The sequence below is a fragment of the Glycomyces artemisiae genome, from assembly GCF_003002955.1.
In the GTDB taxonomy this organism is placed as follows: domain Bacteria; phylum Actinomycetota; class Actinomycetes; order Mycobacteriales; family Micromonosporaceae; genus Glycomyces; species Glycomyces artemisiae.
Genome location: NZ_PVTJ01000001.1, coordinates 169,908 through 226,572, shown reverse-complemented (window position 1 = coordinate 226,572; position 56,665 = coordinate 169,908). Strand labels below are relative to the sequence as shown.

Annotated in this window: 51 protein-coding genes and 1 pseudogene (2 of these 52 only partly in view); 22 read left to right on the top strand and 30 right to left on the bottom strand. The window is 70.9% G+C overall.

The genetic code is table 11. The annotated features are described in order from the left end of the window. Positions 1–28, bottom strand: the beginning of a protein-coding gene (locus B0I28_RS01055) for an FAD-dependent oxidoreductase (protein ID WP_106361967.1). It extends 1,394 nt beyond the left edge of the window; only the first 28 of its 1,422 coding nucleotides appear in the window; the start codon lies at positions 26–28; its stop codon lies beyond the left edge, outside the window. Between the two features lie 297 nt (positions 29–325). Here B0I28_RS01055 and B0I28_RS01050 point away from each other — a divergent pair, with 297 nt between their 5' ends. The 5 genes from B0I28_RS01050 to ispH all read left to right on the top strand — a co-directional run bounded on the left by B0I28_RS01050 (position 326) and on the right by ispH (position 7,596). Continuing rightward, positions 326–2,971 carry a terpene synthase family protein gene (locus B0I28_RS01050; RefSeq protein WP_146147931.1) on the top strand — a complete coding sequence of 882 codons (2,646 nt, stop codon included), beginning with the start codon at positions 326–328 and terminating at the stop codon, positions 2,969–2,971. A 304-nt stretch (positions 2,972–3,275) separates the two neighbouring features. Next, positions 3,276–4,070, top strand: coding sequence for a bestrophin-like domain (locus B0I28_RS01045; protein ID WP_106361965.1), 795 nt, complete (start codon positions 3,276–3,278; stop codon positions 4,068–4,070). An 82-nt stretch (positions 4,071–4,152) separates the two neighbouring features. Next, positions 4,153–5,574, top strand: a complete 1,422-nt coding sequence (locus tag B0I28_RS01040; protein WP_106361964.1) for a family 2B encapsulin nanocompartment shell protein — start codon at positions 4,153–4,155, stop codon at positions 5,572–5,574. A gap of 73 nt (positions 5,575–5,647) precedes the next feature. Further along, entirely contained in the window at positions 5,648–6,661 is a 1,014-nt protein-coding gene (locus tag B0I28_RS27745; RefSeq protein WP_106361963.1) for a polyprenyl synthetase family protein, read from the top strand. Beyond that, positions 6,658–7,596 (top strand): 4-hydroxy-3-methylbut-2-enyl diphosphate reductase, encoded by a 939-nt coding sequence (gene ispH / locus B0I28_RS01030; RefSeq protein ID WP_181245629.1) that lies wholly within the window; start codon positions 6,658–6,660, stop codon positions 7,594–7,596. The genes B0I28_RS27745 and ispH overlap by 4 nt, the downstream gene beginning before the upstream one ends. Before the next feature lie 57 nt (positions 7,597–7,653). Here ispH and B0I28_RS01025 read toward each other — a convergent pair whose 3' ends face one another. The 3 genes from B0I28_RS01025 to B0I28_RS01015 form a co-directional block, all read right to left on the bottom strand. Then, the gene (locus B0I28_RS01025) at positions 7,654–8,760 is read right to left on the bottom strand and encodes an alpha/beta hydrolase family protein (protein WP_181245587.1); all 1,107 of its coding nucleotides are present in this window, start codon (positions 8,758–8,760) and stop codon (positions 7,654–7,656) included. Positions 8,761–8,908: 148 nt separating this feature from the next. After that, a complete protein-coding gene (locus B0I28_RS01020) occupies positions 8,909–10,948 on the bottom strand; it encodes a molybdopterin oxidoreductase family protein (protein ID WP_106361960.1) in 2,040 nt (679 codons plus the stop codon). Between the two features lie 111 nt (positions 10,949–11,059). After that, the gene (locus B0I28_RS01015) at positions 11,060–12,469 is read right to left on the bottom strand and encodes an MFS transporter (RefSeq protein ID WP_106361959.1); all 1,410 of its coding nucleotides are present in this window, start codon (positions 12,467–12,469) and stop codon (positions 11,060–11,062) included. A gap of 260 nt (positions 12,470–12,729) precedes the next feature. On the opposite strand from B0I28_RS01015, the gene B0I28_RS01010 reads away from it, so the two are divergent. Genes B0I28_RS01010 through B0I28_RS00995 form a run of 4 tightly spaced genes read left to right on the top strand, consistent with a single transcriptional unit; the run spans position 12,730 to position 15,457 of the window. Then, positions 12,730–13,647 (top strand): ABC transporter ATP-binding protein, encoded by a 918-nt coding sequence (locus B0I28_RS01010; protein ID WP_106361958.1) that lies wholly within the window; start codon positions 12,730–12,732, stop codon positions 13,645–13,647. Beyond that, positions 13,644–14,756 (top strand): ABC transporter permease, encoded by a 1,113-nt coding sequence (locus tag B0I28_RS01005; RefSeq protein WP_146147929.1) that lies wholly within the window; start codon positions 13,644–13,646, stop codon positions 14,754–14,756. Before B0I28_RS01010 ends, B0I28_RS01005 begins: the two co-directional genes overlap by 4 nt. Positions 14,757–14,801: 45 nt before the next feature. Then, positions 14,802–15,047 carry a hypothetical protein gene (locus B0I28_RS01000; RefSeq protein WP_146147928.1) on the top strand — a complete coding sequence of 82 codons (246 nt, stop codon included), beginning with the start codon at positions 14,802–14,804 and terminating at the stop codon, positions 15,045–15,047. Continuing rightward, on the top strand, positions 15,044–15,457 hold the full coding sequence (locus tag B0I28_RS00995) for a type II toxin-antitoxin system VapC family toxin (RefSeq protein WP_106361955.1): 414 nt from the start codon (positions 15,044–15,046) through the stop codon (positions 15,455–15,457). The genes B0I28_RS01000 and B0I28_RS00995 overlap by 4 nt, the downstream gene beginning before the upstream one ends. Positions 15,458–15,463: 6 nt before the next feature. Here B0I28_RS00995 and rsmI read toward each other — a convergent pair whose 3' ends face one another. Next, positions 15,464–16,315 (bottom strand): 16S rRNA (cytidine(1402)-2'-O)-methyltransferase, encoded by an 852-nt coding sequence (rsmI, locus tag B0I28_RS00990; protein WP_342761181.1) that lies wholly within the window; start codon positions 16,313–16,315, stop codon positions 15,464–15,466. 301 nt (positions 16,316–16,616) lie between these two features. Here rsmI and B0I28_RS00985 point away from each other — a divergent pair, with 301 nt between their 5' ends. Next, entirely contained in the window at positions 16,617–17,174 is a 558-nt protein-coding gene (locus B0I28_RS00985) for a restriction endonuclease (RefSeq protein WP_181245586.1), read from the top strand. Between the two features lie 59 nt (positions 17,175–17,233). Here B0I28_RS00985 and B0I28_RS00980 read toward each other — a convergent pair whose 3' ends face one another. The 3 genes from B0I28_RS00980 to B0I28_RS00970 form a co-directional block, all read right to left on the bottom strand. Next, on the bottom strand, positions 17,234–18,691 hold the full coding sequence (locus B0I28_RS00980; RefSeq protein ID WP_106361952.1) for a S1C family serine protease: 1,458 nt from the start codon (positions 18,689–18,691) through the stop codon (positions 17,234–17,236). 176 nt (positions 18,692–18,867) lie between these two features. Further along, complete coding sequence (locus B0I28_RS00975; protein ID WP_106361951.1) at positions 18,868–20,379, bottom strand: sensor histidine kinase; 1,512 nt, start codon at positions 20,377–20,379, stop codon at positions 18,868–18,870. Then, complete coding sequence (locus tag B0I28_RS00970) at positions 20,376–21,095, bottom strand: response regulator transcription factor (RefSeq protein WP_106361950.1); 720 nt, start codon at positions 21,093–21,095, stop codon at positions 20,376–20,378. Before B0I28_RS00970 ends, B0I28_RS00975 begins: the two co-directional genes overlap by 4 nt. 310 nt (positions 21,096–21,405) lie before the next feature. Here B0I28_RS00970 and B0I28_RS00965 point away from each other — a divergent pair, with 310 nt between their 5' ends. From B0I28_RS00965 to B0I28_RS00945, 5 genes and pseudogenes are all read left to right on the top strand, one after another. Next, positions 21,406–21,759 carry an STAS domain-containing protein gene (locus B0I28_RS00965; RefSeq protein ID WP_106361949.1) on the top strand — a complete coding sequence of 118 codons (354 nt, stop codon included), beginning with the start codon at positions 21,406–21,408 and terminating at the stop codon, positions 21,757–21,759. A gap of 227 nt (positions 21,760–21,986) precedes the next feature. After that, positions 21,987–25,721 carry a multifunctional oxoglutarate decarboxylase/oxoglutarate dehydrogenase thiamine pyrophosphate-binding subunit/dihydrolipoyllysine-residue succinyltransferase subunit gene (locus tag B0I28_RS00960; RefSeq protein WP_245888838.1) on the top strand — a complete coding sequence of 1,245 codons (3,735 nt, stop codon included), beginning with the start codon at positions 21,987–21,989 and terminating at the stop codon, positions 25,719–25,721. 213 nt (positions 25,722–25,934) lie between these two features. After that, positions 25,935–27,260 carry an ABC transporter substrate-binding protein gene (locus B0I28_RS00955; RefSeq protein ID WP_106361947.1) on the top strand — a complete coding sequence of 442 codons (1,326 nt, stop codon included), beginning with the start codon at positions 25,935–25,937 and terminating at the stop codon, positions 27,258–27,260. Positions 27,261–27,283: 23 nt separating this feature from the next. Next, entirely contained in the window at positions 27,284–28,228 is a 945-nt protein-coding gene (locus tag B0I28_RS00950; protein WP_106361946.1) for a carbohydrate ABC transporter permease, read from the top strand. Position 28,229: 1 nt separating this feature from the next. Then, positions 28,230–29,116: pseudogene (locus B0I28_RS00945) on the top strand (carbohydrate ABC transporter permease). Positions 29,117–29,237: 121 nt separating this feature from the next. Here B0I28_RS00945 and B0I28_RS00940 read toward each other — a convergent pair. Together B0I28_RS00940 and B0I28_RS00930 are read right to left on the bottom strand one after the other, a co-directional pair. Next, a complete protein-coding gene (locus B0I28_RS00940; RefSeq protein ID WP_146147927.1) occupies positions 29,238–29,726 on the bottom strand; it encodes a hypothetical protein in 489 nt (162 codons plus the stop codon). Between the two features lie 197 nt (positions 29,727–29,923). Beyond that, positions 29,924–30,901, bottom strand: a complete 978-nt coding sequence (locus B0I28_RS00930; protein WP_106361943.1) for a zinc-binding dehydrogenase — start codon at positions 30,899–30,901, stop codon at positions 29,924–29,926. A 158-nt stretch (positions 30,902–31,059) separates the two neighbouring features. Between B0I28_RS00930 and sodN the strand changes: the two genes are divergently transcribed. After that, positions 31,060–31,470, top strand: coding sequence for a superoxide dismutase, Ni (gene sodN / locus B0I28_RS00925; RefSeq protein ID WP_106361942.1), 411 nt, complete (start codon positions 31,060–31,062; stop codon positions 31,468–31,470). Positions 31,471–31,657: 187 nt separating this feature from the next. After that, positions 31,658–32,104 (top strand): ATP-binding protein, encoded by a 447-nt coding sequence (locus B0I28_RS00920; protein ID WP_219926481.1) that lies wholly within the window; start codon positions 31,658–31,660, stop codon positions 32,102–32,104. Positions 32,105–32,287: 183 nt separating this feature from the next. Here B0I28_RS00920 and B0I28_RS00915 read toward each other — a convergent pair whose 3' ends face one another. Together B0I28_RS00915 and B0I28_RS00910 are read right to left on the bottom strand one after the other, a co-directional pair. Beyond that, complete coding sequence (locus B0I28_RS00915; RefSeq protein WP_030154989.1) at positions 32,288–32,551, bottom strand: WhiB family transcriptional regulator; 264 nt, start codon at positions 32,549–32,551, stop codon at positions 32,288–32,290. Between the two features lie 840 nt (positions 32,552–33,391). Then, the gene (locus tag B0I28_RS00910) at positions 33,392–34,348 is read right to left on the bottom strand and encodes a diacylglycerol/lipid kinase family protein (protein WP_106361940.1); all 957 of its coding nucleotides are present in this window, start codon (positions 34,346–34,348) and stop codon (positions 33,392–33,394) included. A 32-nt stretch (positions 34,349–34,380) separates the two neighbouring features. On the opposite strand from B0I28_RS00910, the gene B0I28_RS00905 reads away from it, so the two are divergent. After that, positions 34,381–34,830 carry a hypothetical protein gene (locus tag B0I28_RS00905; RefSeq protein WP_106361939.1) on the top strand — a complete coding sequence of 150 codons (450 nt, stop codon included), beginning with the start codon at positions 34,381–34,383 and terminating at the stop codon, positions 34,828–34,830. Between the two features lie 41 nt (positions 34,831–34,871). On the opposite strand, the gene B0I28_RS00900 is transcribed toward B0I28_RS00905, so the two are convergent. The 15 genes from B0I28_RS00900 to proS form a co-directional block, all read right to left on the bottom strand. Beyond that, on the bottom strand, positions 34,872–35,609 hold the full coding sequence (locus tag B0I28_RS00900) for a sirohydrochlorin chelatase (RefSeq protein WP_106361938.1): 738 nt from the start codon (positions 35,607–35,609) through the stop codon (positions 34,872–34,874). Continuing rightward, positions 35,602–36,312 (bottom strand): phosphoadenylyl-sulfate reductase, encoded by a 711-nt coding sequence (locus B0I28_RS00895; RefSeq protein WP_106361937.1) that lies wholly within the window; start codon positions 36,310–36,312, stop codon positions 35,602–35,604. The genes B0I28_RS00900 and B0I28_RS00895 overlap by 8 nt, the downstream gene beginning before the upstream one ends. 25 nt (positions 36,313–36,337) lie before the next feature. Next, positions 36,338–36,541, bottom strand: coding sequence for a hypothetical protein (locus B0I28_RS00890; RefSeq protein WP_106361936.1), 204 nt, complete (start codon positions 36,539–36,541; stop codon positions 36,338–36,340). After that, positions 36,538–38,211, bottom strand: a complete 1,674-nt coding sequence (locus B0I28_RS00885; protein ID WP_106362584.1) for a nitrite/sulfite reductase — start codon at positions 38,209–38,211, stop codon at positions 36,538–36,540. Before B0I28_RS00885 ends, B0I28_RS00890 begins: the two co-directional genes overlap by 4 nt. A 278-nt stretch (positions 38,212–38,489) precedes the next feature. Further along, on the bottom strand, positions 38,490–39,968 hold the full coding sequence (locus B0I28_RS00880) for a sensor histidine kinase (RefSeq protein ID WP_106361935.1): 1,479 nt from the start codon (positions 39,966–39,968) through the stop codon (positions 38,490–38,492). A gap of 42 nt (positions 39,969–40,010) precedes the next feature. Beyond that, positions 40,011–40,313, bottom strand: coding sequence for a DUF2469 domain-containing protein (locus tag B0I28_RS00875; protein WP_106361934.1), 303 nt, complete (start codon positions 40,311–40,313; stop codon positions 40,011–40,013). 111 nt (positions 40,314–40,424) lie between these two features. Beyond that, entirely contained in the window at positions 40,425–41,051 is a 627-nt protein-coding gene (locus tag B0I28_RS00870; protein WP_181245585.1) for a ribonuclease HII, read from the bottom strand. A gap of 26 nt (positions 41,052–41,077) precedes the next feature. After that, positions 41,078–41,776 carry a signal peptidase I gene (lepB, locus tag B0I28_RS00865; RefSeq protein ID WP_245888837.1) on the bottom strand — a complete coding sequence of 233 codons (699 nt, stop codon included), beginning with the start codon at positions 41,774–41,776 and terminating at the stop codon, positions 41,078–41,080. Further along, positions 41,773–42,969, bottom strand: coding sequence for a signal peptidase I (gene lepB, locus B0I28_RS00860; protein WP_146147926.1), 1,197 nt, complete (start codon positions 42,967–42,969; stop codon positions 41,773–41,775). Before lepB (B0I28_RS00860) ends, lepB (B0I28_RS00865) begins: the two co-directional genes overlap by 4 nt. A gap of 78 nt (positions 42,970–43,047) precedes the next feature. Then, positions 43,048–43,398, bottom strand: a complete 351-nt coding sequence (gene rplS, locus B0I28_RS00855) for a 50S ribosomal protein L19 (protein WP_106361931.1) — start codon at positions 43,396–43,398, stop codon at positions 43,048–43,050. Between the two features lie 88 nt (positions 43,399–43,486). Beyond that, the gene (trmD, locus tag B0I28_RS00850; RefSeq protein WP_106361930.1) at positions 43,487–44,257 is read right to left on the bottom strand and encodes a tRNA (guanosine(37)-N1)-methyltransferase TrmD; all 771 of its coding nucleotides are present in this window, start codon (positions 44,255–44,257) and stop codon (positions 43,487–43,489) included. Further along, positions 44,257–44,754, bottom strand: a complete 498-nt coding sequence (rimM, locus tag B0I28_RS00845) for a ribosome maturation factor RimM (RefSeq protein WP_106361929.1) — start codon at positions 44,752–44,754, stop codon at positions 44,257–44,259. Before rimM ends, trmD begins: the two co-directional genes overlap by 1 nt. A 64-nt stretch (positions 44,755–44,818) precedes the next feature. Next, positions 44,819–45,049 (bottom strand): RNA-binding protein, encoded by a 231-nt coding sequence (locus B0I28_RS00840; RefSeq protein WP_026922808.1) that lies wholly within the window; start codon positions 45,047–45,049, stop codon positions 44,819–44,821. 3 nt (positions 45,050–45,052) lie between these two features. Then, complete coding sequence (gene rpsP / locus B0I28_RS00835) at positions 45,053–45,553, bottom strand: 30S ribosomal protein S16 (RefSeq protein WP_106361928.1); 501 nt, start codon at positions 45,551–45,553, stop codon at positions 45,053–45,055. Between the two features lie 161 nt (positions 45,554–45,714). Next, a complete protein-coding gene (gene proS / locus B0I28_RS00830; RefSeq protein ID WP_106361927.1) occupies positions 45,715–47,121 on the bottom strand; it encodes a proline--tRNA ligase in 1,407 nt (468 codons plus the stop codon). Between the two features lie 144 nt (positions 47,122–47,265). On the opposite strand from proS, the gene B0I28_RS00825 reads away from it, so the two are divergent. The 3 genes from B0I28_RS00825 to B0I28_RS00815 all read left to right on the top strand — a co-directional run bounded on the left by B0I28_RS00825 (position 47,266) and on the right by B0I28_RS00815 (position 51,609). Next, the gene (locus tag B0I28_RS00825) at positions 47,266–49,644 is read left to right on the top strand and encodes an HAD-IC family P-type ATPase (protein ID WP_219926480.1); all 2,379 of its coding nucleotides are present in this window, start codon (positions 47,266–47,268) and stop codon (positions 49,642–49,644) included. A gap of 114 nt (positions 49,645–49,758) precedes the next feature. Beyond that, complete coding sequence (locus B0I28_RS00820) at positions 49,759–50,715, top strand: ATP-binding cassette domain-containing protein (RefSeq protein WP_106361925.1); 957 nt, start codon at positions 49,759–49,761, stop codon at positions 50,713–50,715. 36 nt (positions 50,716–50,751) lie between these two features. Continuing rightward, positions 50,752–51,609: an ABC transporter permease gene (locus tag B0I28_RS00815; protein WP_106361924.1), complete on the top strand. Its 858-nt coding sequence runs from the start codon at positions 50,752–50,754 to the stop codon at positions 51,607–51,609. A gap of 61 nt (positions 51,610–51,670) precedes the next feature. Here B0I28_RS00815 and B0I28_RS00810 read toward each other — a convergent pair whose 3' ends face one another. Next, positions 51,671–54,652 carry an ATP-binding protein gene (locus B0I28_RS00810; protein ID WP_146147925.1) on the bottom strand — a complete coding sequence of 994 codons (2,982 nt, stop codon included), beginning with the start codon at positions 54,650–54,652 and terminating at the stop codon, positions 51,671–51,673. 297 nt (positions 54,653–54,949) lie between these two features. On the opposite strand from B0I28_RS00810, the gene B0I28_RS00805 reads away from it, so the two are divergent. After that, the gene (locus B0I28_RS00805) at positions 54,950–55,429 is read left to right on the top strand and encodes a hypothetical protein (protein ID WP_106361922.1); all 480 of its coding nucleotides are present in this window, start codon (positions 54,950–54,952) and stop codon (positions 55,427–55,429) included. A gap of 56 nt (positions 55,430–55,485) precedes the next feature. Here the strand turns inward: B0I28_RS00805 and dapC are convergent, their stop codons facing one another. Continuing rightward, a complete protein-coding gene (gene dapC / locus B0I28_RS00800) occupies positions 55,486–56,601 on the bottom strand; it encodes a succinyldiaminopimelate transaminase (protein WP_281260894.1) in 1,116 nt (371 codons plus the stop codon). Next, positions 56,601–56,665 carry the end of a ferredoxin gene (gene fdxA, locus B0I28_RS00795; RefSeq protein WP_106361921.1) on the bottom strand. 256 nt of this gene lie beyond the right edge of the window, so only the last 65 of its 321 coding nucleotides appear in the window; its start codon lies beyond the right edge, outside the window; its stop codon occupies positions 56,601–56,603. The genes dapC and fdxA overlap by 1 nt, the downstream gene beginning before the upstream one ends.

Sequence of the window (56,665 nt, the reverse complement as noted above, 5' to 3'; positions counted from 1 at the left end):
TGCCGTAGCCGACGATGGCGACCTTCACGCGCTGGACCTCCAGGTGCTGGGCTGACTGCGGACGCGGCCTCGGGGATGCGGGGCAACCCCTGCGGCCGCGCCGTCGGAGCGACGGCGCTGTCAGCCCCCGACTGGCGTCCAGGTTCGCCCGGGGCTGTTTCGCGATCGGGCGGTCAATGTTTCGCGCGTGCTAAGTAGTGCGCACGGTTCGACGTCTCGGCCTGGACGGTTCGTGCACGTCACCCGACCGGGTGTAGCGATGATCTTGCTCGGACACCTAGAGTGAAATCTGCCTTGCACGCAGGTTTCACCCAAAGGGACACGTATGTCAGACAATCACCCGTTCGTGTTGCCGACGTTCTACCTCCCGTACCCGGCCCGGCTGAATCCGCACGTCGAGGGCGCGCGCGCCCACGCGCGGACCTGGGCCAAGGAGATGGGCATGCTCGACGCCCCCGCCGAAGGGGGCGGGGTGATCTGGGACGAGGCCGAGCTCGACCGCCACGACTACGGCCTCCTCTGCGCGTACACGCACCCCGACTGCGACGCGTCCGCGCTCGACCTGGTCACCGACTGGTACGTGTGGGTGTTCTTCTTCGACGACCACTTCCTCGACGCGTTCAAGCGCACCCGCGACAAGGCCGGCGCGAAGGCGTACCTCGACCGCATCCCCCTGTTCATGCCCCTCGACCTCGGCCCGACGCCGGAGCCGGCGAACCCGGTCGAGCTGGGACTCAAGGACCTGTGGGACCGGACCGCGCCGTCGATGTCGGCCGGATGGCGCGAGCGGTTCCTCGTGTCCACGGTGAACCTCCTGTTCGAGTCGCTGTGGGAGCTCGACAACATCACCTCCGACCGCGTCGCGAACCCGATCGAGTACATCGAGATGCGCCGCAAGGTCGGCGGGGCGCCGTGGTCGGCGGGCATCGTCGAGTACGCCGTCGGCGCCGAAGTCCCCGACAAGGTCGCGGCCTCGCGGCCGCTGAAGGTCCTGCGCGACACGTTCTCCGACGCCGTGCACCTGCGCAACGACCTGTTCTCGTACGAGCGGGAAGTGACGAGCGAGGGCGAGAACGCGAACGCGGTCCTCGTCTTCGAGCGGTTCCTGGGCCTGGACACGCAGCCCGCCGCCGAGCTCGTCAACGACGTGCTCACCTCGCGGCTCCACCAGTTCGAGAACACCGCGCTCACCGAGATCCCGGTGCTGTGCGCCTCCGAAGGGGTCACGCCGCCCGAGCAGCTCGCGATCGCCCTGTACGCCAAGGGGCTCCAGGACTGGCAGGCGGGCGGCCACGAGTGGCACATGCGCTCCAGCCGCTACATGAACGACGCCGCGCAGCGGGTGCTGAGCGGCCCCAACGGGATCGGCACGTCCCAGGCGCGCCTGGCCGCCTCGGGCCTGAAGCAGCACGCGCGCATCCCGTTCCGGAAGGTCGGCCCGACCGCGCTGCCGGAGTTCCACCAGCCGTTCCCGCTGCGGCTCAACCCGAACCTCGACGCCGCCCGCGTGCACGCCGTCGAATGGGCCGCCGCCATGGGGTTCCTCGCGCCGGACCCGGCCCTGCCGGGCTCGGGCCTGTGGAACCGGCGGCAGTTCCTCGGCTTCGACTTCGCGCTGTGCTCGGCCGGGATCGACCCCGACGGCACCGCCGAGGAGCTCGACGCCTCCGCCGACTGGCTCGCGTGGGGCACCTACGGCGACGACTACTACCCGGCCGCGTTCGGGCGCGGCCGCGACCTGAGCGCCGCCGTCGCCCAGCACCGCAGGCTCCTGGCGCTCATGCCCGTCGACCTCGGCGCGGCCCCCGCCCCCGCGAACCCCCTGGAGAAGGGCCTCGACGACCTGTGGCGGCGCACCGCGCCCGCGTTCGACGAGCGCGGCCGGGCCGAGTTCCGCACCGCCGTGGAGAAGATGCTCGAAGGCTGGCTGTGGGAGCTGCACTCCGAGGGGCAGAACCGCGTGCCCGACCCCGTCGACTACGTGGAGATGCGCCGCGACTCGTTCGGCTCGGACCTGACGATGTCCCTCGCGCGCCTGCGCGCCGGGCGGCAGGTCCCCGACGCGGTGTGGACCTCGCGGCCGATCCAGTGGATGGAGGCGTGCGCCATGGACGCGGTGTGCCTGCTCAACGACGTGTGCTCGTACCACAAGGAGGTCGAGTACGAAGGGCAGCTCGCCAACGGCGTCATCGTCATCGAGGAGTACCTCGGGGTCGGGCGCGAGGAGGCGGTGCGGATCGCCGCGGCCCTCGCCGACGCCCGCATCGAGCAGTTCCGGATGGTCGAGGAGAACGACCTGCCGGGCCTCGCCGAGGAGCACGGGCTGGACGGGGACGCGCAGGCCGCATTGACGTCCTATGTGGACGATTTGAAGAACTGGATCGCCGCGATCCACAAGTGGCACCTCGACGGGACCGACCGGTACGACGAGGCGGCCCTGCGGCGCCTCGGCGACGCCGCGCCGGGCTCGACCGCCGCCCACGGCGTCGGCCGGTTCCTGGAGGCGGGCGGGCCCGACGAGGCCCCGGTTCCGGCGCAGTACCGGGTCCCGGGGCCGCCGTCGTGGCGCGACTACCTGCCCGCGCGGCCCGAGAACGCCGCCCCGGCGCCCATCGCGGCGACGAACGCGAGCACCACGGCCGCCATGCGCTTCTTAAGGACCGCGGAGTCGTCGTCCTCGTCCGCCTGGACCGGGGCCGCCGCCTCTTCGACCGCCAGCGCCTCGGGCAGCGGCCCGGGGTCAGGGAGCGCCGCAGGGGGCTCGCTCTCGGGCGCATCGCTCTCAGGGGGCTCCTCACTGGACGGTACCGGCGGCGCCGGGGCCTCGGACGCGGAAGGGGACGGCGATGGCCCGGGAGACGCGGGCGCCGAAGGCTCGGGGGCCCCAGGCGAAGGCGTCGGGCTCGACGGCGACTCGGCGGGGCTGGACGGCTCCGGCTCCTCTGTCTCGCAGGGCGGGTGCGGGGGATGAGGCGGGTGCGGGGGATGCGGTCCGGGGAAGGTCGGATACGGGGGGTACTCGGGGTAGCTCCAGCACGGGAACTCGGGGTACGTCGGGTAGCCCGGGTACGTCGGGTGCTCGGGGTGCCCGGCCTCCTCCGCTTCCGAAGGCGTCCAACCGTAGTCGAGGGCCAGCGCGACCCCGGAGAAGCCCATGAGCGCGACGGCCGCGATGACCAAGGCCACTAGGCGCCGCACGTATCCCACCTCAGACTTTTGCGTTGTTCATCACTGTTCATGCCTTTTATTTTGCTTTACGAAGTTTGGTGAGGTCAATGCCCATCTGGCTCCAGGGACTCCTGTTCACCCTTACGGTCGTCGCCGCGGCGTGCGTCGTCATCGCGCTGCTCCAGCGGTTCGCGCCGCCCACGAACCGGGCCCACAACAACGAGCTCGGGACGACGATCTTCGAGCTACTGACGGTCCTGTACGCGATCGTGCTCGCGTTCGTCCTCATCACGGCGTGGGAGAACAAGGAGGAGGCCGGGCAGGTGACGTACATGGAGGCCAACGAGCTGGTCGACGTGTACTGGTCGGCGGCCGCGCTCGAACCGGAGCAGCGGGACCTGGTGCGCGAGGCCGTGCGGGCCTACACGGACGAGGTGATCGAGCAGGAGTGGCCCGCGATGCGGGACCGGGAGCCGGTGTCCTCCGAGGGGCTGATGCTGCTCGATGCGATGCGGGCACCGGTGGCGGGGGCGCAGACCGACGACGACGTGGTGCAGGCGCGGCTGACGGACGCCGAGGACGGGGTCCTGGCGATCACCGGGTACCGCACGGACCGGCTGCTCCAGGCCGAGCGGGGCCTGAGCGCGGCGATGTGGACGGTGCTGGTGCCGGGCGCGATCCTGGTGTTCGCGGTGATGCTGACGCTGGGCACGCCGACGCGGAAGTACCAGTACGTGCTCGTCGGGCTGATCTCGGGGATGGTGGCGCTCATGCTGTTCGCCACCTATCAGCTGGAGTACCCGTTCAGCCGCAGCGGGGCCACTGATCCGGTGGCGTACCAGACGGCCCAGGAGCGCTTCGATTACATCGATGCGAACTATGCTCCAGATCAACTCTTTTGAGTGATTTTATTGGGGTTTACGCCCCAGTAGCCAATATGATGCTAGTCGAGCCTTGACCGCCTCAAAGTGAGGAAGTGTTCGCATGACCGACGCCGTCGTCAGCAACCCGGCAGTCCCCCAGCAGACCTCCAACGGACAGCACCCCCAGACCAGCCTCAGCACCGCCGCCGCCCGCAACCTCGCCACCACCACCAAGTCCGTCCCGCAGATGCAGGAGATCACCTCCAGGTGGCTCCTGCGCGTGCTGCCGTGGGTGCAGACCCAGGGCGGGGCCTACCGCGTCAACCGGCGCCTGACGCACGTCGTCGGCGACGGCCGGGTCGAGTTCACGACCGAGGGGGACGCCGTCCGGGTGATCCCCACCGAGCTCGGCGAGATCGCGCAGCTGCGCGGCATCGACGACGAGGAGGTGCTCGCGGCGCTCGCGGACCGGTTCGAGCAGCGCGAGATCCGCTCCGGCGAGCACCTCGCGCAGCAGGGCGCCCCTGTGGACGGCCTGCACTTGGTCGCGCACGGGCGCGTCGAGCAGTTCGGCGAGGGCAAGTTCGGCGACCGGTTCTCCCTCGGGGTCCTCGTCGACGGCGACCACTTCGGCGAGGAGCTGCTCACCGAGTCCGGGCCGGTGTGGGGCCACGACGTCATCGCGGCGACCCCGGTGACGGTGCTGACGCTCCCGACCGCCGCGGTCGCGGAGCTCGTGGAGCGCATCCCGGCGCTCGCGGCGCACCTGGAGCGGTACCGGGCCGGGCGGTCCGCGAAGACGAACAAGCACGGCGAGTCGGCGATCGACATCGCCGCGGGCCACACCGGCGAGCCGGACCTGCCGACGACGTTCGTGGACTACGAGCTCGCGCCGCGCGAGTACGAGTTGTCGGTGGCGCAGACCGTGCTGCGCGTCCACACGCGCGTCGCGGACCTGTACAACCAGCCGATGAACCAGATGGAGCAGCAGCTGCGGCTCACCGTCCAGGCCCTGCGCGAGCAGCAGGAGGACCAGATGGTGAACAACCGCGAGTTCGGGCTCCTGCACAACGCGGCGCTGAACCAGCGCATCCCGACCCGGTCGGGGCCGCCGACCCCCGACGACCTGGACGAGCTGATCTCGCGGCGCCGCGACACGCGGGTGATCCTGGCGCACCCGAAGGCCATCGCGGCGATCGGCCGCGAGTGCAGCAAGCGGGGCCTGTACCCGACGCCCACGGAGTACGACGGGCACCACATGCCGGCGTGGCGGGGCGTCCCGATCCTGCCGTGCAACAAGATCCCGATCACCGCGGCGGGCACCACCTCGATCATGGCGATGCGCCTGGGCGAGCAGGAGCAGGGCGTGGTCGGCCTGCACCAGACGGGCCTGCCGGACGAGTACGAGCCGGGGCTGTCGGTGCGGTTCATGGGCATCGACGAGAAGGCCGTCATGTCGTACCTGGTGAGCGCCTACTTCTCGGCGGCCGTGCTGGTGCCCGACGCGCTCGGCATCCTCGAACACGTCGAGATCGGACGCTAGTGAGCCCCGGGCGGCCGCGGAGCGCACCGCCGCGGCCGCCCGGGCCCGTACCCCGAGATTGGGAGGCCCCCGCATGACCGTCCTGACCGACCAGTACACCGCCGAGCGCGCGGCCATCGACGCGGGCCTGCGCGCCGCCGCGAGCAGGCTCCCCGCCCCGGCCGCGCGGATCGCGGCCTACCACTTCGGATGGACCGACGAGGCCGGGAACCCGGTCGAGGCGAACTCCGGGAAGGCCCTGCGGCCGCTGCTGACGCTGCTGGCCGCGAAGACCGTCTCCGGCCAGTGGCACACCGCCGTCCCGGCCGCAGTCGCGGTCGAGATGGTCCACAACTTCTCCCTCATCCACGACGACATCATCGATCGCGACGGCCTGCGGCGGCACCGACCGACCGCGTGGAAGGTCTTCGGGGTCAACGACGCGATCCTCGTCGGCGACGCCCTGCACGCGCTCGCGTTCGAGGTGATCGCCGAGGCGGGCGGCGACCGGGCGCGCGCGGGCGCGGGGCTGCTCGCGCAGACCGTGCGGGCGCTCATCGAGGGGCAGCTCGCCGACACGCGGTTCGAGGGCCGCGAGCACGTGGACCTCGCCGAGTGCGTGGCGATGAGCGAGGCGAAGACCGCGTCGCTCATGGGCTGCGCGACGGCGCTCGGCGCGCTGTTCGGCGGCGGCACGCCGGAGCAGGTGGAGGCGCTGCGGGACTTCGGGTCCCGGCTCGGGCTCGCGTTCCAGCACGTCGACGACCTGCTGGGGATCTGGGGCGACCCGGCCGTCACCGGCAAGGCCGTCTACTCGGACCTGCGCAACCGCAAGAAGTCGCTGCCGGTGACCGCCGCGCTCGGGTCGGGCCACGCCGACGCGCCCGAACTGGCTGCCCTGTACCGGGCCGCGGCCCCGCTCGACGAGGACGGGCTGCGGCGCGCGGCCGAGCTCGTCGAGTCGTGCGGGGGCCGCATCGCGAGCCAGCGCGCCGCCGAGTCGCTGACAGCGGCGGCGGCCGACGGGCTGGCGGACCGGCGGCTGCACGGCGGGGCGGTCGAGGAGCTGACGAGCCTGGCCGCGAGCACCGTCGGCAGGGTGTGGTGACCGCGGTCCGCCGGGTCCTGCTGCCGTCGCCGCGGTCGTTCTGCGCGGGCGTGGAGCGCGCGATCGAGATCGTGGAGCGGCTGCTGGAGCAGCACGGGCCGCCGGTGTACGTGCGCAACCAGATCGTCCACAACGCGCAGGTCGTCGCGGGCCTGGAGGCCCGCGGCGCGGTGTTCGTGTCCGAACTGGACGAGGTCCCGGCGGGGGCGCTGGTCGTGTTCTCCGCGCACGGGGTGGCCCCGGCGGTGGAGGCGGAGGCGGCGCGGCGGGGCCTGGACGCGGTCGACGCGACGTGCCCGCTGGTCGCGAAGGTCCACGCGGAGGCGAAGCGGGCCGCGGACGCGGGCGACACGGTCGTCCTCATCGGGCACGACGGCCACGAGGAGGTGGTCGGCACGATGGGGGTCGCGCCGGCGCAGACGGTCCTGGTGGAGACCGCCGCGGACGTGGCGGCGCTGCGCGTGGCGGACGAGCGGCGGGTCACGTACCTGTCCCAGACGACGCTCGCGGTGACGGAGGTCGAGGCCATCGCGGCGGCCCTGCGCGACCGGTTCCCGCACATCAGGGGGCAAGGGGCCGAGGACATCTGCTACGCCACGAGCAACCGGCAGGCCGCGGTCGCGGCGATCGTGGACGAGGCGGACCTGGTGCTCGTGGTCGGGTCGGCGAACTCGTCGAACTCGAACCGGCTCGTGGAGCTGGCGCGGACCGCGGGCGTGGCCTCGTACCTGGTCGAGACGGCCGCAGCGGTCGACCCGGCGTGGCTCGACGGCGCGGCGACGGTGGCGGTGACCGCGGGCGCCTCGGCGCCGCCGCGGCTCGTCGACGAGGTCGTGGCGATGATCGCGGGGCTCGGCCCGGTCGAGGTGGTCGAGCGGGCCGTGGCCGAGGAGACCCAGGAGTTCCTCCTCCCCCAGCGGCTCCGGGGGACGTGAGGCAGCCCGGCCGCGCGCACCCGCGCGGCCGGGCCTTTCTGGTTCCCCTTGCGGGCCTTACGGGTTGTGGAATTCGACTTCTGGCCATTCGGCGCTGGGGCCGTCGAGGACCGGTTCGTCCTCGCAGCGCAGGTGCGCGTCGAGGAAGGCCGTGACGTAGGTCCGCGCGATGTCGCTGGAGCGGAAGCCGTCGGTGGCGTCCTCGTTCAGGCCGGCCTGCTCGGCGAGCGGGGCGAGGTCGGTCATGGCGCTGTGGCCGGTGCCGTCGACGGTGATCCACCGCTTCCAGCCGCGGAGCTTCTTCCAGGCCTTGTCCCAGGAGTCGTCTTCGCCGGGCTGCCCGTGGGCTTCCGCGCCGACCATGAGGAACGGCTCGCGCACGGGCTTGGGGTCGAGCGCGAAGAAGGTGCCGTCGAGATTGAACCCGGCGTCGAAGCGCTCGTAGTCGGCGAGCGTGCGGTGCGCGGACGCGCCGCCGATCGAGTGGCCGCCGACCGCGATCCGGTCGAAGTCGATGCGGTCCGCGCCGTCCCAGGCGCCCGCTTCGAGCTCCTCGACGACGAAGTCGAGGTCCGCGGCCCGGTTCGGGACGAGGGTGTCGCCGTCGATGTCGTCTTCGCAGGTGATGCACTCGGTGGTGCGGTCGGGGAACGAGATCGGGGCCTCGTAGTTGTGGCCGACCGCGGCCACGGCGTACCCCTGGCTCGCGAGTTCCTCGGCGAGGCCGGTGAGGGTGGCGCGCGGGAACGAGAACCCGGGCGACAGGACCACGAGCGGCAGGGAGCCGTCGTCGGCGAGCGGCTCGGCGCCGGGCACCGAGTTGGTCTGCACTTGGGCGAGGAGGTCGGCGGGGATGCCCAGTTGGGCGCCGAACAGGGCCGACTCCTCGGCGGTCATGTACGGGGCGGTGGGACCGTCGTCGGCGGTCGGGTACCACATGGTGACCATGAGTTCGCGGCGCTCGGCCGGGACCCAGACGTCGGCGCGGTCCTCGTCGACGAGGTGGATCGCGGTGGTGCCGGTGGCGTACGCGCCGGTCGGCTCGGGGATCGCGAGCGGCGTCGGCGCCTCGGGCCCCTGGGCGGCCGCGGGGACGGCCCCGAGGCCCAGTGCGGCCGCGGCGGCCGCCGCGACGAGGACGGTCCGTCTCGTGCTGCGTTGCAAGATGCGTCCAATCGGGAGTGGGTGGCGCGGGCCCGGTCGGGCCCGCATCACCAACTCTGACCGCCGGAGCGGCTGCCGCCCTGGGCAATTCGTCCGGACCGTCTCCTTCTTTCGACCGATATTCCCGGCCCTTCAACCCTGACGAAGGTCAGGGGTTCGGGGCGAGGGCGATCTTGACGGCGCAGACCTTGAACTCGGGCATGCGGCTGATCGGGTCGAGGACGTCGGAGACGGCGGCGTTCGCGTTGGCGGCGCCGGGGAAGTGGAAGGGGCTGAACACGGTGTCGGGGCGGATGTCGGCGCTGAGGCGGGCCGCGGCGGTGTAGGAGCCGCGCCGGGAGGTGACGCGCACCAGGTCGCCGTCGCCGATGCCGTGCCGCACGGCGGTGTCGGGGTGGATCTGGAGGAACTGCTCGCCGTCGAGGGAGCCGATGAGCCGGGTCTGGGCGCCCGACTGGTACTGGGTGAGGATGCGGCCGGTGGTCAGGTACAGCGGGTAGACGCTGTCGCGGCGCTCGGCGGGGTGGCGGTGGTCGACGGCGGTGAACCGGGCCCGGCCGTCCGGGGTGAAGAACGTCAGGTCAGTGAACATGCGCGGCGTGCCGTCGTGGTCGAGGGCCGGGACGGGCCACTGGAACGACTGGGTCTCCATGCGCCCGTAGGTGATCCCCGAGTAGTCGGCCTTGCCGCCCGCGGAGGCGCGGCCGAGTTCCTCGAAGATCGCCTCCGGGTCGGTCGAGTAGGTGCCGGGCGCATCGAGGCGCGCGGCCAGCTCCTGCATGATCCACAGGTCGGAGCGGACCTCGGCGGGGGCGGGGCGCAGGGACCTGCGGCGGATGACGCGCCCTTCGAGGTTCGTCATCGTGCCGTCCTCCTCGGCCCACTGCGTCACGGGCAGGACCACCTCGGCGAGCCGCGCGGTCTCGGACATGACGAAGTCGAGCGACACGAGGCAGTCGAGGTCCTTGAGCCGGTCGGCGACCCGTGCGGCCCGCGGCGCCGACACGACCGGGTTGGAGCCGAGCACGAACAGCATCCGCACCTCCTCGCCGCACTTGCGCAGCAGCTCCACGGCCGACACGCCGGGCCCGGGGAGCGTCTCGGGGTCGACGCCCCACACGCCCGCGACGTGCTCGCGCGCCGCCGGGTCGGTGATCATCCGGTACCCGGGGAGCTGGTCGGCCTTCTGGCCGTGCTCGCGCCCGCCCTGCCCGTTCCCCTGGCCCGTCAGGCACCCGTAGCCCGAGGACGGGCGCCCCGGAAGCCCCAGGGCCAGCGCGAGGTTGATCCACGCGGTGACGGTGTCGACGCCTTTCGCGTGCTGCTCGGAGCCGCGGGCGGTGAGGATCGCGGTCCGCTTGCCCGCCATGAGCCTCGCGGCCGCGTACAGGTCGGGGACGGAGACGCCGGTGGTCCGCTCGACGAACGCGGGCCAGTACCCGGCGGCGGTCTGGCGGACCTCGTCGAAGCCGGACGTGTGGTCGGCGATGTAGGCCCGGTCGAGGAAGCCCTGCTCGATCGCGATGTGCAGCAGGCCGTTCGCGAGCGCGAGGTCGGTGCCGGGGGCGGGCTGGAGGTGGAGCTGCGCGGCCTCGGCGGTGGCGGTGCGCCGCGGGTCCACGACGATGAGCTCCGCGTTCTGGAGGAACCGCATGAACGGCGGCATGGTCTCGGCCGGGTTCGCGCCCACGAGCACCACGACCTCGGCTTCTTTCAAGTCCTCGGCGGGGAAGGGGAGGCCGCGGTCGACGCCGAACGCGCGGTTGAGGGCCGCGGCGGCCGACGACATGCAGAACCGGCCGTTGTAGTCGATGTGCTTGGTGCCCAACGCGAGCCGGGCCCACTTGCCGAGCTGGTAGACCTTCTCGTTGGTGAGCCCGCCGCCGCCGAAGACGCCGACGGCGTCCTTCCCGTGCTCGGCCTGGACGGCCCGGATGCGGTCGGCGACGTGGTCGAGGGCCTCGTCCCAGGAGACCGGCTTCCCGCGCAGGAGCGGTGTCGTGATCCGGTCGGGGTGGTCGAGCAGCTCGGGCGAGGTCCACCCCTTCTTGCACATGCCGCCGCCGCGGGGCGCGGCCGTGACCGTGCCGTCGGCGTCCTCTTCGAGCCGCATGCCGCACTGGAGCGCGCAGTACGGGCAGTGCGTGTCGGCGCTGCGGAGGACGGGGAGGCGGGTGCGAGCGGTCATGAGGGCGAGTGTGCCCAGAGGCGGTTACGCGTTCACGTGAGTGATGTTTCAGGAATGCTAAGTGGCCCGCAATCGCCCGGAGGCGGCGATTGCGGGCCGTGCGCGAGAGGGTCAGACCTTGGCGTACGCGAGGCTCGGGGCCTTCGCGACGAGGACGGTGCGCTGGTAGCACCACCAGTTGAGGACCAGGAAGAACGCGTAGGCGCCGACGAACGCCCACATCGCGGGGACCACGGACCCGGTGGTCTCGTTGGCGATGCGGAAGCCCTGGTTGATGAGGAACCCGCCGAACGCGCCGATCGCGGAGATCCAGCCGAGGGCCGCGGCGGTGATCTTCTTCGCCTGGAGCACGTCGGCCTCGCCGGCCTTGCCCCCGGCCGCGGCGGCGGCCTCGGCCTGGAAGATCGCCGGGATCGACCGGTACGTGGAGCCGTTCGCGACGCCGCTCATGACGAACAGGAGCATGAACGAGGCGAAGAACAGCGGGAACGACGCCGAGTTGATGCCCCAGATCGCGCCCATCGCGCCGACCGCCATGAGCGCGAACGCGCCGGAGGTGATCGGGGCGCCCGCGAGGCGGTCGGCGAACCAGCCGCCGATGGGGCGGGCGAGGGAGCCGACGAGCGGGCCGAGCGCGGCGATCCACAGGGCGTTGAACTCCGGGAACGCGAGCTTGATGACCAGCGGGAACGCGAACGAGTAGCCGATGAACGACCCGAACGTGCCGATGTAGAGGACGCTCATGATCCACGTGTGGCTGCGGGCCAGCGCCGGGACCTGCTCGCGCAGCGGCGTGCGGGCCACCGCGAGGTTGTCCATCGCGCGCCAGGCCATGATCGCGGCGAACACGGCCAGGACCAGCCACAGCAGCGGCACGTTGTGCAGGTAGAACGCCTGCCCGGTGTCGGTGGTGCCCTGCGAGGAGCCGAGGACGGCCGCGCCGATCACGAGCGGCCCGAAGAACTGCACGGCCGCGACGCCGATGTTCCCGCCCGCGGCGTTGACGCCGAGCGCGGAGCCGCGGTGGCGCTCCGGGTAGAAGTAGGAGATGTTCGCCATGGACGACGCGAAGTTCCCGCCGCCGAACCCGGCGGTCACGCCCGCGACGACGAACAGCCAGTAGGGCGTGCCGGGCGTCATGACGCAGTACGCGAGGAGCGCGGTCGGGACCACGAGCAGCGCCGCGGAGATGATCGTCCAGTTCCGGCCGCCGAACAGGGCCACGGCGGCGGTGTAGGGGATGCGCAGGAACGCGCCGACGAGGTTCGGGACCGCGGTGAGCCAGAACAGCTGGCTGACGGAGAACTCGTAGCCCGAGGCCGCCAGGTACGGGGTGATGATGCTGAACATCGTCCACACCGAGAAGCCGAGGTGCTCGGCGAGCACCGACCACACCAGGTTGCGCCGGGCGGTCTTGCGGCCGGTCGACTGCCAGAAGCCCTCGTCGTCCGGGCGCCAGTCGCTGATCCAGCCTTTGCGGGGGGCGGCCGTGCCGGCCGGGGGCGTCAGTGTCGAAGTCATGGCCCCACCCTCTGCGGACGGCGTTGCCTGGACGTGCGCCCGTCGTACCGGGCCCGTGAAGTTCACCTCACGGTCCTGTTACGGAGGGTGTGAATGCGAGGAAGGCGCGCACGCCGGGCGCCTCGGCGCTGTCGCACCCGTGCGGCACTGTTGAGCCGGGGGACCCTGCGAACGCCCGTTTTGCCCGGGAACCGCCGTTCACCTTCACTCCCGCCCGGCCGAGAACCCCGTCACACCGGCCGATCCTCTAGATTCGCCTCATGGACGCCGCCATCGAGGTCGCCGACCTCCGCAAGACCTACCGCGGCCGCCGGACCGGCGAGGTCCGCGCGGTCGACGGCGTGAGCTTCCGCGTCGAGCGCGGCGAGTTCTTCGGCATCCTCGGCCCCAACGGGGCCGGGAAGACCACCACCCTGGAGATCGTCGAGGGCCTGCGCAAGCCCGACTCCGGGGACGTGCGCCTCCTCGGCCGCTCGCCGTGGCCCCACTCCCCCGAGCTGACCCGCCGCCTCGGCGTGCAGCTCCAGGCGTCCGCGTTCTTCGAGTTCCTCACCGTCGCCGAGCAGATCGGCACCTTCGCCGAGCTGTACGGCGCCGCGAAGGCCCGCGCCGCCGAGATGCTCGACCTCGTCGGCCTCGCCGAGCACGCGAACATGCGCTGCGAGAAGCTCTCGGGCGGCCAGCAGCAGCGCCTCTCCATCGCGTGCGCGCTCGTCGGCGACCCCGAGCTGGTGTTCCTCGACGAGCCCACCGCCGCCCTCGACCCGCAGGCCCGCCGCAACCTCTGGGACCTCATGCGCGCCATCAACGACGAGGGCCGGACCGTGGTCCTCACCACGCACTACATGGAGGAGGCCGAGGCGCTCTGCGACCGGGTCGCCATCATGGACGCCGGGCGCATCAAGGCCGTCGACTCCCCCGCCGGGTTCGTGCGGAAACTCGACGCGCCGACGCGCGTCACCGTCGCGGCCGGGCAGCTCGACGACGCCCGCATCGCCGAGCTCGCGCTCGACGGCACCGCGAGCACCGCCGACGGGACGGTCGTGTTCGAGACCCGCGACCCGCGCAAGCTCTTGACCGCGCTGGCCTCCGACGGGGCCCTGGAGGGCCTCGCGGTGCGCACGGCGAACCTCGAAGACGTGTTCCTGCACGTCACCGGACGGGAGTGGCGCGGATGAGCGCGGTGACCGAGCAGCGCACCGAGACGAGCCGCGACGTGCCCGCGGGCACGCGGGGCCGGGCGTTCCTGAGCCTGTTCAAGGCCCTGGGCCGCGGGTGGATCCGCGACCGCAGCCAGATCTTCTTCACGATCCTCCTGCCGCTCATGTTCATGGTGCTGCTCGCGAGCGTCTTCGGCTCCGGCGACACGGCGGCCTCCCGGATCGTCGCCGTCGGCGACGTCGCGGTCCTCGACGGCGCCGACCCCGACGAGTTCACCGTCGAAAGCGCGTCGGACCTCGACGCGGCGCTGGCGATGCTCCGCGAGGGCGACGCTGATGCCGCGGTCGTCCAGGACGGCTCCACGGTGCGCATCTACCCGTCGGCGACGAATTCGACCTCCGGCGCGATCGCCTCGGGCCGCCTCTCCTCGCTCGTCGACGACGTCAACCTGGAGGTCCTCTCCGCGGCGGCGCCCGACGTGCCGGTGCTCGCCACCGACGTCGAGGAGGCCGACGGCGGCGCGCTCCAGCCGATCCAGTACCTCGCGCCGGGCATCCTCGCGTGGGGCGTCGCCATCTCCGGCGTGTTCGGAGCGGCCGGCACGATCGTGGACTGGAAGCGCGACAAGCTCATGCGGCGCCTGCGCCTCACCCCCGCCTCGGTGGGGACGTTCCTGGGCGCGAAGATCTCCGTGAACCTCGTGGTCGCGGTCGTGCAGACCGCGGTGTTCCTCGCGGTCGCCGCGGTCGGCTTCGGGCTGCGACTGTCGGCGTGGACGTGGTTCGCGGTGCCGCTGGTCCTGCTCGGCACGTTCGCGTTCCTCGCGATCGGCGTGGTCATCGGCGGCATCGCCCAGACCAGCCCAGCCGCCGCCGGGCTCAGCAACCTCGTGACGATGCCGATGGCGTTCGTCTCCGGCGCGTTCTACCCGCTCGCGCTCTCCCCGCAGTGGGTCCAGTGGCTCTCGTACGCCTCGCCGATGCGCTACCTCAACGAGGCGCTCCAGTCGGTCGTCGTCTACGGCGAGTCCCCCGCGGCGGTCCTCCCCCAGATCGGCTTCCTCGCGGCCTTCGCGGTCCTCGTCGCCCTCGTGTCCTGGAAGACCTTCAAATTCGACGAGCTGTGAGCGTGTTGCAAGCATGCTTGCACTTTTGCAAGCTAGCATCGACGTATGACTAACGTGCTCATCCGCTCGCTCACCGAAGCAGAGGTCGCCGAGCTCCGCGCCATGGCCGAGGCCCAGCACATGTCATTGCAAGCGTTCATGGCGGACCTGGTGCGCAAGACGATCGCGGGCAACCGCAACCGGTTGAAACTCGCCGAGATCGAAGCACGCCTGAAGACCATGCCGAGCGCGACCTTCACCGTCGAGGACGTGCTCGCCGCGAAAGACGCTCCGCGGCGCGGTGCCGAATGATCGTGGTCGACGCCAGCGCGATGGTGTTCGCGCTCGCCCATGACGACGACCTCGGCGACCAGGCCCGGAGTGCGCTCTCCATGCATCAGGAGTGGATCGCGCCGACACATCTGACCGCAGAGCTCACGCACAGCCTGCGAGGCATGGTCCTGGGCGGGAAGGTCGAGCCGGATCGCGCCGAGTGGGCGCTCCGGGAGTACTTCGACCTCGGCGTGGACCTGATCGCACCCGACTTCGACGCGGTCGACCGGGCGTGGAAACTGCGGCACAGCCTCAGCGCCTATGACGCCCTCTACGTCGCCGTCGCCGAGCGACACGGGCTTCCGCTGCTCACCGCCGACGCGCGCATGGAGGCATCTGGTGCGGCAAAGTGCGAGTTCGTCGTCGTGCGCCCGAGCCCGACGGCATGACCCGCATCAGTCTGCTTTGAGCACCGCGTCGTAGACGACCCGCTTCGGAACACCGAAGCGGGTCGCTGTTTCTTTCATGGCGGTCTTGCGGTCGGTGCCCGCCTCCTCCAGGGCGGCGACGGCCGCGGCCATGGCCTCGGGGGTGGCCTCGCTGGCGTCGGGGCCGGTCCAGCCCGATATGACGAGGGTGATCTCGCCGCGGGGCGGGTCGGATTCGGCGCCTGCCGCCAGCTCGGCGAGGGTGCCGCGGCGGATCTCCTCGTGGGTCTTGGTGAGCTCGCGGCACAGGGCCGCGGGGCGGTCGGCGCCGAAGGTTTCGGACATCGCCTGCAAGGTATCCGCTACACGGCGCGGCGATTCGAAGAAGACCATGGTGCGCTTCTCCTCGGCGAGCTCGCCGAAGAGGCGGCGCCGCTCGCCGTCCTTGCGAGGTGCGAAGCCCTCGAAGCAGAACCGGTCGCACGGCATGCCGGAGAGGGCGAGGGCAGTCGTCACGGCGCTCGCGCCGGGCGCGCACGTGACCGCGATCCCGGCGTCGATCGCGGCCCGGACCAGGCGGAAGCCGGGGTCGGAGACCGAGGGCATGCCGCCGTCGGTGATGACGGCGACCCGCTTGCCGTCGTACAATTGTTCGATAAGGGTCTCGGTTCGCCCCGCCTCGTTCGCCTCGAAATAGGACGTGACCTGAGCCCCGGTGGCCACATCCAGCTCACTGAGCAAGCGCCGCAGCCGCCGGGTATCCTCTGCGGCGATGACGTCCGCGAGGCCGAGCTCGGTCCGCAGACGAGACGAGGCGTCCTCTGGATTTCCCAGGGGCGCACCGAGAAGCACCAAAACGCCAGAAGTAGGTGTCGACACCGGGACAGTATCCCCCACCAACGGCGGCGGGGGGCCGGGCCGGTGAGCGCGCCGCGACGGGCCGCACATGCAGGATGCCGAGTCATGCTGTCGGGTACCGGACATTGCCCTTACGCGTGAGCGAACGGTAACGGATACTCGTAGTCACAACACAGGCGACATAACGCTAACCGCAAGCCCTCTGAACCAAATGGAGGCCGCCTTGTCCGTGATCCTCAGAGTAGGAGCGGGTCTCGCCGCTCTCATCATCGGCTACTACGTTCTGAGTTTCGTAGCGGACCATTGGGCATGGTTCGCTTCGGTGGCGATCCTGTTGGGGGGCACGGCGATAGCGGGATGGGTCCTGTTCCGCAGCCGCGGCCACGAGCACCGCGACCGCACGCTCACCGCCGAGCGCCACGAGCTCATGCGCAACGTCGACCGCATGAACATGCCCTCGTTCGACGCGATGGTCGGCCAGCTCCTCGTCGGCCTCGACGCCAAGCGCGTCAAGAAGTTCGGCCACCGCAAGAACGACCTCGGCTGCAACTTCGTGGTCACCTTCAACAACGGCAAGCGGATCATCGTGCGCGCCAAGAAGGACGACAAGCAGCTGCGCCGCCGCAACGGCAACCGCCACGTCCAGATCCTCGGCGGGGAGATCAAGGCCCGCTGGGACTGCGACGCCGGCGTCATCATCACCAACGCGAACCTCCACTGGATGCACCACGCCGCCCGCAACGAAGCGGTCGCGCGCCAGCTGGGCGTCCTCATCGTGGACCGCGACCGCCTCGCGGAATGGATCGACACCGGCCAGCCGCCGGTCGAGCTGCGCCCCGTGCGGGCCGCGATCCAGGCCGGGACGAGCGCCGCGCAGTGACACGGCCGCGGCCCCGGGCGAAAGCCCGGGGCCGCGTCTCCGCTTGCGCGCGTTCAGGATCACGAGGCGGCGAGCGTCGCGTTCGCGGTCGCCTCCTGGCCGTCCCGCGTGTACGTGATGGCGACCTCGGTGCCCGAGGCCGTGCCCTGCACCGCCGCGACCACCTCGGAGGCGCTGGTGACCGGGTTGCCGTCGACGGCGGTGATGATGTCGCCCTCCTGCAGGCCCGCGGACTCGGCGGGCGAGCCGCCCTCCACGGACAGGACCATCGCGCCGTTGCCGTCGGTGTCGGCCACCGAGACCCCGAGGTAGCCCTGCTCGACCGAGCCGTTCTGGATGAGCTGCTCGACCACGCTCTGGACGGTGTTCGACGGGATCGCGAAGCCGAGGCCGATCGAGCCGGAGTCGGTGGTGGCGATGGCCGTGTTGATGCCGATGAGCTCGCCGTTGCCGTTGACGAGCGCGCCGCCGGAGTTCCCGGAGTTGATGGCCGCGTCGGTCTGGATCAGGCCGGTGAGCGTCGAGCTTGACTGCTGCTGGAAGCCCTGCTGCTCCTCGCCCGCGACGGTCATCGACCGGTCGAGGGCCGAGACGATGCCGGTCGTGACGGTCCCTTCGAGGCCCAGCGGCGAGCCGAGGGCCACGGCGGCGTCGCCGACCTGGATCGAGTCGGAGTCGCCGAACGTGATCGGCGTCAGGTCGTCCACGCCCGACACCTGGATGACGGCGAGGTCCTGCGTCGTGTCGGTGGCGATGATCTGCGCGTCGGCGGTCGTGCCGTCGGAGAAGCGGACCTCCACGGTCTGCGCGCCGTCGACCACGTGGTTGTTCGTGACGATGTAGCCGTCCTTGGAATAGACCACGCCCGAGCCCTCCGCGGAGTCGGTGACGATCGTGACGACCGACGGGCTGACCTTGTTCACGATGTCGGTGTAGGTGAGGCCGTCGCCGGCGTTCATCGACACGGACTCGACCACGGTGGTGCCCGGGTTCCCGTCGTTGAGGAACCAGCCCGCGACGCCGCCGGCGCCGCCCGCGATCAGGGCCAGCGCGAGCGCCCCGGCCACGAGCTTGCCGCGGCCGCGCCGCGGCGGTGCCGCGACCGCGCCCGGACCCTGGTACATCGGCGGGACCTGCGAGGGCTGCCAGCCCGGTGCGGGCGCGTTCATGTGCGGCGCTCCGGCCGGTGCCGGGGCGGGAGCGCCCGCCGGAAGCACGCGGGTCTGCTCGGTCGCCGGCCCCTGCGGGGCGTGCTGGACGGGGGCCTGGTGCAGCGGCGGGTGGGCGGGGGCCTCCGGGTAGGAGGGCGCCGGGGCCGCGGCGGGCGGCAGGCTCGCTTCGGGAGCCGCGGGCGGCTCGGCGGGGTGCTCGACGTGCTGCTCGGCGGCGGGGTGGTCCTGGAAGCTCTCGGGGAGCGGCTGGTCCGCGGCGGCCGCGGCCTGCTCGGGGTTCGGAGCCCCTTCGGGGCCCCTGGGCTCGGTCCCCTCGGGGCCCTTGGTGCTCTCAGTGTTGCTCATGTAAGCAGCTTGCAGGGCCCAGCTCTCGGCCCGCTGCAAAAACGCCTTAAAACCCTTTAATGAACCGAGTCCGGTTCAGACGCGGGCGCACTGGTCAGACGGGTCGGGCGGGCGCGGGCAAGCGCTGCCTCGGGGACGGGTGCCTCAGAGGTTCCCAAGAATCGGCTCCGAGGACGCTAGGACTCGTCCTGCGCCTCCACCTCGGGCTCGGCCGCCAGGCGCACCGTGAACGCCGTGCCCTCGCCGGGCCGCGACGCGACCTGCACCGTGCCGCCGTGGGCCTTCACGATGGCCGCGACGATCGCCAGGCCGAGCCCTGAGCCGGGGTGGACGACCGCGTCGGAGCGGAAGAACCGCTCGAAGACCCGGTCGGCGGTCTCCTGCTCCATGCCGGGCCCGTCGTCGGCGACGGTGAGCAGCACCGTCCCGTCCTCCGAGGCGAGTTCCACGTGCACGTTCGTGCCCGCGGGCGTGTGCCGCAGCGCGTTCGACAGCAGGTTGTCGAGGACCTGCCGCATCCGGGCCCGGTCCGCCGCGACCACCGTGGCCGAGCCGGGCACGCACGTGAAGCTCAGCTCGTGGTCCTCGGCCATGACCGCGTGCGCGGTCACCGCCTCGTGCGCGAGCGGCGCCAGGTCCACCGGCTCGGTCTCCACCGGCCGCTCCTGCCCGAGCCGCGCCAGGTGCAGCAGGTCGCCCACGAGCAGGCCCATGCGCTTGGCGGCCTCCTCGATCTGGCGGATGTAGTGCTGCCGGTCGGCCTCGGGCATCTGCGGGTTCGAGCGCACCAGCTCCGCGTACCCGCGCACGCTCGTCAAGGGCGTGCGCAGCTCGTGCGAGGCGTCCGCGATGAACTCGCGCATCCGCTCCTCCGAGTCGTGCGCGCGCTGCTCGGAGTACTCGCGAGCCCGTAGGGCCCCTTCGACTTTCGTGAGCATCGAGTTGATGGCCCGGCCCACCCGGCCGACCTCGGTCGCCGGGTCGTGCTCGGGCACGCGCCGCGAGTAGTTCCCCGCGGCGATCATCGCCGCGGTGTTCTCGATCTGCCGCAGCGGCGACAGGCTCGCCCGCACCAGGCCCACGCCGATCGCCGCGAGCCCCGCGAGCACGCCCGCCCCGATGAGCAGGTCCACCCACACCAGCCCTGCGACGGTCTTGTCGAAGTGCGCGAGCTTGTACGACAGCACGTAGTACGCGTCGCCCTGGAGGTTGTGGTCCTCCGGGTCGTACTCGGGGTCGTTCGTGCCGACCATCGTGCCGGACAGGCCCAGCACCCGCCAGCGCGTGGTGCCGTCGGCCGACAGCGCCGTGAACGCCTCGCCGTCGGCGGCGACCAGGTCCTCGTAGTCGAACACCGGGTAGTCGGCGCGGTCGTTGGGCCGGTCGAAGCGGTTGCCGCCGCTGTAGAGGATCGAGAAGACGTACTGCTCGGGCCGCACGGCCGGGGTCCCGTCGTCGTCCTCCATGTCCTCGGGGTCGAACACGTCGGGGCTGAAGTTGAGCAGCTGCGCCTCCAGCTCCTCGTCCACGGTGCCCAGGAAGTACGAGTGCAGCGCCAGGATCGTGGAGACGCTGATGAGGATGAGCGACCCGGCCACGAGGACGAGCACGGCCGCGGTGAGCCGGACCCTCAGCGGGGTGCGGTCCCACTTGTCGCGGGCGCCTTCAAGGACGCGCGGAGCGCTCAACGATGCTGCTCCCGCAGGACGTAGCCGATGCCCCGGAGGGTCTGGATGAGCTTCGGCTCCCCGGTGTCGATCTTGCGCCGCAGGTACGACACGTACGACTCGACGATCCCGTCGTCCCCGCGGAAGTCGTAGCGCCACACGTGGTCGAGGATCTGCGCCTTCGACAGCACCCGCCCGGCGTTGATCATGAAGTACCGCAGGAGCTTGAACTCGGTGGGCGAGAGCTGCACGGCCTTGCCCGCGCGCCACACCTCGTGCGTCTCCTCGTCGAGTTCGAGGTCCGCGTACTGGAGGCGCGAGGGCCGCGGCAGCTCGCCGGAGGAGCGGCGCAGCACCGCGCGGATGCGGGCCACGACCTCTTCGAGCGCGAACGGCTTGGTGATGTAGTCGTCGCCGCCGACCGACAGGCCCGTGACGGTGTCGGCCGTGTCGTCGCGGGCGGTGAGGAAGAGCACCGGCGTGTGGTCGGAGCCCGAGCGCATCCGCCGCACCACCTCGAAGCCGTCGAAGTCCGGCAGGTTCACGTCGAGGACCACCAGGTCGGGACGGTGCCTCGCGATCGAGCGGAGCGCCTCGTCGCCCGAGCCCACGGCGTGGACGGCGAACCCCGCGTACCGCAGCGACGTCGCGAGCAGCTCGCAGATGTTCTCGTCGTCCTCGACGACCAGGAGGGTCGCTTCGGTCTCGGCGCTCGGCTGGCTGGTCGAAAGCGGCATGTGCCTCATCTTCGCGGTCGGGGCGGGCCGGTCGGCACGACGGGCCGGTGCTCCGCTGGTCACAGGTGGTCCTGAAGCATACGCCGGGCGCCGTGGCGTGCCAAGCGGTCGCCGCGCGGGCCCGCCGAGGTGACCGTCCGCACCCACGCGGATCACGTTCGTGTGACCTTTTTCCGAAGAGTGCGTTGCTTTGCGGTCATCCGGCGCGCGCGAGCTGTTTTCGGTCGGGGCCGTCGGATAGACTTTGTGTCCCAGCCGAGTACGGCAGGTGTGCTCGGGCCAGGATCCCAACAGGGGCGAGGATCGCAATATGACGCTGTCAATCGAGACCGCCACGACCGACACCGGTGTCGTCACCGTCGAGCTCTCCGGCGAAGTCGACTACGCCACGGCGCCCCAGATCCGGGAGACGATCACCAACGCGCTCGAAGCGGGCGGGGCGACCGCCATCCGGGTCGACGTCGCGAAGGTGACGGTCCTCGACTCCACCGGCATCGGCACCATCGTCGTGGCCTACCGCATCGCCCGCGAGATGGGCGTCGCGCTGGCCGTCGTCAACCCCAACCGCTTCATCACGCGCCTGTTCACCGTCGTCGGCGCCGAGGAGCTGCTGGAGGAGCCCACCGAGACGTTCTCCGGCAAGGAGCGCAGCGCGGCCGGCTAGACCGGCCCGCAGGCCCTCCGGAGGCCCCTCCCGGACCCGCGGCACGCCGGTGTGTCGAACCAGACTTCCACCCGTATCCACCTGCTGCGCAGCACGTTCACGGCGGTCCACGTGACCGGACCCGCAACGGCGTTACCGGTACTACAGTTCTCCCCCCTCCCGGTTACCCTTGAGTCCGGGGACTGCCGTCCCCGTCCACGCAGCGTCAAAGAAGAGGCGATTCAGTCGTGTCGAGTGCGACTCCGGGCAATCCGCTGACCGATTTCGGTGCCAATGAGTGGCTGGTCAACGAGATGTACGAGCGATACCGCGAAAACCCCGACAGTGTGAGCGCCGGGTGGCGCGAGTTCTTCGGGGGCGATCCGACCACCGCGCACCTCAACGGCGAGAAGCCGGCCGACACCAAGGCCGCAGCGAACAAGGCCGCCGACAAGCAGGCCGCCGCCGAGGCCCCCGAGCAGGCGGAGGCCGCACCCGCGCCTGCGCCGGAGCCCGTCCCCGCCGCGCCCGCGAAGCCCGCCGAACCGGCGGTCCGGCCGGAGCCCGCGCCCGCTGCCGTGGCACCCGAGACCTCGACCGAGAAGGCGACCCCAGCAGTGAACGATTTCGGTACCAAGCCGCTCAAAGGCGTCGCGGCCAAGGTAGCCCAGAACATGGACGCGTCCCTGGAGATCCCGACGGCCACGTCCGTCCGCGCGGTCCCCGCGAAGCTCCTGTTCGACAACCGGATCGTCATCAACAACCACCTCAAGCGCGGCCAGGGCGGGAAGGTCTCCTTCACGCACCTCATCGGCTACGCGCTCGTGCAGGCCGTGAAGGCCCACCCGGGCATGAACGCCTCCTACAAGGTGGTCGACGGCAAGCCGCAGCTGGTCACGCCGGAGCACATCAACCTCGGGCTCGCGATCGACCTCGCCAAGCCCGACGGCTCGCGCACCCTCGTCGTGCCGTCCATCAAGAACACCGAGTCGATGGACTTCCGCGAGTTCTGGCAGGCCTACGAGGACCTGGTCCGCAAGGCCCGCAACAACAAGCTCACGATGGAGGACCACGCCGGGGCGACCCTGACGCTGACGAACCCGGGCGGCATCGGCACCGTCCACTCCGTCCCGCGCCTGATGAAGGGCCAGGGCCTCATCGTCGGCGTCGGCGCCATGGAGGTGCCCGCGGAGTTCGCCGGGGCCTCCGACGAGACCCTCTCGGACCTGGGCGTCTCCCGGATCATGACGGTCACCTCGACGTACGACCACCGGATCATCCAGGGCGCCGAGTCCGGCCAGTTCCTGGCGACCCTCCACAAGCTCCTGCTCGGCGACGGCTTCTTCGACGAGGTCTTCCGCTCGCTGCTCATCCCGTACGAGCCGGTCCGCTGGGTCCGCGACGTGTCGAAGACCCACGAGGGCCAGATCGACAAGAACGCGCGGGTCATCGAGCTCATCCACGCCTACCGGGTCCGCGGCCACCTCATGGCCGACACCAACCCGCTGCACTACGAGATCCGCCGCCACCCCGACCTCGACATCCTGTCGCACGGCCTCACCCTGTGGGACCTCGACCGGACGTTCCCCGTCGGCGGCTTCGCGGGCCAGCAGCGCATGAAGCTGCGCGACATCCTCGGCGTCCTGCGCGACTCCTACTGCCGCCGCATCGGCGTGGAGTACATGCACATCCAGGACCCGGAGGAGCGCGCCTGGCTCCAGCGGCGCATCGAGGTGCCGTTCGAGAAGCCGAAGGTCGAGGAGCAGAAGCACATCCTCGGGCGCCTGAACGCCGCCGAGGCGTTCGAGACGTTCCTCCAGACGAAGTTCGTGGGCCAGAAGCGCTTCAGCCTCGAAGGCGGCGAGTCGCTCATCCCGCTGCTCGACCGCATCCTCAACGAGGCCGCGAGCGCCGAGCTCGACGAGGTCGTCATCGGCATGCCCCACCGCGGGCGCCTGAACGTCCTCGCGAACATCGTCGGCAAGAAGCTCTCGAAGATCTTCACCGAGTTCGAGGGGCACATCGACCCCAAGAGCATCGGCGGCTCCGGCGACGTCAAGTACCACCTGGGCCTCACCGGCCGGTTCACCTCCCCGAACGGGCGCGACGGGATCACGGTCTCCGTGGCCGCCAACCCGTCCCACCTCGAAGCGGTGAACCCGGTCCTCGAAGGCGTCGTGCGCGCCAAGCAGGACCGCCTCAACCTCGGCGAGGAGGGCTTCACGGTCCTGCCGGTCGCCATCCACGGCGACGCGGCGTTCGCGGGCCAGGGCGTGGTCGCCGAGACCCTGAACCTGTCGCAGCTGCGCGGCTACCGCACCGGCGGCACCGTGCACGCGGTCGTCAACAACCAGGTCGGCTTCACCACCGCGCCCGCGCACTCGCGCTCGTCGCTGTACTGCACCGACGTCGCCCGCATGATCCAGGCGCCGATCTTCCACGTCAACGGCGACGACCCCGAGGCCGTCACCGAGGTCGCCAAGCTCGCGTTCGCCTACCGGCAGCAGTTCCGCAAGGACGTCGTCATCGACATGGTCTGCTACCGCCGCCGCGGCCACAACGAGGGCGACGACCCGAAGATGACCAACCCGGAGATGTACCAGGTCATCGACGCCAAGCAGTCGGTCCGCAAGCTGTACACCCGCGCGCTCATCGGCCGCGGCGACATCACCATGGAGGACGCCGAGGAGTCCCTCGCGGACTACCAGGCGCAGCTGGAGCGGATCTTCCGCGAGACCAAGGAGGCCCTGGCCGGGCAGACCGGCCCGCTGCCGTGGCGCCACCAGCCCGAGCCGGTCGCCGACATCGACACCTCCGTCGACGCCGAGACGATCGCGATGATCGGCAAGGCCCACACGACGCTCCCCGAGGGGTTCGCGCCGCACAAGGCCGTCCGCCGCGTGCTGGAGAAGCGCACCGAGATGTCCACCTCCGGGCACGTCGACTGGGCCTTCGCCGAGACGCTCGCGTTCGGCTCGCTCCTCATGCAGGGCAAGGCCGTGCGCCTCGCCGGGCAGGACTCGCGCCGCGGTACCTTCGTGCAGCGCCACTCCGTGGTCATCGACCAGGAGACCGGCGGCGAGTACACGCCGCTGTCGAACCTGGGCGAGCACACCGCGAAGTACTTCGTGTACGACTCGCTGCTCAGCGAGTACGCCGCGCTCGGCTTCGAGTACGGCTACTCGGTCGAGAACCCCGAGATGCTGGTCCTGTGGGAGGCCCAGTTCGGCGACTTCGTCGACGGCGCCCAGACCGTCATCGACGAGTTCATCTCCTCGGGCGAGGCCAAGTGGGGCCAGCACTCCAGCGTGACGCTGCTGCTGCCGCACGGCCACGAGGGCGCCGGCCCGGACCACACCTCCGGGCGCATCGAGCGCTTCCTCCAGCTGTGCGCCGACGAGAACATGCGCGTGGTCAACTCCACGAGCCCGGCGAACTACTTCCACCTGCTGCGCCGCCAGGGCCTCGACCCGGTCAAGAAGCCCCTCGTGGTCTTCACGCCGAAGTCGCTGCTGCGCCACAAGGCCGCCGTCAGCCAGCTGGAGGAGTTCACCACCGGCCGCTTCCAGCCCGTCCTCGGCGACCCGGCGCTCGCGTCCGGCGAGATCCGCGCCGAGAACGTCAAGCGCGTCCTCCTGTGCTCGGGCAAGGTCTACTACGACCTGGCCGCGGCCCGGGCCGCGCGCGGCGTCACCGACACCGCGATCCTGCGCGTCGAGCAGCTCTACCCGCTGCCCGCCGAGGAGCTCAAGGCCGCGCTCGGCGCGTTCCCGAACGCCGTCGAGACCGCCTGGGTCCAGGAGGAGCCCGCGAACCAGGGCGCCTGGTCGTTCATCGCGCTCAACCTGCTGGAGCAGCTCGGCGGGGTCCACCTGCGCCGCATCTCCCGCCCGGCCGCCGCCGCGCCGTCCACCGGCTCGCCGAAGGTCCACGAGGTCGAGCAGCAGGCGCTCATCGACGTCGCGGTCCCGCAGCCGCAGTAAGCGACGAGAACCGAAGGGGGGAGGCCGATTCCGGCCTCCCCCCTTCGGCGTCCCCTGGGGCCGTGCGGGACCTCGGGGAAAAACAGGTTGCGCATCGGTAGCGCTTCCATATATGCGCACTCTTGACTCCATCGATGAGAGCGATAACAATGTCAGGACGGTTCACCCTTCGAACTGCCGTCCAAACAAAGCTCACATTGGAGTGATGCATAGATGCCGAACCATCCCTCGCCTCCAGGGGCCCTCTCCAGGAGGACGCTCCTCACCGGGACGGCCGCCGCCGCGGGCCTCGGCCTCACCGGGTGCGGGTCCCTCGCAGTGTCGCTCAGCGACAAGACCGTCGTGAAGCAGTGGAACCTCCTCGCGGGCGCCGACGGCGCCATCATGACCGACCTCCACACCCGGTTCGAGGACGAGTACCCCGACGTCGACCTCCAGGCCACGACCCTCGGCTGGGGCACCCCGTTCTACACCCGGGTCGTCATGGGCGCCTCCGGCGGCAACGGCGCCGACGTCGCCACCGCCCACGTCTCGCGCATCAAGAGCCTCGCCCCCGACACCCTCCTCGACCCGTTCGACCTCAAGGAGGTCGAGGACGCCGGGCTCGACCCCGACGCGTTCCCCGCCGAGATCTGGGAGAAGTGCTTCGTCGACGGCGACCTCTACGCGATCCCGCTCGACACGCACGCCCTCGTCAACTACTACAACCGCGAGATCTGCGAGCAGATCGGCGTCCTCGACGCCGACCGGACCCTCCTGGAGACCCAGGGCCGCGACGCCTACTTCGAGATCCTCCGCGAGGCCAAGGCGATCACCGGCCAGTACGGCACCTCCCTCGACACCTTCGGCGGCTGGCGGCAGTTCTGGGCCTGGTACCGCCAGGCCGACGGCGAGATGTCCTTCGGCGACGGCGACTACGAGATGGACGACGACAAGGCGCTCCAGGCCATCGAGACGATGTACATGATGGCCGAAGAGGGCCTGTGCCCCACCTTCGCCGACGGCGCCCAGTGCGCCGCCAACTTCGAGAACGGCGCCGCCGGGTTCGTCCAGGTCGGCAACTGGGAGATCACCCGCTTCCGGGCCTTCAACGAGGCCCAGGGCCTCGACTTCTCCATGGCCGAGATGCCCGACTTCTTCGGCAACCGCCGCACGCAGGGCGACAGCCACTCCTTCATCCTCCCCCACCACAACCAGTGGGACCCCGAGGTCCGCAAGGCCACCATCGAGTACGTGGCGTTCATGCTCCACAACTCCTTCGACTGGGGGGCCGGGGCCGGGCACACGCCCGCCTACCTGCCCGTCACCGAGAGCCCCGAGTACCAGGCCCTGGAGCCGAACGCGGAGTACTCCGGCGTCGTCGACAACGTCCAGCTCGACCCGGACGTGTGGTTCTCCGGCTCCGGCGCCCGCCTCTTCGACGAGTCCGGGTCCGTGTTCCAGCAGGTCTACAGCCTGGCCCTGAACCCCGAGGAGGCGCTGGCCCTGCTCAAGGAGCGGATCCAGGACCTCGTCTCGCTCCCGAACCCGGTTGATTGAAACGATCCAATAGGGATTTCGCCATGACTGCGCAAACCGAGACGCCCGCAGAGGCGCAGGCCGTGGAGACGCGGCCCCCGAGCACCCCGAACGCGAAGCGGCGCAACTGGACCGGACTGTGGTTCGTCCTCCCGTTCTTCGCCGCGTACGCGCTCTTCCTGATCTGGCCGACGATCCTCGGCCTCTACTACTCCTTCACCGACAAGTCGATCACCGGCCGCACCCCGAGCTGGGTGGGCCTGGACAACTGGTCGGAGGTGTTCGCCGACGAGCGGGCCTGGAGCGCCCTGTGGAACACCGCGGTGTTCACGCTGTACTCCACGCCCCCGCTGGTGATCCTCGCGATCGTCTTCGCGCTGCTGGCGAACCGCGCCCGCAAGGCCGGCTGGTTCCTGCGCCTGGCGTTCTTCGCGCCGTTCGTCATCCCGGTCTCGGTCGTCACGACCATCTGGACGTGGATCTACCAGCCCGACGGCGGCCTGCTCAACCACTACCTGGAGCTGTTCGGGATCCAGAACCCCGACACCCCCGTGATCTGGCTCCAGGACGAGAACCGCGCCATGTGGTCGGTGGTCATCACGACCGTGTGGTGGACGATCGGCTTCAACTTCCTGCTGTACCTCGCGGCGCTCCAGACGATCCCGCAGGACGTCTACGAGGCGTCCGCCATCGACGGCGCGGGCTGGTTCCGGCAGCTGCGCAGCATCACGCTCCCGCTGCTGAGCCGCACCACCGGCCTGGTCATCACGCTCCAGCTCATCGCCTCGCTGCGCATCTTCGACCAGATGTACCTCATGACCAGCGGCGGCCCGAACCGGGCCACCGAGGTCGCCATCCACTACATCTACATCTCGGGCTTCGAGGGCTACCGGATCGGCTACGCGTCGGCGCTGTCGTACGTGCTGTTCGTGCTCATCCTGCTCGTCTCGATCGTCCAGTTCCGGCTGTTCTCACGGAAGGGGGCCTGACATGACCGCAGTGCTCGACAAGCCCGCCGCCACCCCCGCGGAGGCGCCCGCGCGGCGCCGGAGGTTCAAGCGCCCCAGCGTCGGCGCGGTCATCGTGTACGTCGCGGTGGTCCTGCTCGCGGTCCTGTGGCTGCTGCCGCTGCTGTGGGCCCTGTCCACGTCGCTGAAGACCGAGACCGAGGCGAGTCTCGGCCAGGACGTCCACTGGATCCCGCGGGACTGGTCGCTCGACGGCTACCGGGCCGTGTTCGAGCAGGGCGACCACCTGGTGTGGATGGTGAACTCCACGGTGGTCTCCACGATCGTCACGGTCCTGACGCTGACCTTGTGCGTGCTCGCCGCGTACGGGTTCTCGCGGTTCGACTTCCCGGGGAAGAACGTGGTCTTCGGGGTCATCATCGCGGGGCTCATGGTCCCCGGCGAGGCGCTCATCATCCCGCTGTTCGACATCGTGGGCTTCCTGAACCTCTCGAACACCTACTGGGGCCTGGCGCTCCCGCAGGTGGTCGCGCCGGTCATGGTGTTCATCCTGAAGCGGTTCTTCGACGCGGTCCCCCGCGACTACGAGGAGGCCGCGAAGATCGACGGCGCCGGGCACCTGCGGGTGCTGTGGAGCGTCATCCTGCCGCTGTCGGGGCCGATCCTCGCGGCGGTCGGGATCTTCACGTTCATCGGCTCGTGGAACAACTTCCTGTGGCCGCTGCTCGTGGCGACCGACCCGTCGATGATGACCCTCCCGGTCGGCCTCGGCGTGGTCACCGGCGGTACGGCCTGCTGTACGCGCAGAACATGGCCTCCGCGGTCCTGGGCGCGCTGCCGCTGCTCATCGTGTTCATGATCTTCCAGAAGCAGATCGTGAACGGCGTGGCGGGCGTGGGCCTGAAGTAGCCGCACGGGACGGGGCGCGGATCAACATCCGCGCCCCGTCCGTGTTCGTCTCTCTCAGAGCGGTCCCCGCGTGCTCCAGCGGTCGCCGCTCACTCCGGCACTGCCGTCAGATCCGGTGCCTTCATAGAACCCCCTCCTTGACGAGGCACGACGCCGGGCTGTAGCCGACGGTGTCGCCCGACTGGACCCTGATCCACTCGGTCTCCCAGCGCAGGCCCGCGCAGCCGATGGTCCTGCCGCCCTGGGTCGGCTCGCACGCGCCGTTGACCTCGGTCTTGTTGTGCAGCCGGAGCAGGCGCCGCGCGCCCATGTCGGTCTCGGTGAACACCGAGACCCCGAAGGTGGCCTTCACCGAGTACTTGCACGACAGGTCCTGCTCGTGGGTCCAGCCCTCCGAGAGGATGGCGTGCTGCGCCGCGATCGGGCGGGCCTCGGTGCCGACGGCCCCCGCGGTCTCGGAGGCCGCGCTCTCGCCGTTCCTCGCCAGCGCGATGGCGACGACCATGATCGCCGCCGCGATCGCGACCCTGACCAGGATCTTCCTGGCCACGGTCCACGTGCTTCCGGCGGCGGACTTGATGCCGCCCTTGACCCGACCCATTACCGACATGGCCGCTGCTCCCCTGCCCTCGGCGCCCGTGCTCACTGCGGCCGGGCGCTCGGCGTTCGATGCCGGGGCCGGAACCGGCCCGTGAGTGACATCCATTACAGGGTGAAGGCAGGCGGGCCCGGCCGGAGGCCGAACCCGCCAGAAACCGGGGCCACTGTCATACTTACGACGCTGTCGGCCCGGGTCCGGGCCTGCGGCTAGGCGTTGGTGACGACGACCTTCCCGAACGCGTCGCCCGAGGCCAGGCGGCGCAGGGCCTGCTCGGCGTCGGGGAGCGCGTGCTCGGAGTCGATGACGGGCTTGAGGCCGCTCTCGGCGCAGAACAGGAGGAGTTCCCGCAGCTCGGCGAGGGTGCCCATGGTCGATCCGAGGATTTCGAGCTGCTTGAAGAAGACGTGCCGCATGTCCACTTCCGCGATCGGTCCGCCGGTGACGCCGCAGTTGACGAGGCGTCCGCCGGGTTTGAGGGACTTGATCGAGTGCGCCATGACGGGCGCGCCGACGGAGTCGACGACGACGTCGACGCGCTCGGGCAGGCGCCCGCCGGCCTCGACGGCCACGGCGCCGAGTGCTTCGGCCCGCTCGCGGCGCTCGGGGCTGCGGCCGGTGGCGTAGACGCGGGCGCCGAGGGCCCTGGCGAGGACGATCGCGGCCGTGGCGACGCCGCCGCCGGTGCCCTGGACGAGGACGGCGCTGTCCTTGGCGGCGCCGTCGGCGCCGAGGCGGCCGCGGGAGGTGAGCATCCGCCACGCGGTGAGGTACGCGGTGGGCAGGCACGCGGCCTCGGCGGCGGTCCAGCCCTTCGGCACGGGCACGAGGTTGCGGGCGGGCACCGAGACGTACTCGGCGAGCGTCCCGGGGTGGAGCTCGGACAGGAGGGTGCGCTTGGGGTCGAGGGTCTCGTCGTCGAGCGAGGGGTCGGCGATGACGGGGTAGACGACGACCTCGTCGCCTTCGGCGGTGCGGCCCACGGCGTCGGTCCCGAGGATCATCGGGGTCTGCTCGGCGCGCAGCCCGACCCCGGCGAGCGACCAGAGGTCGTGGTGGTTGACCGAGGCCGCGACGAGCTCGACGCGGGTCCAGTCCTCCGGCACCGCCGGGGGCTCGATCTCACCCACCGAGAGCGCGTCGAACGGGTCCTCGGGATTCACGTTGCGGGCGTAGGCGGCGAGCATCGGGACTGACCTCCGATTCGTTGTTTTCACTGTCCACCATGGTGTTCTGTGAGCAGCGTTGTCGCGTACCCAACTCTAGGGGGCCGACCAAAACGGGCGTTCATAGAGGTATGGTCGGCGGTGGAATCACAACCCACTGAAGGAAGCTGGAGGGGCGCATGTTCAAGCCTCTGTTCAAGCGGCTGCTGCCGACGATCGACGCTTCCGCTCACTGCGACCTGCCGTGCGGGGTCTACGACCCGGCCCAGGCCCGCATCGAAGCGGAGTCGGTCAAGGCGATCTGCGAGAAGTACCAGGCCAACGAGGACCCGGAGTTCCGGACCCGCGCCCTGATCATCAAGGAGCAGCGCTCCAACCTGGTCAAGGAGCACCTGTGGGTGCTGTGGACCGACTACTTCAAGCCGCCGCACTTCGAGAAGTACCCGCAGCTCCACACCCTCGTGAACGAGGCGACGAAGCTGGCGGGCGCCTCGGGCTCCAAGGGCTCCGCCGACCCGAAGGTCGCCGAGGAGCTGCTGGCGAAGATCGACCAGATCGCCGAGATCTTCTGGGAGACCAAGAAGGCCTAGCGCCTTCGGCATTCGTGCGGAGCGCCCTGTCCCGAGCCGCGGGAGAGGGCGCTTCTCCGTTCGGGCCGTCCCCGTGCGCGGGAATTCGGGCGGGGTATTCCGCGCCCGGCCCGCGGTCCGATTATCCTTTGCAGCGAGAGGGGTCCGCGGTCTCGGGCTCCTCGGTCACAAGGAAGCGGTTATGCCGGTGAGCGATGAGCGCGACGACGTGCTGCTGCTCGACGTCCCCTCGACGGGCGACTACCTGTCGGTCCTGCCGACCGCGACCGCGGCGGTGGCGACCCGCCTCGGGTTCTCGCTGGACGAGATCGAGGACCTGCGGGCGGCGGTGAACGCCGCCGTGGCGCTCCTGATCCCCGCCGACCCCGGCCGCCCCCGGCCGTTTCGCCGCAAGAGCGGCGACGAGCCCCTCAAGTGCCGCCTGGAAGTGGGCGAGGAGGCCCTCCAGATCGTGCTGAGCCGCCCCAAGGGCGAGCCCCTCCCCGACGCCGGGTCCTACCAGTGGCAGGTCCTCAGGGCCCTCACCGACGAGGTCGAGGCCGAGGTCCACGACGCCACCACCACGATCCGCATCCGCCAGCGCCGCCCCGCGACGGAAGCCGACGCCGACACCGAGCGCCACCAGATCCACTAGCCCGCCCGGGAATGTCGTACCCCTGGGGCATCTTTGCAACCGGGGGCCCACCCCACCGCCTTCGGCGGGCCGGCAGCGTGTCCTGAGACGGACAAGCTTGAAGGCCCGGCGGGCATGCCGGGCCTTCCAAGCTTCTGTTGTCGCAAATTCGAGGGATGGGTTACATCAAGGGATTGCGCAGTACTAGCCGACGACCTGGGTGGCGAGCGTGCGCAGCGCACCCGAGCGGCGCTTCAGCTCGCGGCGCTCGATCTCGCTCATGCCGCCCCACACGCCCGCGTCCTGACCGCTTTCGAGCGCCCACCGCAGGCACTCCTCGGTCACGGGGCAGCGCCGGCAGACGTTCTTGGCCTGCTCGATCTGTACCAGTGCCGGACCGGTGTCCCCGATCGGGAAGAACAGCTCGGGGTCCTCGTCGCGGCAGATGGCCTCGTGGCGCCAATCCATCAAAACATCTCCTTGCTAAGCATCAAGCATCTTGCTTTCACGGTGTTATGAGTTCTTGCGTTCGGGCGTCGCGGGCCGCTGGGGCCCTGCACCGGGCGTTCAGGTCGCGCTCCGCACGCGCGCCGTACCGTGTTCCGTCGGGCGGGAATCGCCGCGGCGGTCGCACCACACGGACGGGCGCTGGCGGGCACTCGGCACGGATCGCGGTTCCCTGTAAGGGGAATCGTTGTCACCGCGAGCTCGGAATGCCCTCGCGTCGCGCCAGCACCGTTGCTGAACGCACTGGGCCGGGGGGCACACCCGCCTACGGCGTCGGCCGCCCAGATGGCGACTGCAAACCTACAGCTCCGCGAGCGGATCTGCGACCGGTTCGCACCGTGACCCGGGCCCTTGTGAATACTTTCACAAGGTTGTGATTTGTCAAGGGTTCGACTCCGGAAATGAGCACGAAGTGAGTGAACTCACCGTGCTACCTCGAAGAAGACTCGGGGAACTCGTTCCCCGGTGTCGCAGGGACCCCTACCGCGGGTCCTCGTGCGACACCCGCCACACGTTCCCTCCGCGCGAGCCGAAGCCGTTGTCCGGCTTGCAGGCTTCGTAAAGGAGGGGGTCGGTGACAGCGAGTCGAACCGGTTTGACACACTGGTACTCAAGGTTGGCCGACACACCCTGCGAGGTAAAGTCCGCCAGGGCAGAAGTACCCACGACGCCCGGTCTATAACGCACCGAAAAGACGATATTCGGTTGTAAGTCTCGCGCCGTCCCGGTAGGGATGGCGAAATCAACCTTGCCTGCTCACGGGCGACTTGTCAACACCCACCTAGAGGTTTTCCCAAGTTGTTAGCAGGCCACCCGCAGCGCCTTCGGCACCGAGCTGAGTTCGAGTTCGGTGCGCTCTCCGAGATAATCCCCGTCGAGCTGGAACGCCTGCGAGAGCGACGCGCGCAACCGGATCCTGGAGAGATCGTGATGCGTCACCGCGTGCTTGCCGTCGGGTCCGTCCCGTCCCACCAGCAGTGAAGCGGCGGTCAGCGCGGCGTCCGACAAACCCAGTTTACGCAGAATCAGGACATCAAGTCCAGCATTAAAGGACGCCCGCGCGTTGAGATTCACCGGAAGGGCGCCGAGGTACGTCCACGGTGCGCAGTTCTGGACCACGACCATCCCCATCGATTCGACCTCCTCGCCCGTGGACAGCGCCACTTTGATCGAATCCCCTTCCACGCCATGCTCAGTCAGTTCCGCCATGACGGCGCGGGCGTAGTGCGCGCCGAGATTGCGCTTCTTGCGGTACGACTCGACCTTCTGGATGATCGACGCGTCCCAGCCGAGCCCGGCGCAGAACGTGAACAGCCGGTCGATCCCCTCGCCCTGCGCGCGACCGAGACTGACGGTGCGGGTGCGCGGCGTGTCGGACAGCGCCGACACGATCGCCGTCGACGCGCGGCGCCGGTCCCACGGCAGGCCCAGGGCCCGCGCGAACACGTTGGTCGACCCGGCCGGGATCGGCGCGAACACGGGCGCCTCCTCGGCGGTGCGGCCGTCGGCGACCAGGCCGTTCACGACCTCGTTCACGGTGCCGTCCCCGCCGAGGGACAGCACCACGTCGTACCCGGCGTCGGCGCCCCGGCGGGCGAGCTCCTCGCCGTGGCCGCGCCCGTCGGTCTTCTCCACCGTCAGGTCGAGCACGGTGTCGAGCTTCTTGACGACCCAGCGCGTACGGCGGCGCGAGCCGGTGGAGGCCTTCGGGTTCACGATGAGCAGGCCGCGCTGTGGCGCTGCTTTCAGGTCGCGCATAGCCGCAGCGTAGCCCGGGATACGGTGGAGGTGTGAACGAAACCGACGCCGACATGGGCGCGGTCACCGAAAGCCACGGTGACAGCGCACGTCCGTGGACCCTGACCGCAGCCGCCGGCGTGTTCTGGCTCCTCGCAACGGGACTCGTCGCGGCCGGGGCCTGGGCCCTGATCCAGATCGCCACCGGCGACGTCGACACCGTCAGCGGGGCCGTCGGGATCGCGCTCCTGGCGTGGCTCGCGGCGCTCTATTACTGGTTCATCGGGCGGCGGCTCCTCCAGAGCCGCGACATCGTCGCGCAGGCGGTGTTCCAGGCGCTCCTGTGGCTGCCGGTCGGGTACTACCTGCGCGAGTCCGCGCACCCGGTGATCGGGGTCGCGGCGTGGGCGCTCGCGGCGGTGCTGCTGGCGCTGATCCTGTGCGGCCCGAGCAGGCGCGCGGTCGGCTTCGGCGAGCGCAGGCCCTTCAGCGAGAGCGAATAGGCGACCCGCTTGGACCACAACTAGGCGATCTCCCGGCTGAACTACGCCTCCGCGGCGCGCTTCGCGATGAGGTCGAGCAGTTCCGGTGCGGCGCCCAGAGGTTCACCCGTGTGGACGACGCCCGCGTCCCGTGCCGACTCGATCGCGGTGTCGCACAGGATGCCCGGGGCGATGAAGTAGCAGACGGCCGCGATGCGCTGGGCGCCTTGGGCCTTCAGCAGTTCGACCGTTTCACCCGGTCGGGGGCCCGGGCCCGAGGCGAAGCCGGGGCCGGCCGGGACGCCGAGGAGGCGGCCCGCCTCGCCGGCGATCGCGGCGACGTGCGCGCGGCCCTCGTCGACGCGGGTGCCCGCGGCGCACACCACGAGCCCGTCGATGCCGTAGGGAAGATCGCGGAGCAGGGCCTGCGCGAGCGAGAGGTCCCCCACCGGGCGGGCGACGGCGACCGCGAGCCCCGGGCGGGACTCCTCCGCGCGCTTCGCGACCTCGGGGAGGTCGGTGCGGGTGTGGTAGGCGTCGGTGAGCAATAGCGGCAGTGCGACGGCGGCGGACTCGCCGGTGTCGGCGATGCCCCGCAGGACCTCCACCGGGTGCGGCTCGTTGAACTCCAGGAACCCGACGTCCGCTCCGGCCGCCCGCGCGATGGCGCGGACGGCCTCCGGGGAGCGCGGGTCGGGGCTGCCGTGGGCGACCAGGACGATCGGCCGCGGCGTCCCCGAAGGCGCCGTCCCCGCCGCGGCCGGGGCCGCGCCGGGTTCAGGCGCCTGTTCCTCAGACATGCAGTCCGCACTCGGTCTTGTCGAACGCGGCCCAGCGGCCCGCGCGCGGGTCCTCGCCCGGCGCGGTGCGGCGGGTGCACGGCCAGCAGCCGATGGAGCGGAAGCCGTCCTTGAGCAGCGGGTTGACCGGGATGTTGTGGCGCTCGATGTACGCCTCCTGGTCGGCCTCGGTCCACTTCGCGATCGGCGAGACCTTGACCTTGCGGCGGGACAGGTCGAAGTCGACCACGCGCGTGTTCGCGCGGGTCGGGCCCTCGTCGCGGCGCAGGCCGGTGGCCCAGCCGTCGTAGTCGGCCAGGGCCGCGTTGAGCGGCAGGACCTTCCGCAGCGAGCAGCACTCGTCGGGGGCGCGCGAGAACAGCCGCGGCCCGAACTCGGCGTCCTGCGACAGGACGCTCTGGTCGGGCTGGATCGACCGCACGTTGACGTTCATCGTCGCGGCGACGAAGTCGCGGACCTCCAGGGTCTCCGGGAAGTGGAGGCCCGTGTCGAGGAAGACCACGTCGATGCCGGGGGCGACCTCGCTGGCGAGGTGCACCACGGCGGCGTCGGCCATCGAGGAGGTCACGCAGAAGCGCTCGCCGAACTCGCCGACCGCCCACTCGATGATCTCGTGGGCCGTGGCGTCTTCGAGGCGCTCCCCCGCTGCGGTCGCGAGGTCACGGAGTTCGAATGGGTCTCTTCCTATCCCGTTGCTGCTCATGCTGCTTCACTCCGATCGGGGTGTTTCACTCCGGCTGGTCGCCGGTGGAGGGCGGCGCGATGATCGGCGCGGCCGCCATCCCGTGGTATTTGACGGCGAAGACGCGGGTGCAGTCCGCGCAGTGCCATCCGCCCTTGATGTCGACGTCGCTGTCGGCATCGGGCGCGTAGGGTCTGAGGTCCTCTTCACCGCAGTACGGGCAGTGGTAGGGGACGACGCGGCCGCTCACTGGAGCTCGGATTCCTCCGCGCGGTGGACCCACTGCGCGAACGTCTCGTCTTCGGTGCGGCCCGCGAGGTAGCGGCGGGTGACGCGCTCGACGTAGTCGCCGAGGTCCTCCGAGGCGACCTTGAGGCCGCGGGACTTGCGTCCCAGGCTCGCCGCGGAGGCGTGGCCGCCGCCGAGGTGGACCTGGAAGCCCTCGACCTGCTCGCCGTCCTTGACCACGAGCTGGCCCTTGAGGCCGATGTCGGCGGTCTGGGTGCGCGCGCACGCGTTCGGGCAGCCGTTCACGTGGATCGACACGGGGGTGTCGAGCTCGGGGACGCGCTTCTCCAGCTCGGCGACGAGGTCGCGGGCGCGGTCCTTGGTGTCCACGATCGCGAGCTTGCAGAACTGGATTCCGGTGCAGGCCATGGTGGACCGGCGCCACGGCGACGGGTTCGCCTCCAGGCCGATCGCGCGCAGGTCCTCGACGGCGTCGTCGACCTTGTCGCCCGGGATGTCCAGGAGCAGGAGCTTCTGGAGCGGGGTGGCGCGCACGCGGTCGGAGCCGTACTTCTCGGCGATGTCGGCGAGCTGGCCGAGCATCGTGCCCGAGACGCGCCCGGCGACCGGCGCGAGGCCGATGAAGTACTTGCCGTCGCGCTGCTTGTGGACGCCGACGTGGTCGAGGAGCTTCTCCGGGACCGGCGGCTGCTCCAGGTCGGGGAGCTTGCGGCCCAGGTACGCCTCGGATTCGAGGACCTCGCGGAACTTCTCGGCGCCCCAGTCCTTGACGAGGAACTTCAGGCGCGCGCGGGTGCGCAGGCGCCGGTAGCCCCAGTCGCGGAAGATCTTCACCACGTTGAGCCACACCTCGACGATGTCGTCCTGCGCGACCCAGGTGCCCAGGCGCTGCGCGAACATCGGGTTCGTGGAGAGGCCGCCGCCGACGTACAGGTCGAAGCCCGGCCCCAGCTCGGGGTGGACCGCGCCGATGAGCGAGATGTCGTTGACCTCGTACGGGCTGTCGGGCAGCCAGCCGATCGTCGACTTGAACTTGCGCGGCAGGTTCGAGAGGCTGCGGTCGCCGATGAACCGGTCGTGGATCTCCTTGATCTGCGGCGTGGCGTCGATGACCTCGTCGACGGCGACGCCCGCGACCGGGGAGCCGAGGATGACGCGCGGGCAGTCGCCGCAGGCCTCCTGCGTGTCGAGGCCGACCGCTTCGAGGCGGCGCCAGATCTCGGGCACGTCGCGCACGTCGATCCAGTGGAACTGGACGTTCTCGCGGTCGGTGACGTCGGCGGTGTCGCGGCCGAACTCCTTGGAGATCCCGGCGAGGGTCCGCAGCTGCGCGAGGTCGAGCTGGCCGCCGTCCATGCGCACGCGCATCATGAAGTACTTGTCGTCCAGCTCCTCCTCTTCGAGGATGCCGGTCTTGCCGCCCGCGATGCCGGGCTTGCGCTGCGTGTACAGGCCCCACCAGCGGAAGCGCCCGCGCAGGTCGGCGGGGTCGATCGAGTCGAAGCCGCGGTGGGCGTAAATGCCCTCGATGCGCTGCCGCACGTTCAGCGGGTTGTCGTCCTTTTTGGACTGCTCGTTCTTGTTGAGCGGCTCCCGGTGGCCCATGGCCCACTGGCCTTGGCCTTTGGGGCGGGACGGTTTGCGCGTTGGCGTTGGCACGGTACTCCTCATCGCGGACACAGGTGTGGCGTGGATTCGACGGCGGAAAAGCCGGAAGCGAATTAAGCGCACATGAGACACATGGCGCTGTACACACGGCAGAAGTCGACGTGGCGGCGTGCCACCAGTCGGAGCCCGTGTGCGCGAGACATGCCTAGAAGCATGACACAGGTTCCCGTCCACTGCACTCGACGTCCCGCTCCCTGGACAGCAGGTCACATGAAGGTGACACGCGTCCGGCCGGACCTCGCGGTCGCGGGGCCCGGCCGTACCGGCATGCGGGACGAGTGTTACTGAAGCGCGAAGTCGACCACGGCTTCGGTGCCGCCCTCGGCGCGCGGGCGCATGTCGATCGTGCCGCGGAGTTCGCCGGTGACGAGGGTGTGCACGATCTGGAGGCCCAGGCGGGTCGAGTCGGCGATGCGGAAGTTCTCGGGGAGGCCCTTGCCGTGGTCGGAGACCGTGACGCGGAAGCGGTCGCCGTCGCGCTCGACGCCGATGACGACCTCGCCGTCCTGGCCGGGCGGGTAGGCGTGCTCGACGGCGTTCTGGATCAGCTCGTTGACGACCATGACCAGCGGCGTCGCGTACTCCGAGGGCAGGACCCCGAAGGTGCCCTCGCGGCGCAGCGTCACCTTCGACTCGGCCACCGAGACCTCGACGGCCATCGACGCCACGCGGTCGACGATCTGGTCGAAGCCCACGGACTCGTCGCCGGACTGGGACAGGGTCTCGTGGACGAGCGCGATCGAGGCGACGCGGCGCACGGACTCCTCCAGGGACTGGCGGGCCTGCGGGGAGCCCACGCGGCGGGCCTGGAGGCGCAGCAGCGCGGCCACGGTCTGGAGGTTGTTCTTGACGCGGTGGTGGATCTCGCGGATCGTGGCGTCCTTGGTGACCAGCTCGCGGTCGAGGCGCCGGACCTCGGTGATGTCGCGCACGAGGACGAGCGCGCCCGCGGCCTTGCCGCCGGGGCGCAGCGGCAGCGCCCGCATGAGGACCGTGGCGCCCTTCGCCTCGATCTCCTTGCGCCGCGGCGTGCCGCCCGCGAGCGCGTCGGCGATGCGGCGGGCCGCGTCGGCGCCGACCTCGGGGTCGGAGGGGAGGCTGCGGGTGAGCTCGGCGAGGTCGCGGTCGCGCAGGTGCCCGGTGACGCCCATGCGGCGGTACGCCGAGAGCGCGTTCGGGGAGGCGTAGCGGACGAGGCCGTCGGCGCCGATGCGGACCAGGCCGTCGCCGATGCGCGGCGCGGTGGTCGGCTCACCGGGCAGCAGCGGGGGCGGGAAGCCGCCGTCGGTGAGCATCTGCACCAGGTAGTCGGCGGTCTTGAGGTAGTTGAGCTCCAGGTGGGAGGGGCTGCGGGTGTCCGAGAGGTTCGTGTCGCGGGCGGCGACGGCGATGACCTGGCTGCGGTCGCGGCGGCGCACCGGGATGGCCTCGTGGCGGGCGGCGACGTCGCCGCGCCAGACCGGGTCGCCCTCGCGGAAGATCCGGCCCTCGGTGTACGCGACGCTCAGGTGCTTCGCGTCCTCGCCTTCGAGGGTGCGCCCGACCTGGTCCTCCTCGTAGGCGGTGGGGCCGGTCGTGGGCCGGACCTGGGCGAGGCACACGTACCGGCCCGGGTGGTCCTTGACGGCGCCCCAGAGGAGGAAGTCGGCGAAGGAGAGGTCGGCGAGGAGCTGCCATTCGGCGACGAGCCGCTGGAGGTGGGCCGCGGAGTTCGACGTCAGGTCGGTGTGCGCGCTGATCACATCACGGAGTGTGGACACCGGTCCAATGGTAGCGGCGGGATCGGAGCCGCGGCCCGTCCTCTACGGCAGCGTCATGTCGGGCTTGTCCAGCTCCTCTACATTCACATCTTTGAAGGTCAGGACTCTGACGTGCTTGACGAAGCGGGCCGGGCGGTACATGTCCCAGACCCACGCGTCGCTCATCTCGACCTCGAAGTAGGTCTCGGCGTCGGCACCGCGCACGTTGACCTCGACCGCGTTGGCCAGGTAGAACCGCCGCTCGGTCTCGACGACGTAGGTGAACTGCCGCACGATGTCCCGGTACTCCCGGTACAGCTGCAACTCCATGTCGGTCTCGTACTTCTCGAGGTCCTCGGCGCTCAACGCTCCTCCTTCAATGCGACGGTAACCACGATAGTGCGCGCATGCCCCGCCGCGGACGCGGCTTGCCTTGCCCGTCCCGGATTCACGCCGGGAGGACCCGGTAAACCCGGTTCAGGCGGCGGCGGGTACGGCGAGCGCGGCGACGTTGGCGTACGAGAAGCGGTGCTCCCCGCAGGGCCCGAAGCGGCGCATCGCCTCCTCGTGGGCGGGCGTCCCGTATCCCTTGTGGATCGCGAAGCCGTATTCGGGGTGGCGGCCGTCGAGCTCGGCCATGATCCGGTCGCGGGTCACCTTCGCGACCACGCCCGCGGCGGCGACGCACGCGGCCGTGCGGTCGCCCTTGACGACCCCGAGGCTCCCGGGCAGGCCCGGGACGGGGAACCCGTCGGTGAGCGTGTACCCGGGCCGCTGGGGCAGGCGGGCCACGGCGACGCGCATGCCCTCCAGGTTGCAGACGCCGACGCCGCGCCGGTCGATCTCCTGCGGGGAGTACGAGACGACGCCGATGAGGGCCCGGGAACGGCGCAGCCGCTCGAAGACGCGCTCGCGCGCGGCCTCGGTGAGCAGCTTCGAGTCGTTCAGCTCCTCCAGACGTGCGCTCGGCGGCAGGATCACCGCCGCGACGACCAGGGGCCCGGCGCACGCGCCGCGGCCGGCCTCGTCGGTCCCGGCGACCGGGCCGAGGCCGCGCCGGGACAGCGCGGCCTCCAGCGCGTACAGGTCGCCGTCGCGCCGCATCCGGGAAGGGTCCGGGCGGAGCACGGTCAGGAGGGGTCCGGGACGTCGTCGAAGGTCTCCGGGATGGAGAACCAGTTGAAGTCGCCGAAGGGCCAGAACAGGACGAAGGCCTTGCCGATGACGGCGTCGACCTCGATCGTGGAGGCGTCGACGTTCCCGCCGGTGCGGATGAACCGCTCGCGCGAGTCGCCGGAGGCCGAGCGGTGGTCGCCCATGACCCACAGGCGCCCCTCGGGGACGATCACGTCGAACGGGTCCTGGGAGGGCGGGTCCTGCTCCCCGGTGACCGGGTTGGTGAACAGGTACGAGTCCTCGTCGAGGGCGACGCCGTTGACGGTGATGCGCCCCTGGTCGTCGCAGCACACGACGTGGTCGCCGCCGACGGCGATGACCCGCTTGATGAACTCGTCCTCCTCCATGACCGACCGCCACGACTCGGGCGCGGTGAAGACGATGATCTCGCCGCGCTCGGGCTCGGAGAAGTCGTACACGAGCTTGTTGACGAGCACCCGGTCGTTGATCTGGAGGGTGTTCTCCATCGACCCGGAGGGGATGTAGTAGGTCTGGACGACCCAGGTGCGCACCACGATCGCCACGAGGATGGCGACGCCCAGGAGGATGGGGAGTTCCTTCCAGAACGACCCCTTCTTCTTGGGCTGCTGCTTGTCGGAGGTCTCCTCGGCGCCCTCGCCGTCGGCGCCGGGCGCCTGCCCTTCTTCGATCACGGTGCGAGTCTACGCGCTCGCGCTCTGACGGCAGGGGCGGTGGTACCGGTGGCGGGCAACGAAGGCGGTGACTCCCAGGACGTGCCCCACGCCGCCGGGCGGCCGTCCCCGACGGCGCCCGAGGCGGACTGGGCCCCTTCGGTTCCGGTGGTCCCGTCGAGCGCGTCGAAGGAGTCGGGGATCGCCAGTTCGGTGGCCCGGTCGGTGGGCCACACGAGGGCGATGGCCCGGCCGATGATGTTCTCCACCGGGACCGGGCCCTGGCACCGGGAGTCCTTCGAGTTGCCGCGGTGGTCCCCCATCACCCACACCTCCCCTTCGGGGATGGTGACCTGGTCGAAGCGGCGCGAGTGGCAGGTGCCGGGCTCGGGCTCGACGGGCGCGTTGTCGTAGACGTACTCGTCCTCGTGGAGGGAGACGCCGTTGACGACGACGTTCCCGTCGGCGTCGCAGCACATGACGGTGTCGCCGCCGACGGCGATGACCCGCTTGATGAAGTCCTTCTCGTCGGGCTCGGCGAGGCCGATGAGGTCGAGGACGCCGGTGGTGAGGTCGTCGACCCAGCCCCCGCCGCCGCCCGCGGGCCGGTACTCGGGGTCCCAGGAGTCGGTACCGCGGAAGACGACCACCTCGCCGCGCTGGGGCGTGCGCAGGGTGGTGGTGAGCTTGAGGACGAGGACCTTGTCGCCCTCCTGGAGGGTCTGCTCCATGGAGCCGGACGGGATGTAGAAGGGCTGCACGGCGAACGTGCGCAGCAGGACCGCCGCGGAGAACGCGACGACGAGGAGCAGCGGCAGCTCGATCCACAGCGACAGGTACTGGCGCTTGTGCGGCTGCGAGAGGCGGCTCTCGGACTCCTTCTTCGGCTTGCCGGCGTCGCCGGGCGCGGCGTCGCGCGGCACGGTGCGGTGGGCGGCCGAGACCTTGTCGTGGGAAGCAGAGTCGTGGGAAGCGGAGACGCGGTCGTGCGAGGCGCTGACGCGGTCGCGCGCGCCCGCGGGGCCTTCGGGGCGGTGCAGGCGCTGGGTGGCGTCGGTGGCGGGCGGGCGGCCCGCGAACGGGACGCCGGGGCGGCCAGGGGGCTTCGCGGGGCCCTTCGGCGGCACGGGGGCGCCGGGCCCGCCGGGACCGGGGAGGCGGCTCCAATCGATGCGGCGGGGGCCCTTCGCCCCGTCGGAGGAACCGGGACTCATGCGGTGAGCGTAGCGGAAAACGGAGGGTATGGAAAAACCCCGGGCGGGTGCCCGGGGTTCTCCGAAGACGCTTGAGGATCAGACCTCGCGGCGCTCCTTGATCTTGGTCGCGGCCTTGCCCTTGCGGTCGCGCAGGTAGTACAGCTTCGCGCGGCGGACCTTGCCGCGCATCGCGATCTCGATCGAGTCGACCATGGGGCCGTGCACCGGGAAGGTGCGCTCGACGCCGATGCCGTAGCTGATCTTGCGGACCGTGAAGGTCTCGCCCAGACCGGCGCCGTGGCGGCGGATCACGACGCCCTGGAACACCTGGACACGGGACCGGTTGCCTTCCTGGATCCGGACGTTGACCTTGACGGTGTCGCCGGGACGGAAGTCCGGCACGTCGGCGCGCATGGAGGCGGCGTTCAGCTCATCCAGAATGTTCATTGGTTTCAACCCTCGTTGATGAAAAGTTCACGGGTTCCGATCCGGGAGAGGTACCGCTTGAACGGGCGGGACGTCGCGGGGAACCGTCTTACTCTGCCACACCCTGCGTGGGCGCGGCGAACCCGGCCCCTTCGAGGAGGAGCCGGTCACGTTCATCGAGGCTACCCGGGTCCAGGCGCTCCAGCAAATCCGGGCGGGCCCGCGCGGTGCGGAGGAGTGCCTGCTCACGCCGCCACCGGTCGACCTTGCCGTGGTCGCCCGAGAGGAGGACCGGCGGGACCTCGTGGCCGCGCCACTCGGCGGGCCGCGTGTAGGCGGGGGCCTCCAGGAGGCCCGCGTTGTGCGACTCGTCGTCGAGGGAGGCGGCGTTCCCGAGGACGCCGGGGACGAGGCGCGTGACGGCCTCGACGATCGCGAGGACCGCGACCTCGCCGCCGAAGAGCACGTAGTCGCCGATGGAGACCTCGGTGACCTCCATGCGGTCGGCCGCGTAGTCGACGACCCGCTGGTCGATGCCTTCGTAACGGCCGCAGGCGAACATGAGCCACGGCTCGGCCGCCAGCTCGTGCGCCATCGCCTGCGTGAAGGGCCGCCCGGCGGGGCTGGTGACGAGCAGCCGGGGCCGCTCCTCACCGGGGACGAGCTCGTCGAGGCACTCGCCCCACGGCTGCGGCTTCATGACCATCCCGGCGCCGCCGCCCGCGGGGGCCCCGTCCACCGAGTGGTGCACGTCGTGGGTCCAGCGGCGCAGGTCGTGGACGTTCAGGTCGAGCAGGCCCTTGTCGCGGGCGCGCCCGATGAGCGAGAGGTCGAGGGGGGCGAGGTACTCGGGGAAGACGGTGACGACGTCGATCTTCACTACAGCTCCAGCAGCCCGGGCGGGAGGTCCACGGTGATGACCTCGGCCTCGAAGTCGATCTCGGTGACCATCTCGGCGACGAACGGGATGCGCGCCGGATGCGTGCCCTGGCGCTTGACGACGAGGGTCTCGTGGCCCGCGCCGTGCTCGATGCGGGCGACCGTGCCGACCTCGGTGCCGTCGGCCTCGACGACTTTCAGCCCTTCGAGGTCGTCGTCGCGGAACTCGTCCTCGGCGAGGTCGTCCTCGTCGACGTCGACCGAGAGCAGCACGCCGCGCAGCAGCTCCGCCTCGGTGCGGCCGGGCACGCCCTCGAAGCCGACCATGGGCCGGCCCTGGTGCCAGCGCACCGAGACGGCCTTCAGGGGGCCGTTCTTGGTGGCGTACTCGATCCCCGGCTGGAACCGGGCCTCGGGATCGTCGGTGCGGACCTCCACGACGAGTTCGCCGCGCAGCCCGTGGGGGCGCACGATCCGGCCGACCACGACCTCTGCCATTGCTTGCCTCTCCTTGCAGCACAACAGCCCCGGGGGTGACCCCCGGGGCTGTCGCACTCAGACCTCAGTAGGAATCGACGACCTCGACGCGGATGCCGCGCCCGCCGATCGAGCCGATGACCTGCCGCAGCGCGTTGACGGTGCGGCCGCCGCGGCCGATCACCGTGCCCAGGTCGTCCGGGTTGACCCGGACTTCCAGGCGCTTGCCGCGACGCGAGTCGACCAGACGGACACGGACATCGTCAGGGTGATCGACGATGCCTTTCACAAGGTGTTCAAGCGCCGGTCGCAGCACGGTCTACTCCCCTTTTTCGTCGGACGCCTCAGTGGCCTCCGCCTTGACCTCTTCAGTCTTAGCGGATTCGTCGGCCTTCTCGGCGGACTTCTTCGACTTCGACGCGGGCTTCGTGTCGGCGGCCTTGGCGGCCTCCTCCGAGACGTAGGCCTTCGACGGGTCGATACCGGACTCCTTGAGGGCCGCCACGTACAGCGACTCCTTCTCGGGCTTCGGCTCGGCGACCTTCAGCGGTCCCGGCTCGGGCAGGCCCTTGAAGCGCTGCCAGTCGCCGGTCTTGCGGAGGATGGCCTTGACCTGGTCGGTCGGCTGGGCGCCGACGGAGAGCCAGTGCTGGACGCGGTCGGACTTGACCTCGATCCGGGACGGGTTCTCCTTCGGGTGGTAGATCCCGACGTTCTCAATGACCTTGCCGTCGCGCTTGGTCCGCGAGTCGGCGATGACGATGCGGTACTGGGGAGTACGGATCTTCCCCATGCGCGTGAGGCGAATCTTCACTGCCACGTTCTTGTTACTCCTGTAATAAGGATCACGCAGCGCGCACGCCTTCCAGGGGAATCAATCCGGATTGCGTTCGCGCTGAAACCTGGCTTTGCGTCACGGTTGTTGAGAGGGCACCCGTCCCAAAGCTCATGTACAGCGACCGAGTCTAGCGCACGGCCGGATCAGTACGACCGGGCGAGGTAGGCGATGAGACCGGGTTCATCCAGGGAGTCCGGTACGGAGCCGTCCTCGCGTTGCAGGACCCGCACGGTGACCGAGGATTCGGCGGCCTTGCGCTCCCCTTCGACGCCGCAGGCGTCCCAGGGCAGGCGGGCGTACCCGGTCTGGGCGGCCTCGACGGCCTCCTCGACGGTGGCCGTGTCGGCGGTGTGCGACTCCCGGAACTCCAGGGCCTCGTTCCACAGCTGCTCCTGCGCGCCCTGGAGCGCGGCGGCGACGGCCTCGGCGAGCATCCCGAGCGGGATCGTCTGCTTGGAGCCCTCGACGCGGGAGACCACGGTGGCCTCGCCGTTCTTCAGGTCGCGGGGGCCGATCTCGATGCGGACCGGGTAGCCCTTGAGCTCGGCGTCCACGGCGCGGCGGCCGAAGGCGGTGTCGGCGCGGTCGTCGAGCTTGACGCGCAGGCCGTCGCCCTTGAGCTCGTCGAAGACCTTCCGCGCGGCCGACTGGACCTCGTCGGCGTCCTTGACGACCATGACGCAGACCTGGACGGGCGCGAGGTTCGGGGGCACGCGGAGCCCCGAGTCGTCGCCGTGGCCCATGATGAGCCCGCCGATCATGCGGGTCGAGGTGCCCCAGGAGGTGGTCCAGCCGTGGGCCTGCTTGCCGTCCTTGCCCTGGAACTGGATGTCGAAGGCCTTCGCGAAGTTCTGGCCCAGCTCGTGGGAGGTGCCCATCTGGAGGGCCTTGCCGTCGCGCATGAGCGACTCGACGGCGAACGTGTTCAGGGCCCCGGCGAAGCGCTCGGCCTCGGTCTTGATGCCGCGCAGCACGGGCAGCGCGAGCACGTTCTCCATGAAGTCGGCGTAGACCTCGTGGAGGATCCGCAGCGTGAACGCGTGGGCGTCCTCGTAGCTGTCGTGGACGGTGTGGCCCTCCTGCCACAGGAACTCCGAGGAGCGCAGGAACAGGCGGGTGCGCAGCTCGTAGCGCATGACGTTGCACCACTGGTTGAGCAGCAGGGGCAGGTCGCGGTAGGAGTTCACCCACTTCGCCATGTACTCGCCGATGACGGTCTCGGAGGTGGGGCGGATCGCGAGCTTCTCTTCGAGCTCCTTGCCGCCGCCGTGCGTGACCATCCACAGCTCAGGTGCGAAGCCCTCGACGTGGTCGGCTTCGCGCGTGAAGTAGGACTCGGGGATCAGCAGGGGGAACGAGGCGTTCTCGGTGCCGGTCTCCTTGATGCGGGCGTCCATCTCGGCCGTCATGCGCTCCCACAGGGCGAAGCCGGTCGGGCGGATCACCTGCGAGCCGCGCGCCGGCCCGTTCTCGGCCAGCTGGGCCTTGGCGATGACGTCCTGGTACCAGCGAGGGAAGTCCTCGCCCTGCGGTGTGAGTACATTGGCCATAATCAGGGATTCTACGGAACGGGCCCCGCCGGGCCGCAATCGGATTCCGGCGCTGAGACCTCCGTCGGACGGCCGAGGGCCGATTGCCGTATCCCGGTCCTTCGGCGGTGATACAGGACGGCGAACGTCGCATAAGCTGTCGACGTGACAACACCCATGCTGGCAGGCGACCGCGGCCTGACGGCCGCCGAGGTGGCCGAGCGCGTCGAGGCCGGAGCCGTCAACGAGGCCAAGCGGCACACGAGCCGCCCGTTCTCGGCCATCCTGCGCGCCAACCTGTTCACCCCGCTCAACGCCGTCATCGGCGTGCTGGCCGTGATCGCCGTGACGTTCGGCGGCTGGAAGCAGGGCCTGTTCGCGGGCGTCATCATCGCGAACATCCTCATCGGCACGATCCAGGAGCTGCGCGCCAAGCGCACGCTCGACAAGCTCTCGCTCATGAACCAGGCCAACGCGAAGGTCCTGCGCGACGGCGAGGTCCAGGAGATCGCGCCGAACCGGATCGTCAAGGACGACCTCGTGTTCGTCGAGCCCGGCGACCGCGTCGTCGTCGACGGGCCCGTCGTGGAGTCCCGCAACCTGGAGATCGACGAGTCGCTGCTCACCGGCGAGGCCGACCCGGTCGCGAAGACCCCCGGGGACGACGTCAGGTCCGGCTCGTTCGCCGTCGCCGGCACCGGCCTGTTCCGGGCCGAGCACATCGGCGCGGACTCCTACGCCGCCAAGCTCGTCGAGGAGGCCAGCAAGTTCACACTGGCCCGCTCGGAGCTGCGCGAGGGCATCAACCGGTTCATCAAGCTCATCAACTGGCTCATCGTCCCGATCGCGATCCTCCTCATCATCAGCCAGGCCGCCGACGCGCAGAACTGGCGCGACATCATCGTCTCCACTGTGGCCGGGATCGTCCCGATGATCCCCGAGGGCCTGGTGCTGCTCACCTCCGTGGCGTTCGCCGTCGGCGTGGTCCGGCTCGGCGCCCGCAAGTGCCTCGTGCAGGAGCTGCCCGCGATCGAAGGGCTCGCCCGCACCGATGTGCTGTGCCTGGACAAGACCGGGACGCTCACCGAGGGCGGCATGGACGTCGACGAGATCCGCCCCATCGAGGGCGGCGACCGGGCCGCGTCCCTCGAAGCGCTCGCGGCGCTCGCCGCGGCCGACGACAGCCCCAACCCGACCATGCAGGCCGTCGAGGCGTACCTGGAGAAGCAGTCCGTCGCCGACCCGCGGTGGCGGGTCATCGACGTCATGCCGTTCTCCTCAGCCCGCAAATGGTCCGGGACGCGTTTCACCGACCACGGCACGTGGCTCCTCGGCGCGCCCGACGTGCTCCTGGACGCCGGGGACCCGGTGCTCCTGGAGGCCGACATGCTCGCCGCGCAGGGCCTGCGGGTCCTCTCGCTCGTCACGGCCGAGACCGCGTCGACCACCGGCGGGGTCACCGGTGTGAAGGCCCAGGCGCTCGTGGTCCTGCGCCAGCGCCTGCGCTCCACCGCGGCCGCGACCCTCGCCTACTTCAAGGAGCAGGGCGTCGCCGTCAAGATCATCTCCGGGGACTCCCCCGCCGCGGTCGGCGCGGTCGCGGCGCAGCTCGGCGTCGAGGGCGCCGCGGACACCGTGGACGCCCGGCGCCTCCCCGAGGACCCGGAGGAGCTGGCGGACCTGCTGGAGCGGGCGACGATCTTCGGGCGCGTGAAGCCGCACCAGAAGCAGGCGTTCGTGAAGGCCCTCCAGTCGCGCGGGCACACCGTCGCGATGACCGGCGACGGCGTCAACGACGTGCTCGCGCTGAAGGACGCGGACCTGGGGATCGCGATGGGGTCGGGTTCGGCCGCGGCCCGGTCCGTGGCGCAGGTCGTGCTCCTGGACGACGAGTTCGCGACGCTCCCGCACGTGGTCGCCGAGGGCCGCCGGGTGCTCGGGAACATCGGGCGGGTCTCGAACCTGTTCCTCACCAAGACCGTGTACGCGATCGCGCTGGCGCTGTTCATCGCCGTGGGCGCGTCGATCGCGTGGTCCGCGGGCAGCGACCCGCTGCCGTACCCGTTCCTGCCGATCCACCAGTCGCTCATCAACGCGTTCACGATCGGCATCCCGGCGTTCTTCCTCGCGCTCGCGCCGACCTTCGACCGGGCCCGGCCCGGGTTCGTGAAGCGGGTCCTGAAGTTCGCGATCCCGGCGGGGATCTGCTGCGCGGTGCCGACGTTCGCGGTGTACCTGGCGGCGCTCGCGCACGACGGCTACGACTCGGCGCAGCCGCAGACGACGGCGGCGATCACGCTGTTCAGCCTGGCGCTGGTGGCGCTCGCGATCGTCGCGAAGCCGTACGTGTGGTGGAAGGGCCTGCTGGTCGGGGTGTGCGCGGGCGCGTTCGTCCTGGTGCTGGCGGTGCCGCCGTTCGCGCGGTTCTACGAGCTGTCGCTGCCGGGGGTGTGGAACACCACTGCGGCGGCGATCGCGGTCGGCTGCGGCGCGGCGACGCTGCTGTTCTGGCTGGTCGTGCGGCCGAAGCACCTGGCGGACTGACCGCCGCTACGCGTCTCTGGGGCCCCGCTACACGCCATGTAGCGGGGCCTCGCGGCTTCTCGCGGGCGTGTAGCGCCTCCGGAGTGAAGGCAGTAATTCACTCAGGAGGCCGACATGGCAAGCGAGACCGCGATCCGGGCCGAAGGGCTCGTCAAGCACTTCAAGGAGATCAAGGCCGTCGACGGCGTGGACCTGGAGGTCCCGGCCGGGACCGTGTACGGGGTGCTCGGGCCGAACGGGGCGGGGAAGACGACGACGGTGCGGATGCTGGCGACGCTGCTGCGTCCGGACGCGGGCCGGGCCGAGGTGTTCGGGCACGACATCACGGCGGACCCGTCGGCGGTGCGCACGCAGGTGAGCCTGACGGGGCAGTACGCGTCGCTGGACGAGGACCTGACGGGCGTGGAGAACCTGGTGCTGCTGTCGCGGCTGTACGGGTTCGGGAAGCCCGCGGCGCGATCGCGCGCCGGGGACCTGCTGGAGGCGTTCGGGCTCTCGCACGCGGCGGGCAAGCAGGTGAAGGCGTACTCGGGCGGGATGCGGCGGCGCCTGGACATCGCCGCGTCGATCATCATCACGCCGAAGCTCCTGTTCCTGGACGAGCCGACGACGGGCCTGGACCCGCGCAGCCGCAACCAGGTGTGGGAGGTCGTGCGGACCATCGTCGGCGAGGGCACCACGGTGCTGCTGACGACCCAGTACCTGGAGGAGGCCGACCAGCTGGCGAGCCGCATCGCGGTCATCGACACCGGGAAGGTCATCGCCGAGGGCACGCCGGGGCAGCTGAAGTCCTCGGTGGGCGCGGGCTCGATCAAGCTGCGCCTGCACCACACCGACCAGCGCGAGCACGCCAGGACCGTCCTCGCCGACGCGCTCCGGGCGGAGGTCGAGCTCGACGACGACCCGGTGGCGCTCATCGCGCGGCTGCTGCCCGGGCAGGACAACGCCGTGCAGGGCGCGCACGCGCTGAGCGAGCTGGCGAAGGCCGGCATCCTCGTCGACGACTTCTCGCTCGGCCAGCCGAGCCTGGACGAGGTCTTCCTCGCCCTCACCGAGCGCGTCGGCGCCTAGACAGCCCACTTGAGAGAGACAGAGGACGAACCGATCATGGCTTTCACCGAGACGAAGACGAGCACCGACCAGGACGCGCCGGCACCGGTAGAGAAGGAGCGGCTGCGCAGACTGCTCAACCAGGGCGAGCGGCCGGCCCCGCCGAGCGCGTTCGCGTCGGCGCGGGCGTTCGCGTGGCGCTCGATGCTGAAGATCAAGCACGTGCCGGAGCAGCTGGGCGACATCCTGGTGTTCCCGATCATCATGCTGCTGATGTTCACGTACCTGTTCGGCGGCGCCATCGCGGGCGGCACCGGCGACTACCTGCAATTCCTGCTGCCGGGCATCATGGTCATGAGCATCGTGATGACGACGATCTACACGGGCATGTCGGTGAACATCGACATCAACAAGGGCGTGTCGGACCGGTTCCGGACGCTGCCGATCTGGCGGGCCGCGCCGATGGTCGGGTACCTGCTGGCGGACATGTTCCGGTACGCCGCGGCGGGCGCGATCATGTTCGGCACCGGGATGATCATGGGCTACCGGCCCGCGGGCGGCGCGGCGGGCGTGCTGCTGGGCGTGGTGCTGCTGCTGGTGTTCTGCTTCGCGTTCTCGTGGGTGTGGACGTGGCTGGGGCTGATCACGCGGTCGGAGAAGACCGTCATGTCGATCTCGATGTCGATCATGTTCCCGCTGACGTTCCTGTCGAACATCATGGTCGACCCGGCGACGATGCCCGGCTGGCTCCGGCCGGTCGTGGAGAACACGCCGATCTCGCAGCTCGTGGACGGGGTGCGGGGCCTGTTCGACGGCACGTCGCCGTCGGGGGCGGTCGCGACGACGCTGATCTGGTCGGCCGGGTTCATCGCGGTGTTCGGGTTCCTGACGCTCCGGGCCTACAACCGCAAGTGACGCTTCATTGAATAACACCCGGCGGGGCCGGGAGGGTCTCGACCCTCCCGGCCCCTTCGCATCACAAGGTCCACTCGGGAGCGTCGGGGCCGGGGCGGTAGGCGCAGGAGGAGCCGGTGGTGACGGCCGCGCGCAGGTGCTCGCCGAGGGCGGGGTGGCCGTCCTCGATCTTCTTGAGGGTGTTGCGGATCCGGTTGGTGACGGTCTTGCGGGCCCGCTCGTGGTTGTCGCCGAGGCGCCGGGACCGGCCGGCGAGGCCGGTGGCGGCCTTGAGGTGCTCGATGAGGGCCTGGCGTTCGGCGTCGAGGGCGGCGGCGCGGGCGTCGTCGCCGATCGCGGCGGCGGTGTCGATCTGCTCGTCGAGCGTTTCGAGGTGCTCGCGGAAGCGGGCGCGGGCCTCGGGGTCGAGGAGGTCGTCGCCGCCGAGGCGGGCGTCGGCGCTGACGGCCTCGGACGGGTCGAGCAGGTCGGTCGCGGCGGTCTCCTCGTTCGGGTGGGAGAGGAGTTCGCGGAGGTCCGCGAGGCCCTTCGCGTGGGGCAGGTGGAGGACGGACCCGGCGTAGGCGAGGGTCCAGGTGGCGCCCTCGCGGCGGAAGACGCTGCCGGCGTCGGGGGCGGGCGCGGCCGGGGCCGCCCGGCAGGCGAGCCCGGCGCGGGCGAGGGCCGACCACGGCGCAGCGTCGAGCAGGTCGGCCTGGGCCGCGGCGGTCTTGAAGTGGGCGGCGGCGCGCTCGGGCTCGTCGAGGACGACGGCGAGCACGCCGAGCCAGTAGCTGACGGGACCGGCGATACTGGTGCCCCACATGGCGACCAGCCACTCGTCCGGGTAGGGCGCGAGCCGGTCGTAGACGCCGCGGGCGAGATCGGCGTCGCCGTCGGCGGCCGCGAGTTCGGCCTCGAAGCGCAGCATCAGCGACTCCCACGAGCCGTACTGGCCGTCGGCGGCGGCCAGGCGGTCGCGGAGGCCGCGGGCCCGGCCGATCTCGCCGCGGCGCAGGGCGCTGATCCCGGAGAGCAGGTCGGCGTACTGGCCGCCGAAATGCGACCGGTGCACGTCGGAGACGTCGGGGGCCTCGCCGCGCGCGAGCTGGAGCTCCCAGCGGAGGTGGTCGACGAGGTCGAGGTGGGGGCGTTCGCCGTCCATGAGCGCGGCGGCCTCGTCGATGCGGGCCTGCGCGGCGTCGAAGCGGCCCTGGAACATGTCGATGATGGCCTGGTCGACGCTGGAGCCGCCGCGCCAGTGGTCGGTCTCGGCCGCGTCGGCGAGGGCGCGGAACTCGGCGAGCTGCGCGAGGAACGCCGGGTCGCCCTGCTCCAGGAGCACGACCCACCGCAGCGAGGAGGACAGCAGCCGCATCTCCTCGTCGCCGGTGCGGCGGGTGATCTCGGCGAGCTCCTCGACGATCTCCTGGCGCTGCGCGGCGGTGCCGGGACCCCAGTTGGCGGCGTGCGAGGCCCACAGGCCGAAGGAGATGTCCTCCTCGTCGCCGGACTCGCGGGCGGCGAGCATGAAGCGGTACAGCAGCTGCCGGGTCAGCGCCTCGTGGTCGAGGCCCGGCTCGGGCGGCCCGCCCGCGAGGCCCTCGTAGGCGAGGGTCTTCAGCCGCATCAGTTCAGGCAGGCGCTCGGCTTGGGGCGCGCCCATGGCGGCGCGGGTGAGGAGCATCGGGTCGCCGAGGTCCTCGGCCTCCTGGAGGGCGAGCGCGTAGACGCCGCGGGCCTCGTCCTCGCGCCGGAGCCACCACACGGCGTCGGCGAGCTGGATCCGCAGCAGGACCCGCTTGCGGGCCATGGCGGGCGTGCAGCGCTCCACGGCGCGGCGGAAGAACTTCTCGGCGCCGCCGATGCTCATGCAGGCGTTGGCCTTCGCGCCCGCGCGGGCGATGAGGTCGACGGCGATCTCAGGGTCGAGGTCGTCTCCGGCGAGCCAGGCGTGGTGGGCGATCTCGGTGATGAGCATGTGCTTCTGGAGGGACTCGTCGGCGACGAGGGCGCGCACGACGCAGCCGTGGTGGTGGGCGGCCTCGTCGGGCTCCATCGTGTTGTAGAGGGTCTCGCGGACGAGGTCGTGGACGAACACGTACCGGTCCCGTTCGCGGCGCACCAAGCGGGTCTGGGCGGCGGTGTCGAGCGCGCCCTCGATGCGCTGGAGGTCGATGCCGGAGGCCTGGGACATGATGCGGGCGTGGAACTCGCGGCCGCCGACCGAGGCGAGGACGAGCATCTTCAGGATCGGCTCGGGGAGCTGGTCGATGCGGCGGCGCAGGGCGTCGCGCATGCCGGCGCTGGTGGCGTCGACGGGCTGCCCGGAGGCCCACAGGAGTGCGGTCTGCTCGACGAAGAACGGGTTGCCGCCGGTGCGGCGGGTGATCTCGGCGACGGTGTCGGGGTCGGGGGCGGCGCCGACGGTGGCCTCGACGAGAGCGGCGACGCCGTCGTCGCCCAGGCCGTCGAGGCCGACCATGGCGGCCTTGGAGACGAGCTGGAGCATGCGGCCGCGGAGGCGGTGGCCGGGGTCGATCTCGGAGTCGCGGTAGGTGCCGACGAACAGGATGCGCTCGAAGAACGTGTGCTGGCAGGCGAACTTGAGCAGTTCGAGGCTCGCGGCGTCGGAGAAGTGCAGGTCGTCGAGGACGATGAGGAGCGGGCGGAGCCGGGAGGCGGAGATGAGCAGCTGGGTGACGGCGTCGTGGAGTTCGAAGTCGACGGGCCGGGCGCCGTCGCCCTCGCCGAGGAACACGTCGATCGCGGGGGCGGGCCGCAGCGACCGCCAGGCGTCCTCGCCGAACTGGCCGCGGATCGAGCGCAGGACCTGGAGCCACAGCCAGTTGTCGGGGACGGCCTCGGACTCCCAGGAGGTCGCGAAGGCGACGAGGAGCTCGTCGCGGCGTCCCGCGGCGGCCGCGGTGACCAGTGCGGTCTTGCCGATGCCGGCCTCGCCGACGACGAGGACGAGTCCGCCGTGGCTGGCCGCGGTGCGGTCGACGGCCGCGCGCAGGGCGGAGGCGGGATGGTCGCGTCCGATGAGCAGCGAGTCAGTCACCCGACCAGTGTGGCCGAAGGGTCCGACGCCCGCCAATCGCCTCGTTCGGAACTGTCGGCTTTCGGACGAACTGATTTCGCGGTGATCGCCCTGCTCAGGGCCTCCCGGTCGGGCAGGATGTCGGTATTTGCCCGGCGGATTCCCTCGAACCGGTGCGCGGATTACGTCGAGTACATAAAGTCCTACGGAAGGTTAGGCATCCCGGTGCCGACGGGGCGGTCGGGCCGTTCGAGCGGACGGTCATAGGCAGGACCGCACCTGAGCCGGGAGCGCCGACGATCCACAGGAGCAATCCTCATGGCACAGTCCACGTCCAACGGAGTACGCAAGAACACCTGGCGCGCGATCCTCATCGGGGCCGCCGTACCGTTCGCCGTCCTCGCCGCCGCACCGGCGGTCGGGGCCGCGGCACCCGCCGACCGAGTCGAGACAGTCAACAGCGAGCAGCTTCCGCCGCTGCCGGGCGCGGGCGACCTGCCGGTGCCGGGCGACCTGCCCGTTCCGGACCCGACCGCGCTCACCGACCTCGCCACGTGCCTGACGGACCTTCAGGCCGCGCTCGACGCCGGGGCGCCGATCCCGGCCGAGAGCCTGGACGAGTACGAGCAGCTGCCGCCGCTGCCGCTTCCGGTGCCCGGCGGCGGCGACGCGCCCGCGCTCCCCGACATCGGGGCGCTGGCGCAGACCTGCCAGGACATCCTCGCGACGGTGACCGGCGCGGCGCCGGACCTGCCGGTCGACCCGCCGGTCGACGTCCCGGCGATTCCGAAGGACTAACGGACGCACCGCGAAGGGGCCCGCAGCACACCGGCTGCGGGCCCCTTTCCCATGTACTACTTGAGGCGCTGCGCGGCGTCCGCGATCGCCTCGTCGGTCGCGGTCAGCGACAGCCGCACGTGGCGGTTCCCCTTGGCGCCGTAGAACTCCCCCGCGGCGGCGAGGATGCCGCGCTCGGCGAGCCAGGCCACGGTGTCCCAGCAGTCCTCGTCGCGGGTGGCCCACAGGTAGAGGCCCGCGCCCGAGTGGTCGATGCGCAGCCCGGCGGACTCGACGGCGGCCCGCAGGACCTCGCGGCGGCGCCGGTAGCGCTCGCGCTGGTCGATCGCGTGCTCCTCGTCGTGGAGGGCGGCGATCGTGGCGCGCTGCACGGCCCACGGGACCATGAAGCCCGCGTGGCGGCGGATCTCCAGGAGGTCGGCGACGAGCGCGGGGTCCCCGGCGAGGAACGCCGAGCGGTACCCGGCGAGGTTCGAGCGCTTCGACAGCGAGTGCGCGGCGAGCAGGCCGGTGAGGTCGCCGTCGTTGACGCGCGGGTCGAGGATCGACACCGGCGGGTGGTCGTCGTCCCAGCCGAGCGTCAGGTAGCACTCGTCGGAGGCGATGACGATCCCCGAGTCGCGGGCCCAGCGGACCAGGCCGCGCAGGTGCTCGACGGAGGCGGTCTCGCCGGTCGGGTTCGTCGGGTAGTTGATCCACGCGAGGCGCAGGCGCGAGCCCGCGGCGTCGCGCGGGTCGGCGACGGGCGCGGGGTCGGCCTTCGCGAGGATCGCGCCGATCTCGTACGTGGGGTAGGCGATCTCCGGGTAGGCGACGGTCTCGCCGGGGCCGATCCCGAGCTGGAACGGCAGGTTCGCGACCAGCTCCTTCGAGCCCACGGTCGGGAGGACCGCGACGTCCTCGGCGACGCCGGTGTGGCGGTGCAGCCAGGAGCGCATCGCGGCGGCGAGGTCCGGGGGCCCGGCGACCGTGGGGTAGCCGGGCATCGCGGCGGCCTCGTGCAGCGCCGCCTGGATCGAGGCGGGCACCGGGTCGACGGGCGCGCCGACGGTGAGGTCGACGAGGCCGTCGGGGTGCGCGGCCGCGCGCTCCTTGTACGGGGCCATCCGGTCCCACGGGAAGCGCGGCAGCCGCCGCGCGGGCGACGCGCCGTGGAGGCGGCGCAGCGCCACTACTCCGCCTTCGGCGGAAGACCGGCCACGAACGGGTCGTCGTTGTCGATCTTGCCGACCTTGG

What these genes read in the sequence shown, in the direction of transcription:
- rimM (WP_106361929.1), bottom strand. Translation starts at nt 44,754, where the DNA reads ATGGCAGAGGTCGTGGTCGGCCGGATCGTGCGCCCCCACGGGCTGCGC.
- B0I28_RS00950 (WP_106361946.1), top strand. Translation starts at nt 27,284, where the DNA reads ATGACTGCGCAAACCGAGACGCCCGCAGAGGCGCAGGCCGTGGAGACG.
- B0I28_RS00980 (WP_106361952.1), bottom strand. Translation starts at nt 18,691, where the DNA reads ATGAGCAACACTGAGAGCACCAAGGGCCCCGAGGGGACCGAGCCCAGG.
- B0I28_RS00970 (WP_106361950.1), bottom strand. Translation starts at nt 21,095, where the DNA reads ATGCCGCTTTCGACCAGCCAGCCGAGCGCCGAGACCGAAGCGACCCTC.
- B0I28_RS00995 (WP_106361955.1), top strand. Translation starts at nt 15,044, where the DNA reads ATGATCGTGGTCGACGCCAGCGCGATGGTGTTCGCGCTCGCCCATGAC.
- B0I28_RS00900 (WP_106361938.1), bottom strand. Translation starts at nt 35,609, where the DNA reads ATGTCTGAGGAACAGGCGCCTGAACCCGGCGCGGCCCCGGCCGCGGCG.
- B0I28_RS00805 (WP_106361922.1), top strand. Translation starts at nt 54,950, where the DNA reads ATGGCACAGTCCACGTCCAACGGAGTACGCAAGAACACCTGGCGCGCG.
- lepB (WP_146147926.1), bottom strand. Translation starts at nt 42,969, where the DNA reads ATGAGTCCCGGTTCCTCCGACGGGGCGAAGGGCCCCCGCCGCATCGAT.
- B0I28_RS01050 (WP_146147931.1), top strand. Translation starts at nt 326, where the DNA reads ATGTCAGACAATCACCCGTTCGTGTTGCCGACGTTCTACCTCCCGTAC.
- B0I28_RS01015 (WP_106361959.1), bottom strand. Translation starts at nt 12,469, where the DNA reads ATGACTTCGACACTGACGCCCCCGGCCGGCACGGCCGCCCCCCGCAAA.
- B0I28_RS27745 (WP_106361963.1), top strand. Translation starts at nt 5,648, where the DNA reads ATGACCGTCCTGACCGACCAGTACACCGCCGAGCGCGCGGCCATCGAC.
- B0I28_RS00820 (WP_106361925.1), top strand. Translation starts at nt 49,759, where the DNA reads ATGGCAAGCGAGACCGCGATCCGGGCCGAAGGGCTCGTCAAGCACTTC.
- B0I28_RS00965 (WP_106361949.1), top strand. Translation starts at nt 21,406, where the DNA reads ATGACGCTGTCAATCGAGACCGCCACGACCGACACCGGTGTCGTCACC.
- sodN (WP_106361942.1), top strand. Translation starts at nt 31,060, where the DNA reads ATGTTCAAGCCTCTGTTCAAGCGGCTGCTGCCGACGATCGACGCTTCC.
- rplS (WP_106361931.1), bottom strand. Translation starts at nt 43,398, where the DNA reads ATGAACATTCTGGATGAGCTGAACGCCGCCTCCATGCGCGCCGACGTG.
- B0I28_RS00940 (WP_146147927.1), bottom strand. Translation starts at nt 29,726, where the DNA reads ATGTCGGTAATGGGTCGGGTCAAGGGCGGCATCAAGTCCGCCGCCGGA.
- B0I28_RS00930 (WP_106361943.1), bottom strand. Translation starts at nt 30,901, where the DNA reads ATGCTCGCCGCCTACGCCCGCAACGTGAATCCCGAGGACCCGTTCGAC.
- B0I28_RS01040 (WP_106361964.1), top strand. Translation starts at nt 4,153, where the DNA reads ATGACCGACGCCGTCGTCAGCAACCCGGCAGTCCCCCAGCAGACCTCC.
- proS (WP_106361927.1), bottom strand. Translation starts at nt 47,121, where the DNA reads ATGGCCAATGTACTCACACCGCAGGGCGAGGACTTCCCTCGCTGGTAC.
- B0I28_RS01020 (WP_106361960.1), bottom strand. Translation starts at nt 10,948, where the DNA reads ATGACCGCTCGCACCCGCCTCCCCGTCCTCCGCAGCGCCGACACGCAC.
- B0I28_RS00955 (WP_106361947.1), top strand. Translation starts at nt 25,935, where the DNA reads ATGCCGAACCATCCCTCGCCTCCAGGGGCCCTCTCCAGGAGGACGCTC.
- B0I28_RS00915 (WP_030154989.1), bottom strand. Translation starts at nt 32,551, where the DNA reads ATGGATTGGCGCCACGAGGCCATCTGCCGCGACGAGGACCCCGAGCTG.
- B0I28_RS01000 (WP_146147928.1), top strand. Translation starts at nt 14,802, where the DNA reads ATGACTAACGTGCTCATCCGCTCGCTCACCGAAGCAGAGGTCGCCGAG.
- B0I28_RS01045 (WP_106361965.1), top strand. Translation starts at nt 3,276, where the DNA reads ATGCCCATCTGGCTCCAGGGACTCCTGTTCACCCTTACGGTCGTCGCC.
- B0I28_RS01005 (WP_146147929.1), top strand. Translation starts at nt 13,644, where the DNA reads ATGAGCGCGGTGACCGAGCAGCGCACCGAGACGAGCCGCGACGTGCCC.
- B0I28_RS00870 (WP_181245585.1), bottom strand. Translation starts at nt 41,051, where the DNA reads ATGCGGCGCGACGGCGACCTGTACGCGCTGGAGGCCGCGCTGTCCCGG.
- B0I28_RS00895 (WP_106361937.1), bottom strand. Translation starts at nt 36,312, where the DNA reads ATGAGCAGCAACGGGATAGGAAGAGACCCATTCGAACTCCGTGACCTC.
- B0I28_RS00910 (WP_106361940.1), bottom strand. Translation starts at nt 34,348, where the DNA reads ATGCGCGACCTGAAAGCAGCGCCACAGCGCGGCCTGCTCATCGTGAAC.
- B0I28_RS00885 (WP_106362584.1), bottom strand. Translation starts at nt 38,211, where the DNA reads ATGAGGAGTACCGTGCCAACGCCAACGCGCAAACCGTCCCGCCCCAAA.
- B0I28_RS00815 (WP_106361924.1), top strand. Translation starts at nt 50,752, where the DNA reads ATGGCTTTCACCGAGACGAAGACGAGCACCGACCAGGACGCGCCGGCA.
- B0I28_RS01010 (WP_106361958.1), top strand. Translation starts at nt 12,730, where the DNA reads ATGGACGCCGCCATCGAGGTCGCCGACCTCCGCAAGACCTACCGCGGC.